Here is a 57,671-nt window from a genome sequence, read left to right as displayed (position 1 = left end):
TGCAAAGGTATTTATGATGAATTCAGTGAAGCGGTAGCACGTGTCGAGTCTTTAATCACTGAACATAATATTGACTGCCAGCCACAAGCAAAGGGTTATTTAAAAATCGCCCACAACCAAAAAGCGATGCAAAGCTTAAAAGCACAAGCAAGCTTTTTAAAACAACTTGGTACGAATGACGCGCAATTTTTGACAACAGCAGAACTTGAACGTGATTATATGCAGAATCAACAAGCCTTTGGTGCAATGCGTTTAGCAGATGGATTTGGCGTGAATCCTTTAAAATTGCTGCTTGGCTATCGTGACATCGCGTTGCAGGCGGGCGTCACTCTATATGAGAATGCATTAGTAACCAAGGTTGAGTCACCCTCAAATCGTCATACTTTACATGTTAACAATGCTGTTCTAACCGCTAATAATGTGGTTTACGCTGGCAATGCATACAACAATAAACAATCACACTCGCTTATCAATAATCGCTACCTACCTATTTTGAGCAGTATTTTAGTGACTCGTCCACTGACCGATGAAGAGTTAAGTCAAACCGGCATAAAAACACATCAAGTGACCATGGACACCCGTACTTTAAAATACTACTACCGCCTGCTACCCGATAAACGCATTTTATTTGGTGGCCGCGGCGCGGTATTTGCCAAACATCAAGACTCCCCTATCTACCTGAATAACTTAAAAAAAGGACTTGCTGAGAGCTTTCCTGTATTGGCTAACATTGAGCATGATTACTATTGGAATGGATTTATTGCCGCAGCTTTAGATGATATGCCACATATTTGTTTACAAGGTAATGTGGGATACATTCTTGGTTACTGCGGTGCTGGGGTATCATTTAGTGCACAAGCTGCATACCGTATGGCGCAAATGCTCGCCAAACAAACTGTGCCCAATTTACCTTTGTACCAAACGCCACTCCCCTATTTACCGTTTGCAAAGTTCAGGCGTTTTGGGCAGCTTGCCTATTATCAATACGCGCAAGTTAAAGACAAGCTAGGCTAACACCTAGCTTGCTTGTGTCATATAAATGATGCAATTATTTAACTCCATGTAAACAAATTGGAAAAACAAAATACATAAAAGATGCGTTAAATATACCTGCTTATAAAATTTAACTAAAACAACAGGTATATTATGAAAACTACAATCGCACTAGGCCTTTTGGCATTCACATCAACACTCGCTCTAGCCCAAGAAGCTGAGTCTGTCACGTTATTAAACAATGTAGAGCAAATCGAAGGGGAAGGAGTTACCTTTGATAAAGCGGTCGTTGAAGTTGCAAAAGTGAGCGACACACTCGTTACAACGTCTACTACTTATTACAATCCAAGAGTATGGGTGGGTAGCTATTTAGATAACTTTTTTGTTAACTATCTTAACGGCAACCAATTCTGTAGAGAGCGTGGACACCGTGAAGAAGCAGACGGTAGCACAATAAAGTGTGGCGAAGATGAATCCTCATACGCAGAATATAACTGGTATGCAAAAAGCTGGGAAAACAAAAGCACGGGTAGCAAAAATCAGTGTTACCCTTTATATGCTACGATAAAATGCCAATAATAAGATAATTTATATTTAAAAAACGAAAGCGCAGTACGCTTTCGTTTTACCACAGCTATTTTCATACCATGTTCGTATTTTTTAATCCTTTTAATAATACCCCTTGCATCAGTTAACCTTTCCTGTTTTATTTATCTGTACAAACACCATTCAGATTAGGGACATCTTATGCAACACTCAGCACTCACCTTAGCCTCATTATGCACTCTGCCATTACTTAATTGCGCTAGCGCAGTCGCAAATGAAAGTCATATTACTGCATGTAACTTTACAATACCGTCATCCCATTATTTAGTTGATGGGCTGGCGATGAACATTCAGCCTGGGGATACCGTTTGTTTAGCGGCTGGTGAGAGAGGCCCATTAAAACTAAAAAACATTTATGGCAGTGCTGAGCACCCAATCGTTATTCGTAATGCCGATGGCGTTGTAACAACCAAACCATATGAGTACAGCATTGCCGTTGAGCAATCAACATGGCTAAGGCTCACATCTATATCACCTAACCCTTCACAGCCATACGGTATACGATTAGGCGGTACATTGAGCATTGGCCAGCTCAGTGAACAAATAGAAGTAGATAACATCGAAATTTATCGTGCCCGCTTTGCTGGCATGCTTATAAAAACTGACCCCAATTGCGACCCAGCCACATGGGCTGAAAACTTCACAATGACAGGTATTAATATTCACCACAACTACGTTCATCACACTAAGGAAGGTGAAGGTATGTACGTAGGCTATACCGGTAAAAGCCGTAAGTTAGAATGTGATGGTGTGGCGACGACTGTATATCCACATAAGCTTGAAAACATTCGCATACATAATAATAAGCTCGAACAAACTGCTGCAGATGGCATTCAGCTAAACTCAGTAAAAGGCAACGCACACATTTACAGTAATAAGATTTACCGTACGGGCGTTAGCCCATTTGCTCCTGTTTGGCAAAATACCGGTATTCAAGTGGGTGGCGATGATGTACAAGTGAGAGATAACTTAATCTATCGCAGTGGCGGCAATGGTATGATGCTAGATGGAGATAACCTACAAGTCATTAATAACAAAATTATTTATGCGGGCGAAAATGGTATCTTTGCACGTAACCCGGCACAGCAAAACGCACAAATAAGCGGTGGATTGCCGCACAGCTATAAAAACAACCTAATTATTCAGCCAAAAACTTATGGACTTAAACTATACGCAACCAATACAGCTTCAGCACATTTGATCAGCGATAACACCATTGAAAATGACGGCTCATTAGACGCGGCAAACCGCCCGATGACTTTCTCATTTTTAAATGATCAAGTTGAACGAGTTTTGTTAAATAACCACCACTATATTGAAAACACCGACAACTAAAAAAGCTAACTACCACAGAAGCGATTTATTGTCGCTTCTATCAATTAAGACTCACTCTTTTTATTAAAAAACTTCCCAAAGACCATAAAGACAAATTGCATTAAGATAATGTTGATACAGAACCACTGCACTCCTTGATACCCTAATAATAGAGCGGCAAAAAACAGAAAACTAAATACGCCCAAATATAATGCAACCTCTCGAACGTTAGGAACGAAGCTCTCTTTAGCGTATAAACTCAGAATTACTAATAATGATGTGCAAGCTACAATAAATACCAAAGTAACAATGTAATATTGATAGTTATCGACTACGAAAAAGTACAACCACAGATTGTAGTAACCCACAAATCCATTGAGTGCTTGTTTGCTAGATACCTCAAAAATCTTGATACTTAAATATGGTGCTATCAACGGCACCAGCATAATAAACAAACCCTTAAAGTCCACAGTTGCAATCCTTTAATGGGACCAGTCTTGGCCCCGTAACTTACTTAATAACACACTTGTTGTGCTACATCTCCACCACCTGAGTTAGTCCAAACAGTGACACATATAAACTGCCTTTCACGACCGCCATCCCAGCCACCGCCATCCCTTCCACCGTCAGAACCTCCACCAGATGAGCTCCCAGAACGAATTTCTAACAAGCGACCAGCTTTGATTACCAAAGTATCTCCAACTTGTAGATCTGTTCTATACCAATTAGTACCTGTGAGTATTTCATTTAACATTGTAGCCGTAGTTGCTTCAACCAAACTAGAGCTAATAAGTACCCTAAGAGCCGCGGCTACTCTCGCCGCCACTTTTCCAACTACGCTAGCAGTAACCAAAGAAATCGCAATACGCCTTGCGTTATTATTCCCATCTATAAATTCTTGAGTAACAGTGAATTCAACTTTTTTGTTTATAACATAATCCAAAAAATCACTTTGCACCCATTGCTCGCAGCTATAGTCAGGGTCATATCTGCAATCCAAGGGCATATCTAAAGGTTGAACTCCTTCATCAATAATGCGCTGACTATTTGGGTAAAAAGTATCTAAATATTCTTCCAAAGAAATGCTGTTGATAAGTTCATTACCCTCGAAGAAATTAAATACTTGCTCCTGTCCAAAATATGTATCGTAAAAGCTAAATATGTATCTTAGCTCTTGATCAATATCACAATTATATCGGCATACAATATTCAGGTGACCGACTATCATCCAAAGGAGTCATAGTGGCTACTTTAGGCTCTAAAGAGTCCATATATGAGGCCAAATCATTGGCATAAGATGCTGCAGACATAACCAAAGTCATCAGCAGTATTAACGGTAGTTTCATAAGTAAATCCATTTATCGTTTATTAAGTTATCTCTTCACGGTTGAAGAGTCCCTAAAACGCCTTAACGGCAATATCAAGCGTAGTAAAAGATCAAATTAATAACTTCATTAAAACAAAAAAATCTCAACAAATTATAAAGAATTGTTCAGACCCCAAAATGGAGCTTCACACACCTACAAAGACAGCCTAATTATTCAGCCAAAAACTTATGGACTTAAACTATACGCAACCAATACAGCTTCAGCACATTTGATCAGCGATAACACCATTGAAAATGACGGCTCATTAGACGCGGCAAACCGCCCGATGACTTTCTCATTTTTAAATGATCAAGTTGAACGTCAAGTGTTCAATAACAAACACTATATTGTTACAAGTGACAAATAGCATTGCTATGCCATTTTAGTACAGAACTCAAACTTCACCGAGTTAACCAAAAGTGATGCAGCCTCTGCTGCATCACTTGTTTGTAGTTACAATGCTGATTTTGAGTCGAGTTGCGCCAGTTCCTTTTGCAAGTATTGTTTTTGTAATTCGCTCTCAACGCGCTCAATACCCGATTCAAGTATCTTTTTGGCTTGTTTGAGCTGGCCGTTTTTCTTAAGCGCCTCTGCCCATAACCCATAGATATACTCATCTTTTGGAAAATATTGGCTATTTACTTCAAGTAACAATGCTCCAAGGTGAGGATGCTTGTCTAGCTCATCTTCCGCCAGTTCATAGTAGCCATAGCGACTAAGCTCAAGCCCTTCAAATAATTGACTTAAACGCGTCAAATAATGACTTTTTTGTTTATCACTATATTCTGCATTATTTTGTATTTCTGACATTAATTTGAAAAGCTTAGCAATGCCTTCTTCTCTTTGCTGTTTTTTGCTATGCCAACGTTTATTTACCGCCTCTTTGGCAAGCGCTATCGCCTTATCTAACGCTTGCTCTGGTGCAACTTTCACATGAGGTTCAACACCCACTGTTTCCCAATTGGTTTTTGTCACAGGATTAATAGCAGTGCCAGTCGCTATAAATGTTCTAAAGGTTTCGTTTACTGGGAACATACCGCCGGGGTTTGCCGCCCCGCCCGTGGTCTCACCAACCAAAGTTGCCCGCTCACGGGTACGCATGTTGTAACTAAACTCTTCTGCAGCAGAGTACGTGCGCTTACTGGTCAATATATAAAGCGGTATATCGGTAAGCTTTTTACCTGACACGTCATCTAACACGTAAAAATCACGTGTTTCATCTTCTTCACGGTAATATAAGCTGTTCAATAGCAGCTTTTTATCAAAGAAGTAACTACATAAATACTGCACGGTGAAAGGTGAACCGCCCCCATTCTTTCGCAAGTCAATAATAATAGCCTGTGCAGAGGACAGCACGGTCATTGCCGCATCTAAATACGCTTTGGTATCTTCAAGCCCGCGAAAACTATTGAGCTGTAAGTAGCCAATATCTCCCTCAAGCATACTCACTTCTAATACACCTTGAGAACTTGCCCCACGATTTAAAGGTTTAAGCAAACTATCTTCAAATCGTGCTTTAGCACCAATGACATTATCTGAACTTGGGTTGACACGTACTCTTAAATGGCGATCCTTTGCTTGCGTTTGCAGCCATTCGGTTAATGCCATAGCAAACCCTTCTGCGTCATGATATTGGGCAAATTTACCTGCTTCAAACTCAGCTTTTAGTTTTGCGGTGGTTTGCTTCGCAACATCTTCAAAAACATAGTGCTCTTCAAGGAGTGTTGATAACTTTGTAATGGTATTTTGTTGTATTTCAGATGAGATTTCGTTTGCCATCACAGAACCTATCGTAGTGCCACATAGCAGCATACTGCAGACGAAAGACTTAATAAGATAATTCATAGGATTGTCCCTGTTATATGAGTATTTTTGAAGAATGTAGATGATCTTTACTCGTAACAATTGTAAAAAAGTAAATCTTTAACGTCGGTAAGGATCGTAGCGCCCCTCAAAACGGTTACTAATATGTTCTATTACTCCGTGGTGATAAGACTGAGATGAAAAAAAGGCCCTAGGAGCGATGTTAAATACGGCTTTAAACTCTCTGTTTAGGTGGGCTTGATCATAGAATCCAGCTTGCAGTGCGGCATCAGTTAACGCCTTATTGTTATCTTGTTGCTCTAAGGATAAGAAATAGTTTAACCGCCAAATACGACTTAACTCCTTAGGCAGTAATCCACAATTAGCCGTAAAGTGCTTGCCTAACGTCACTTTACTTAACGAAAAGTCATTGCAAATTTGCTGTATTGTAACATTTCCCCTGCGTTGCAAAATAGCATTCGCTTGACCTCTAAAGAGCTCTGGCAATGCAAAATTAGCCTTGTATATAACCTCAATTAGCCACCGCTTCGCAACCTCCACGCAAGCAAGTAGTAATTCCTTAGCCGTTAACGAACTAACCTTTGAAAATAACTCAGTTATTTGATTAAAGTAGAGTGTCGATTGAAGATGAGGTTGCACGCATACTAACGCGTTTTTTATTTCTTTTGCGTTAAATTGACTGAATGGCAAAAGTGCAAAAGGTTTTAACCTGATCGTAAATATCCAACTCACGTGTTGAGCATTTAGCGTAACCATACGCGTATGTTGTCCCATTAACCAAACGGATGGAGCCAACGTTTGCATACAAGACCCATCATGTAATGGGCCTTCGTTTATCAACAAATCAAATACACCTTGCGGTAAATAACTGACGCTATTTGATACTCGCTGTAACAAAAAACACTCTACGTAATGACTAAGCTCCGCACTTGGTCTACATTCGAATATCATATCCCGTACTTCCATGCATATTTTTGAGCACTTAGCTGTAACATTGCGGCTGGCGCGGACACGCATTGCCACGCACACAGATCACCCTAACATCTGCACTGAGGCTACGCTCAACCCAAGCGATATTTAAAATTTTTGCCACCCCTAACAGCTGCTGTTTTATCTGGTGCGGGATAACACTTGATCCACCGTGTTTAATACAAAGGTTCTGTAATTCTAACACCAAATGTTCAACATCGATCCCTTGCGCTGCGATGGCTGGATTTAAATCCACACCAGCACAAAGCACATGAAAATTACCCGCTAAATCTTCCACTTGTATAGACTCACAACAGTATAACCTTGGCTTACCTTCAACAAGTAAAATAGACAGCTGTGTACTACTTTGACTAGATACTTCGGCAAACTTTCTAAATACCGCCCAATGCTGACAAGGATCTTGTACCGTACGCATATTTCCCCAAGGTAACGGAATGCCATTCCCTCGATATACGGCTTTCAATTTGCCCGGCTGATAAGCATCAAAATAGTGCCAATGTGGGTAAGGTGACACAACGGTCATTCTGCGCATCACAACCGAGGGAGATAAGTTCAGTAATTTATGCACACTTACCTCATAGCCATGACTATCCAGCAACTGCCTAAAAGAAACTTTGGGGCACAATAAGGCACCTGCAAAAAAGCTTGCTTCAAAATCACGCCATGCATTGAGAATATCTTGTGCATTGGGGGTATTGTGATGTGCTTCTTCGTTATGTTCACTGCCCCCTATTGTAAGTCGACAATGTAGTCCTTCACGATTATGTAAAACGGCATGACCAATATGAACCGCCAAATCATACTTCAGTCTACTCTCGCGGTTTTTCAAAAGGGTGTTCAAATATACTAAGTTAGGTGCTTCAAAGTAGGAAGTAAGCAAATGCTTACTTGCTTCTTCTGACTCACTAAATTTGGATTCACCAGCTTGTTCAAACCAACGTAGTTGCAAATCATGTTGCTGAGCAATCGCTATCAAATCATCACTGTTTAGATACAAGTTTTTATGGCCAACGTCTTCTGCTGCTCGTTCGAGATCTGGAAAGTAATTTTGATGATGCTCTTGGTGCGCTCTGATCAGTAAATGGGCAAACTGACGGCCACTGATCCCCGTTTGCGATAGCATTTCTGGTATCGCAATCTGTAATATATCGTTAGAAAACAAAAAGTTTGGTTCTAAAGCCATGCCCAAGACACCGCCGTGATTACCTTTTTGCGGTGTAATACTGTCTACTTCAGGCTCGTTATCTAAAAACCAAGCCACAGGTTTTTGAAATACCTCTGACAAGTTCTCTAGCATCTCCTGACTTGGTGTGCGTTTACCGCGCTCAATCATTGATAAGTAAGACACGGAAGGCGCGGAGTGGGGATCAAAACGAATGCAACGCGCCGATAAATCTTCTAATGTCAGATGGTTTCGCTTGCGTAAATTACGTATTTTAGTGCCCAAAAAATGGGACTTGCGCATCAGGCTACTTTCTTTTTTCATTATTTTTATTCCATCGAAATGCCAGCTTCATGTATAAAAATAACACAATTTGTAAAATTTACACTGTGAAATTCTTTTTGTGAAATTTTCAGCATAACTCGCATACACTGAACTTGAACACTCTCACAACGCATATACATAACGTAACAAGAATGAGGAAATATCGATGACAGCCCTAACCCGTTCAAGTTTAACATCTCGACCTATCACCAGTGAAAAGCTTGATATAGCAAAAGAGTACCTGGATCAGCATTGCCCACTAGACCATGGTTCACACCTGCATGCTACCCATTACGTGGTTTACTACAATCACTTAATGGCCTTTTTCGCCGATGGCAACCATTGTGGACTTAAATATCCAAAACAATTTGTGGCCTTATGTGGTCATCGAGATGATCCATCTGCCATTTTATTACGAAAGGACGACCAGCTTCACATTGAGCTTAGCTTCAATCGCTGTGGAGATTCGGGCCGGTTAGACCGCGCAAACATCGATGATATTCAAGTAGAAACACCTTTAAGTTCGGTGTCTTCAAAGACAGAGCTTAAAAGGCTGTGGATGAGCTTTTTACATGGGGTACAAAATACAGCTAACCTTAAACTGTATACCGCCAAAGACGGTAGCGATTACTCTTTATGATATTTATATTTAATACAGTCCCTGTGGTAGGCGCATCAGCCAAGGTTTGCTGAGCAAATACCACAGCCTGTGCTGTTCAGCGACAAAAAAGTATGAAGCTCAAATTATCGCTCGTAAACCAGTAGAACCATTTATTATCCTACCATTTAATTAACCACCTCCATTTATTAATTTCACCACACTTAAAAACAACAATTAAAAAATAACACCCTTCGTTATTTTAAACAAATTGCCAAACGAAAATTTAAAACAGAAAATTAAGAATAAACACACTAACGATTAAAGATAACTTCAACTTAAAGACACTGCATTTAGTTCTTTTATCTATAGTTACTGCTGGTATTTTCAACGTAATGTACCTTTATAAAAATACACCATTACTCGCTGAGATTACAAAAAAACAATTTTGCGACAACACTTACCAATTGCGGTTGCAATTTTATCAGGCATTAGCGGAGCCATTGCTTCTTCTGGCGTTCAAATAGCCAGCACACTAAGCATAATATCTGTTGTTTTTTACGTTATCTGGGCATTTGGAGCTGCAAAGGCTCTAACAGAATATGCGTCTAAAAATCTTAATATAGAGCTAAAAACAAATCCTATATATTTAGTTACATTTAACTTTTATTGCATTAACAAATTAAATGAGATGACATCAAACCAGCCAACAGAACCGTTAGAAACTACTAAAAACAACGAACCTGCATGATATTTAAAGCCGCACTTTTAGTGCGGTTTTTTACTCTTTAATATTGAAAATATATTCATGTCACAGCTCATTCGTGTAAACTAATCTAAACAACTCCTTGAGCACAAACATCTACTGACCGCTTTGTTGTTCTGTTAGTTGGTTGTTATTCTTGAGCAAACTTCAGCTTGCGAACTATTTATTCAAGCTGCCTAGAAAGTATCGACAACAGGAATAATCATGAGCTGCCCATATCACTCAGACAATAAACCAAGTAACTACCGTGCAATGGAAAAAGACATTCATACCGATTTCAAGGATGACATGTCTTATGGTGATTACCTTAATTTGCAACAAGTACTAAACGCTCAAAACCCTTTATCAGACCAACACGATGAAATGCTATTTATTATTATTCATCAAGCCAGTGAGTTGTGGCTAAAATTGGCTGGCCACGAGCTGTATGAAGCAATTGAAAACATTAAAAGCGGTAACTTTGGCCATGCGTTTAAGGTGATCTCTCGTGTGAAACAAATTTTGAGCCAGCTGACTCAATCTTGGGGCATCTTATCAACACTAACGCCTGTTGATTATTTAAAGTTCAGAGATGCTCTGGGTCATTCATCTGGGTTTCAATCTTATGGTTATCGCAAAATAGAGTTTTTGTTAGGAAATAAAAATACCGAGCTGTTGAAAGTACATGAAAGTAACCCAGACGTGCATCAAGAGCTGAGCGACATACTACACAAACCAAGTCTTTACGAAGAAGCCCTAAAAGCACTTAAACAACAAGGTTTGCCCATTGATGAGTGCGTACTCAATCGAGATTTTAGCCAACCATACGAGGCGAATCAAAGTGTGTTGGATGCTTGGATAGTTGTTTATCAAAATGCCGATAAGTATTTTCATCTATATGAACTCGCTGAAAAGCTCATTGACATTGAAGATAGCTTCCAGCAGTGGCGCTTTAAACATATGTATACCGTGCAACGCATCATCGGAAATAAAATGGGCACTGGTGGCTCTTCAGGCGTAGAATTTTTGAAAAAAGCCTTGGATATTAGCTTTTTTCCTGAACTTTTTGAGCTGCGCACGCACCTGTAACTTTGGAGTAAACAAAATGACTATGGATTTAGCGTTAAAGTTACAGCCACATTATAGTGATTTCAATGTCAGCGAGCGCATTCTGCTGTCAGGTCATTCTCACCAAGCCTGGCCCAATGCTGCTAAAAATGGCTTGCTTGAGTGTTATCAAGATGCCGCCACTCACGTTGACGACAAATGGGGGAAGGCATTTGAAAAAGCGCAACGTGTAAAGGATTTCTATGCCAAATTACTTGGCGAAAAAAACGCACAGATCACTCTAGGTGAGTCTACCCATGAGTTGCTACTGCGCTTTTTATCTGATTTAGATTGCTTTAAAAAACCACCAGGCAGAGCGATAAAAATCGTCACAACCGATGGTGAGTTTCACTCTATGCGTAGGCAGCTTAACCGTTTTAAGCAACTCAATATGCAAATTGAGGTGGTGAATGTTTACCCAAGCAATACGCTAGCACAACGCCTTATCGACAAAATTGACGGACAAACAGATGCGGTGATGATCTCAGCAGTGTTTTATGGCACCAGTGAAATTTTCCGCGATGTGGGATTAGTTGCACAGCACGCACATGATATGAAAGTGCCTTGTTTGGTTGACACTTATCATGCACTCAATGTGGTGCCGTTTGACATCAAAACGTGGCAACTTGAACATGCCTTTATTGTCTCGGGGGGCTACAAATATTGCCAAGCTGGTGAAGGTAACTGCATGATGCGTATTCCACAAGGCTATAACGGCAGCCCTATTATTACTGGCTGGTATGCTGAGTTTAGTGTGTTAAACCAAGCACCAGGTCAAGTAAGCTATGGACCCGGCTATCACGCCTTTGAAGGCGCAACCTATGATCCAAGTAGTCACTATCGCGCCGCAGCAGTATTTGACTTTTTTGAGCAGCAACAACTAGATATCAATACATTACGAACAATCAACCAGCAGCAAATTGCGATTTTACGCGATGGTATTACGTCTGTGCCTAAACTTGCGCAAGCTTTTAGTCTTGCCAATCACAAACATGAAGACAATGGTGGTTTTTTAGCGCTTACAACCCCTCACGCTAATTTATGGGTATCAAAATTACACGAGCATGGCATTCAATCAGATAGTCGCGGTGAACAATTACGTTTAGGGCCTGCACCTTATGTGAGCCAAGATCAGCTTGAACAGGCATTAAATGTAATGGAAAGCTTAGTCCCGAGCATCTTGTAAAGAGCTAAGTGTTACGAAAAACTCAGTGTGATTTTTTCTGTCACACTGAGCGTCTATATATCAGCCTGCTATTTCATTTGCTTTTAGAGAAGGCTATTTAATCGCTGTTACATATTACCAAGCTCTATCATCATTGCCGTATACATCCTTAAATTTAACTTAAGTTGTTCGACTGTAATGAATTCATGCTCTGAGTGACCTGTGTAAGGCTTGCCTGGCATTGAAGGACCAAAGCTCACAGCGTTATCAAACAATTTTGCATTAGTCCCACCACCAATCGACACGAACCCCGCATCTTGATCTTGCGTATAGTGCTTAAATATATCTAACAACTTTTGTGCGTGAGGTGCACTATCGAGTAACATCGGCTCACCCAACTCAACTTTAAGTCCTGCAAGGGTAACATTATGCGCTTGTTGCCACGCGTTAATTGCTTGTGCTATCTGTAACTCCAACTGTGACGCGGTTTTGCCAACGGGTCTACGTAGATTAATCGACAACGTAAGCTCATCACCTTGGCGTGACAATAGTGTTGGTGCAACCGTCATTGGCCCCATAAAGTCGTGACTATATGCAATGTTGCCAAAATGCTTGCCATACAAACCTGTACCAACAAGTTCACTTAAAAACATTACAGCTTGCCCGTCTGCATTTTCAGCCAACTTAACACCGCTAAATAGTGCAGCTAAATGGCCAATTGCATTCACACCCGCTTCTGGCTCTGAAGAATGCGCAGATGTGCCTTTAACTACTACTTTTATGCCTTCAGGCTGCTCAATGAATTGTACTTTTGCTGTGCTGAAATTACTGGCTTGCGCTTTAAGCTTATCTAGCAACTCAGTCGAGGCGTTATGTAACATCAAGCTTGCGTCTTCAGGGATCTGACTTTTAAATGCCCCGCCCTTAAAGTTACTAACATATACGCCTGTTTGTTCTGCTGAGCCACTAAATGTTGGTTCAATCAAACTCCAGCCTTTTTCAGCAACTACAACGGGGTAACTCGCATCTATTGTGATAGCGTACTTAGGTTGCTCATAGGTTTTCATAAAAGTCTTAAGAGGCTCCCAGTCAGACTCTTCTGCAAGGTAGATCATTAATTCGATACGATTACTAAGCTCAATGCCATTATCTTTTATGGCCTTCATTGCATACATTGCAGTGGCAATAGGCCCTTTGTCATCTTCTGCGCCTCGCGCTATTAGCTTACCAGGCTCTGACGTTGTATCTAATTCAAATGGACTTTTCTGCCATTTACTTTCATCAGCGGGCTGCACATCACCATGCGTTACCACCGTGACTTTTTGCGACTGCTTGCCAAGTCCAATCAGTACCGTATGCCCTTTGTCCTGATAATCCAAGCCAAGCTGTGCGGCTTTCATTTTTAACAACTGCTTAAATCCGATGAATGCAGGGTTTTGAGGCGTTGCAATACTCTCTTTGTTTACCGTTGCAAATGACACCATATTCGCCAAGGTATGAATTTGTGCCTGCTGATAATTATTTACCGCATACTGAGCGGTTGAATGACTAATATCAGCAACATTTGCCTGTACACTATGTGTAAACATAGCCGTGGCCAGAGTAATATAACGGATCATAATTGTTCCTTAGATATACATAACCAACAAAGGGGCTTGCGCCCCCATTCATATTAATTTGCCAAAGCTGTCAACGTTAAGCTTTTTTTTGCTGCTCAATCCAGTGATTTACGTCGTCTTCAACAATGGCTAAAGGGCGTGCGCCTTTTAACAAAATAAGGTCATGAAACGCTTTAATATCAAACTTATCGCCTAACGCATCTTTTGCCTTACCACGCAGCTCTACTAGCTTAAGCATACCCAATTTATAGCCCAACGCTTGGCCTGGCCACGCTATGTAGCGGTCAATTGCAGCGGTTACATCGCTCATTGCCGTACCTGTTGCTTGCGCAAAATATTCGATAGCTTGCTGACGAGTCCAACGCTTGTGGTGCAGACCTGTATCAACGACCAAACGTGCTGCACGATACACTTCTGCCTGCAAGCGACCTAAATCGCCAAACGGGTCGTTTTCATACATCCCCATTTCATAAGCCACCAGCTCTGAATACAGTGCCCAACCTTCAATATAAGCATTAAATGACGCATTTTGACGCATTAAGCCAATATCTGTTTGCAGCATATTCAAAGCAATTTGAAAGTGATGCCCAGGCACAGCTTCATGATAAGTCAGAGTTTTCATCGCAAAGCTTGGCACAGCTTTCATATCTTTTAAGTTGATAGCAAATATGCCTGGGCGGCTACCATCCAGTGATGGACCATTGTAATAACCACCTGGAGCGCCTGCCTCTACTGCTTTAGGAATACGTTTTACTTCCACTTTCTGTGGCGGCAAGGTAGAAAATAGCGTAGGGGCTTTTTTGTTAATTGTTTCAATCTCACCACGTAAGAAAGTCAGCAGCTTTTCACGGCCTTCATCGCTATCTTCATACAAAAAGCGCTCTTCTTCATTGAGTTGCTTCATCCTGTCGCCAACGCTACCCTCGCTGTAGCCATTCGCTTTTAGAATGTCGTCCATGCGCTTGGTGATGCGCTCAACTTCTTGCAAGCCAATATTATGAATTTCCTCTGCACTCATATCTGAATCGGCAAGATACGTGATCTCATGTTGATAAAATGCTTCACCGTTTGGTTGTGCCCAAATACCTACCTTGGTCGGGGCTTTTGCTTCAAGCGACTTCATATCAGCAGTTACTTTAGCAAACGCAGGGTAAATTTTATCTTTTACTATCGCCGTTGCTTGGCTTACGTAATCTTGCTTAGCTTTATCCGATAAATCGGCAACGTCACCGAGTTTTTGCTCAAAAGAGCTCACTAATGGGTGCTGTGCAGCCTCGGGCGCAGTAAAGTTATCTAAATAACCTAATGTATTTGCAAACAGTGGCTTAGGCAAAATCACGCCTTTTTCGGCATCCGCCATCGCTTTTGAACGTACCTGCTCCGTCATTTTTGCAAATGCTTCAAGGCGAGCTAAATAATTTTGTGCATCTTGTTTTGACTCCACCCCATGTTGGTCTTTCAATACATTAGGAATATCGACCAATGGACCAGATAATTGATTGATTATGTAAGGTAGATGTCCACCCCAAGTATCGATGTATCCCGCTGAGAACTGACTATGACCAGCATAATATCTTGCCAGTACTTCGTTCACTTTAACATGCAAAAGCTCGTCGTCACTTAGCTGACCAGTTTGTAAGCTTTTTAGCTGCTCAGCGGCTTTATTCATATCAATTTGCAGTGCCTGCATCCCAGCTAAGGAGTAATTTGGTAGTCGGTCAGCATAATCACCATATTGCTCTGGGGATAACTTTAGCGACGTTGCCAAAGCTGGCTGATGAGTGATAAAAGTTTGCGTATATTGATCCACAACATCATCCACTGAAGCTGAGCTAGCTGAAGCTGATACCTCAGTTGAACTACCTGAGGTTGAATTGGGTGAATTACTCTCAGAAGAACACCCAGCAAGGGCAAAAAGAACGGCTAAGCTGACTAGGCTTGCTTTTTTCATAACAAAACTCCGTTGGTAACTGTTGCGCAATTTAAAGTATAGGTATTGATTTATTAATTATTCTGATTAACCTGAGTTTTGGATGAAAAATAGGTTAATTCATTGTTTTTTCAATAAAATGATTAACTTTTGTTCTCATCTAGCCAGTAAGTTTTAGGGATAACAAGGCGAATTTACGTACTATATAGCGGGCTATTAGAAGTGAATTCAATGCAGTTAGCGTTAAAACTAGCTGCTAGAGAGATATTAGTTATCCAACCTCAGGTTGATAAAGTCACAGCAATACCATTTTTAGCCTACAATATACAGCTTTATGAGGTGAGCAGCAGCTCAAAAAGGCGGGAAACGCGTTGATGTTTTTTATTAAATTCATATTCTAAACTAAGGAAGTTGTACCAAATACACAGTGTCGGCTTTGGCAGCACTTAACAACAGACGCCGCGCTTCTAGCTGTTCAATTGATGAAATGCCATGTATAGAGTTGCTTTCATTGTTGTAAGAAATTGCTTCGGATAACCTACCATTTGCTTGCACGCGCAATTGCACTAAACCACTATCTTGCTCGCCTGCAGCAAACAAATGTTTTCCATCATTGGAAAGTAATAGTGTACCAACCCCTTTTAACCCTTCAACAGTGATGCTCTGAACATGGTTGAAAAAACCATCTTCATCAGCAAATACTGTGATGCTTGCATTACTGGCATTAGCCACATAGATAAATTTGCCGTTGTGAGATGCAATAATTTTTTGTGGATTACTGAGAATTTTTTCAGCACTTAGTGTATTTTCAAGCTGCTGTAAAAAAGCCAGTTTTCCTTCATTATCTCTTGCATAAATAGTCACAATATTACCGTCAAACCCTGCAACAAATAGTTTATTTCCTGATGCCGAAAGTGCAATGCTTACAGGGTTTCCTAAATGTTTTGGTTGTTTATCTAGGTGTTTTACTTGTTGCGCTAATTTTATGGTTTTGGCATCCACATTAAAGATAGTGACTGAATTACTCTTATAGCTTGCTACCAACAACTGCTTCCCATCATGGCTTTGGATCACTTCCCAAGCACCAAATAACCCCAATTTATCCAAATTTGCTAAAGGTTGGTTATTTTTAAATACAATTTTGGGTGAAATGTGATCGCTGAAGCTTTGCAAGGGGATAAGCTTACTGTCATTGCTAAAGTCAAACACCGACAAAGCACCATCATAAAAGCTTGTAACAGCAATACGCTTCTCACTTCCTATTTGCGTTAAACTAGCTGCCCCCTCCAAATAAATACCTTTATCTGGCGCACTTTTTAAAAAGTCAAAAGGCTGTAATAAGCGATTACTTTTTAGTTTGAATCCCACCAATGCATTGTCATCTCCGCTGACAATAAAAACATGTTTACCATCTTTAGATAGCTTTACATGTCTTGGGTTGTCTAGCCCCTCAACACCATTCTCACCATCTTGAATAGTTTGAACGACTGTTAGTATTTTATGCTCAATTGCAAAACTAGCTTTACTTGCACCTGTGATCAGTAAACAAACGAATAAAGCGACATAGCCTTTTAATCTCACCATCAGACACCCAACGATTAAAAATATTTAGATTCAGTAGAATACTGGCTTTTCCCAATAGGTAAGTCAACGACGTTAATTAAGATACAGTATAAATCTTCGCTGCGAGCAAAAATAAAACTCAAAGTGGTATTTTGGATATAGAAATGAAAAAGCGGCCGCACTTGAGTATACCGACCGCTTATTAAACTGAGGGATTAGTTTATTTTGGTATCTAAGTTCTTAAGACCTAAATTTGCCGAAACCACAGTGCCTTCTTTTTTTAAGCCAGCGAGTACTTTTGCCAGGTTTTGTTCTGATGCTGTAACAACATAGAACGACTTATAAGCTTGCTTTAACGTTAAGCCGTGCGCTTTAGCAACTTCATCAGCATCAGCAAAGCTTGCTAATTGAATAAGTACTTCGCCCGTAGCTTCATACGCACTTAGGCCGTTGTCACCGATAATGACTTGCCCTTTAGTTACGGCTTCACCACTTAGCACATCACCAACCGTCGTTTGACTATCAAGTTGCAATTGGCTGATGTCTTGAACTGTAACATCTTTCAATCCATCAAATGAGATTGGTGTATTTGCAAACACCGCGCTAGATGCAGTCATCGCACATAAAACGAATAGTTTTTTCATTGTCATACTCCTTAGTGGCCGTAAATACGAAGTGACCAATCTTTTAATACACCCGGATCAGTATTGTTATTACCATTGGTGCCAAAGAAGCCTTTGTTTGGGTGGAAAATCAAGGTACTACTTGTGCCTTTGTCTGTATCAAGCACTTTAATGGTCCAGTTACCTTGCGATTGCTCGCCATAGAAGTGGTGGCTCAACATGATTGTGTCTGTATATCCACCTTCAGTGCCGCTTAAGAAGCCTGTTCTTGCACTCATCACGACACTGCGCGTACCTGATGGTGATGTAAGCTCAATCGCCAAATCGCGCAAACGTGTATGATCAATGTTCACTTTTAGCTGCACAGCTTCAATCGTTAAGTTGTCATCAACACTCATTGTGCTTTGTGCACCAGTTAAATCTGCATCAGGAATAGTGACATTAGCATTTTTAGCTTGCCAGTCAGTAACTTGTAACTTAGGTAGTGATACGCCAGTAAAAAGTGCTTTATACACCGCATCATCTACATTAACCGCACCTAAACCATAAAAGTTATGGAAGTTATAACCCGCAGCGTTTGTTTGCCATCCAGGAATTGCATCATAGCTGACGGTTTCACCTGTTGCAGATTCAAAGTTCAAAGTGACACCACTGTTTTGTGGATCAACTTTGCGCGCCGTTGAAGCCAATAAATGACGCACAGTTCTAGCATCAAGGGCTGGATTTGCCGACATCACAGTAGCAACAGCACCTGCGGCATTTGGCCCTGCAGACGATGTACCGTTCATGATTCCCGTAAAGTTACAATTAGGGTCAAGATCAGAGCCTCCATGTAGGCTATTTTTATGAGCACCAGATACGTTCATGCCTCTATCACAACCGGTCAAATCAACCGTTACCATCGCTGGCTTATCGTCACCATATTCACCGCCAGGTGCTGATAAGAATACATTCGCACCAACAGAAGAATATGACGCTAATTTACCCTCTGCGTTTAACGATGATACGACCAAGTTCCAAAACGACGTATTTAGATCTGAAATATTCGCATTATGAAATGGCAGGCCCTGATTGTTTAATGTCTGGCCGTTTTCAAATGGTAAGACATAGAAGCGTTCACCGTTGATGTATGTGGTGTAATAACTAAAAGAGTTACCCGCTGATTTCACATAAATAGCCCCTCTGCCCCAATGGCTATCAAGGGTGATATCTTGCATAACCGTTTCTTGCAATGCAAAAGTAGGATCTTCATTTGCATCACCATTGACAGGCGCAGAAGGAGTGCTGCCATAGCTTTGGTTAAAGACACGCGGATCTGTAAAGCGGTCAAGTGCTCTAAAGTCTTCACTTAGTCCATGTGACAACATCCAAGATTCGATGGACTGTTCATCTAGGTAATTAAAACCAATTAAGTTTGCGTATGGTGCAACACCTCGACCACCTAAGTTATTGCCCTCTTCTGCAGCAATGAGGCCTGCTACAGCGGTACCATGACCATGCGTATCAACAGGGTATTCACTACCATCAATTAAGTTCTTTGAACCCGGAACAACATTATTCTTTAAGTCTGGGTGTGAGATCTCCACACCAGTATCAATGACCGATACCGTGATACCTCGGCCTTTGATACCCATGCGATCTGCAAAATCTAAATTCAGGTCCTCTCCTGCATTACCTGCTGATAATGAAAAGCCTGTTTGTCCTGTATTTTGTAAATGCCACTGCTGAAATGTGAGTGGATCGCGTTTTATTAAGTCTTGCTCTGGCGAAGTGTTAGCGTTAGCTGCACAAGTTGCAGCAAGTACTGAAACTGCCAAAATTTTCTTTTTATAATTCATAGCTTCCTCAACGTGTTACCCCATAAGGGGGACTAAACATAACACTCTGGTCACGTATCAGCAACAGAAAAAGACATCGCTGTCATTTAAAAATACACATTTTACAAACAAAACAACCCTTTACACTCAAAAAAATATTACATTTAAAACACAAAAAACACATATTTACCCATTAACAGACCATTTGAAACTTACCTTGGGCTTTGATCGTTAACGAGATAGAATGTGCACTGTATTAATGGGGACTCTTATGAATCGCAAAAAGAAGATATATGAAACACTGAAGAAAAAAGACAAACGGGCAAATGCTAAGTTACATAAGAGCAATAAGCCCCGTTATATCTCGAAAGCAGAGCGCGAAGCCAAGCAAGAAAATGACGACAACTCTCACCTGACAGAGCAAGCTGAACAAGGTTAGTTCACTACTTGCTCATTTAACTCAGCCAACATCTCATCATTAAACATGTTGTTTTTTAACAACGCTTGTAACTTGCCATCGCCATGTTGATATAATGATAGAATTTGCTGGGCTAATTTTTGACGCAACTCGGGCTGCTTATTTTTTGCTTGGTAGTATTGAAGCATTAAACCATCTGCAGCCATGCTTTTTAAATATTCATTTTGCTCCTTTTCTATTATAGCAACAAAACTATCAGCCACCCTCGCATCAGTTAATGGTGTATTGGTAATAACTTCTAAAGCTTGAACTTTCAGAGCCTCATCCGTGCTCTGTTGGGCAATCCGCATAATTGCGTCGACCGTTTCGTAATTATAATGATGCATTTGTGTTTTATTGAGCACATACATATTCATTTGCAGTTGTCCCATCGCTGCAAGCCTTGCTCGCGCATTGAGGCTAGTATCCAGTATCTTGGCGTTAAGCTCTTTATTCACCTGTAAAGCGTAGTCAGGATCTGTTTTTAGCTTTAGTTCGTAGTCTTGAGGTAAGTTTTCATAAAATGCGTAGGCCGGATCGTTGTTCAATGCCTCTTCTCTTTCGCGTGCCTGTTTTTTCTTTAGCACTGTCAATACAGACTGTTCAAAGTTACCTTGCTCCGCAAATTGACTGTTATGAGCCACAGGAGTTTGCTCTATGGCGCGTAAACGAGCCTCTAAATCTAGAATTTGTGCGCTCAAAGTGCTGATAACCTGCTCATATTGAACAGCCTTTTCGCTATGTTCCGGGTGATAGGCAGGGGCTTTATGGGCTGTTTGGTTGCTGTCCGAAGGGTTCAATACGTTATACAAAGATAAAACCAAAGCAAACGCTGAGATAAGCATGGCTATGTAAGCATGTTTCAACTTCAAAACTCCTAATATTGATATGTCGCCACTGTATACAAAAGCTTAGTAAATATCAGCAGTAAAAATGTAATTTTGAGTTGCATTTTTAAGACAGTAGTAATGTATCTGAAATAGTTTTGCAAGCAATCGATCACACCCTCCGCCTAATATGTCGTCACACCACCATGGATGAAAACCATGACTAGGATGGCATTTTTATTTTAGGAATAATCATGAAAAAGATCAGTAGTATACTCGTTGCGCTCTTACCCGCATTGGCGTTTGCACAACCTGAGGTCCATTATGAGCAATGTAAAAGCAGCTTTAACTACCTAGGCGCCGACTACCAAGGCACTACCAATAAAAATAATGATGGTAGCCAATGGTGCTACCTTAAAAATGCACAAGAAGGCGCCTATTGGGGGCATGTAAAAGTAGAGACCATCCCACAATTTAAAACGAAAAGTGGTAAAGCTTGTCGCGCACCTTCAAGTTACCAAGGTGAACAGTTTTATGGCTGTAGCTCTCGTAACCACACCACGCCTTGGTGCTACACCAGTGAAAGCGAGTGGGAAGAGTGTGATATTGTTGAGCCAGCCCAAATGCTTAGCCACACTCATCCACAAGCAAATAAGCGCTTAGACAGAGTGGCGTTAGGCTCTTGTTTTAAAACCAAAGGTGATATGCCCGAAGCCTTAGCAAGGTTAATCACTCAACAGCCAGATTTATTCTTATGGCTTGGTGATAATATTTATGCCGACACCACCGACATGGGCCAAATGCGCAGAAAGTATAATGAGAAAAAGCAAAACCAAGATTATCACGCTTTTTTAGAAGCAAAAATCCCAGTAATGGCGACTTGGGATGATCATGACTTTGGCCGAAATAATGATGGTAAGCATTACCCAGAACGAGAGAATGCCCAAAAGGAATATTTACGCCATTTTGATGTACCTCAAAATGACTCTCGCTTGAACGGTCAAGCCGGTATCTATGAAGCAAAAATGTTAGGGAATGAAGGTGAAAAAACACACGTGATCACCCTTGACGCACGTTACTTCCGCTCGCCCACTTTTAACAATTACGGTAAATGTGAAGGAGAACAAAGCACAATGCTGGGTGAGCAGCAATGGCAGTGGCTTGAAGCAGAGCTTGCCAAACCATCACAAATCAAACTTATTGCCAGTGGTATTCAAGTACTGCCGCCATTGTACCAAGGCAGAAGCATGTCTAGTTACTGCGCTTATGGCCAAGGTCAACAGTTTGAAGCAGCCATAGCTGCTCTTGGTGAGCGCGATATGTCGGGAACAAGCTATGAGTCGTGGGCGGAAATGCCCAATGAACGTAAACGCTTACTACGTATGGTACAAAAATCAATTAATGATGGAAAAACCAAAGCAGTCATTTTCTTATCCGGTGATCAACACTGGGGAGAAATATTACAAAAAGATATTCCAGCAAGCAGTGAATTTGGAAAACAAGCCACTGTATACGAAATCACTGCATCTGGCTTTGGTCAAAACTGGCCTTACCATATAGAAAACCCTTTGAGATTACCTATCTATGCAGACACTAAAGGCGATGGTAAATTTAATAAGCAATGTAAGCTACCTTTTGTCTATGCGGGTGTCACTTATCAAGGCTGTACAACCAAAGACAACACCCAACCATGGTGCTACACCGAAATAGATGAAAATGACAAAGGAATTGAAGGCCAATGGGGGAACTGCGCACCCAGTGGCGCTAAAATTCCAACTGGTTACGTGGGCACAATAAGTAAAAATATTAATAACTTGACCACAAGTAACCGTCACTTAATCAACAAGTCGGGCAGCAATTACGGCATGTTAGACATTGATTGGCAAAACCGCACCATAAAAATGTCAATCCAAACAGCTGATGAAGAAGCTGTTTCGACAATTATCACATTTTAAAAGTGGTTATATTAAGGAGCTGCCTCGACAGCTCCTTGCTGTCCTTTGAGCTGCTCCCCTAGTCGTTGCTTTAGCAACTCCACCCGCCGCTCTAACTGTTCAATGTCAATCAAATCGCTTTGATACTCAACTTCGCTTTCAAGTACTTCTTTTTGGGTTTGCAGATTAATAATATATCTGGCTAGATTATTTAAATCGCTATTGAGATATTTATTAATGATAATGAGATTGTTGATGGCCCCAAGACCTGCCGGCGAAATATTTTTACTCACTATTGGCTGTACAATAATATCATCCAAATAAGTTGGTGCTGGCAAATCGTTATTTTTATAAACATTTTCAATGAGTTGCTTATCTTGTAATGACTGCACATAAACGTTCATACTTGTTGAGTAGTCTAAGCTGGTATCCACCGTTTCTATTGCAGCGTTAAGTAATTTTACGACATCCTCTTTTTAAGCTTGTTGCGCACGATACTCACTAATACCCCTGCTAAGGTTGCTAGCAGCGTAAGAATAAAATCTACACCGACACTATAACGTTCAATGGTTTTTTTAAAACGCGGTAAAAATGCAAAGCAACCAACAGCCACCAACAATACCGTTAAAACAGCATACAGCACCCTATCATTTGTTCCTTTTTTATAGTTATTGGCATACTACCAAAACACGCAGTAAACACGAATAAAATCCAACTTTTTGCCTGATGTCGCTTTTTTTCAAGAATTGTAAAAGACACAAAAACTAAACTAGCAGCATTAGCAAACAGGAGAAACTACATGACTCAACGTTTAAACTACTTTACTACGGTACCCGCTGCTATGGATATTTTGCTCACTCAAGAGCACTACTTAAAAGAGCAATTTGAGACAAGCCACACTCTCTCTATAACGATACTAGCGCTGGTAAAGTTACGCGTATCACAAATAAATCAATGTGCATATTGTATCGATATGCACAGCAAAGAGGCGATAGCCCAAGGTGAAAGTACAGAGCGGCTCATTGGCTTGAGCGCTTGGCGGGGGATACCTTTGTATAACGATATTGAGCGTTGTGCATTAGAGTGGGCAGAGTTGATGACGCGCACGCAGAGCGTTTCACAGCATGACTTTGCAAAGGCAAGAATCGTTTTTAGTGATAGAGATTTAGTGAATTTGACAATTGCCGTGAATGCGATCAATAGTTGGAACAAAATGACCAAGGCATTTAACCCAAGCCTTTTCTAACAGGATGTTTATCAGTGGGCTCAGGATATAGTTTTGATATTTACAAACCAAAAGGTAGATTATCACCGTACATTCAAGCCATTTGGGTAGCTCGTACTGCACACACTTTGCCTGAGCCTATATTTCAATACCTTAATTGTGATGGTTGTAGTGGTCTTGTTTTTAACCTTGGCAACGTAATACATGTCGACAATGTAGCACTGCCTTTTGGCGTAATAGCGCAGCCAATCAGTACCAGAACCTCATTTGTTACGCTACCTGCAGGCAGCCATATGGTCGGGATAAGATTTCACCCCTCTGTGGGCAACATCATTGCAAATGCCCAACATCAGCAGTTAACCTTACTTAACCCAAATCGCATATACAAAACTATATTTAGTAAACTTATTATATCGCCAACGCCACACGCACAAATCGTAGCAACTTACCGCTGGTTATGCGAAAACCTGCCAGTATTATCGCAACTGCCAGATACTCTAAAACAATCCATTGAAAGAATAAAAACCAGTAAAGAGAGTAAACTGTTTGGCTTGGCACCCATTAGTCAACGGCAGATTGAAAGAGACTTTAAAAAATGGCTTGGCATTACACCCAAACATTTTCAAAGAGTGATCAGAGTGCATCAAACTCTAAACGTACTTAAAGCCAACCCCACCCTAGCGCTTGCTGATGTCGCCTGCATTAATGGCTTCACCGATCAAGCTCATATGACTAGAGAACTTAAATACATGACAAAAATTACCCCTAGGCAGTACCGATTACTAATTACCAAACAATAACACTGCCACAGTCACTCTTTCGACATTTTTGTTTATCCCTCAGCCCATTCACTACCAAAATAATGGTCTATAATTAGCCGATTAACGAAAAAATACAATCAGTTAGACAATAGTGAATAAATCTATGTCTCAAAGAGTCATCAAATTTTGGCAAAAACGTTCTTTACGATTTTGGCTTACATCAGGATTATGTATTACCGTAGCGCCGCTATTGGTATTTACCTTAGTCAGCTTTACATATATTAACAGTCAAATAATTGCGCCCCTCATAACCCTTTCGAATGAACAAAGCGAAATTGTACAACCCATTAATGAGCTACAAGTAGCCATTTTGGACGTCTCTAACTCAATAACAAAATTTACGATTGATGGGCAACTTTCACATCAAGAAGAATTTACACGAGAAGCGCAGCAAATTGATGCTGCATTTGCTCAGCTCGCAACTATCCATAACGTTGGCCACCAACAACTCCTTAGCGATTTAAACCAAGCCAAGGCACAATGACAAGGTGTTGCACAGCAATCACAAGCACTGCTTCAATCGCCTCATATACCAAGCAACCCTATTTTCGCCCAAAAAGTAGCCTCATTTGAAAATAGCGTTCACCAATTAGGCAATACATTAGCCACTGTAAATAAAGACATTCAGCTTGAAAACCAACGCTTACATGAGCGAATTGTTGATACACTCAAACACACCGAAAGAATGTTTGTGGTAGCCATATTAGCAATGGTTTTGTATGGCGTAATTGGCATGGTCATCATTAACCGTTCTTTGCTAACTAGTATGGATAAATTAACCGAAGGTGCGTCAAAGTTTGCGAACGGTGATACCCATCATTCAATTAATATTGGCATACCAATTGAAATAGCAAGTGTTGCTCACACTTTTAATTCGATGAAAAATAAAATCAGTGAACAACATAAAACACTTGAACTTATGGCCAATGTAGATGGCCTAACTGGCTTGCTAAACCGCCGTAAATTTGATGAGTTAATAGCACAAGAGCTTATCAGCGCTACTCACAATAGTGACTCACTCAGCGTTATTCTTGCTGATATTGATCATTTTAAGAGATTTAATGACACATATGGCCACCAAGGTGGAGATGAAGCCTTAAAGCAAGTAGCAAATACGCTGAAATCAAGCATACGCGACATAGACAAAGCTTGTCGTTATGGTGGAGAAGAGTTCATAGTGCTTTTACCTCAATGTAATAATAAAGAAGCGATGGCTATTGCTGAGCGTTTGCGCTCAAGCATTGAAGAGTTGACACTCAACTTAGGCCAAAATCAAACCAGCTCTTTGACAGCGAGCTTTGGCATAGCCACTTATCCAGTCAGTGCTAAAAAACCTGAACAATTAGTTAATTGCGCTGACCAAGCGCTGTACAAAGCCAAAAATTCAGGCAGAAATAGAGTATCAACCATAACTTAGTTGTCATATTCATGTTACGTAAGACGACCCCTTAGTCTTGACTTAAAACACACACCTGTCCCGTTCTTATCTCTCTAAAAAGGGAGTTATCTAGATTTGCTATTCAATGTTGTTGTAACTTGCTATATTTTTGCATCAATTTTCTAGAGAAATTGTCATGAACGTACATCTTATTGTCGCCCAGCATCATTTAGCTTTGCTATGCATAAAGTGGCTCGCAACGAGTGGCTCGTGACACACTCACTCAAAATGGCATCACCATTAGCGAGTCTGACCTGTATAAAAAAAGCTTCAACCCAGTCGTGAGCCAAAAAAATGTGCCTAAGTAACCTAATCCAGAAAACTATAGTGTTGCAAAAGCTCTGCGATGGGTGCTAAAAAACGGTGGATTTGAGGTGTCTATTCAGCAGAGCAAGCCAAACTTGCCACATGTGATGTATTGATATTGCAGTTTCCACTATGGTGGTGGTCGTTTCCTGCCATTTTAAAAGGCTGGATAGACAGAGTCCTCTGTTGAGGATTCGCCTATGGACAAGGCGCAACGTTCACGCCTAAAAGGGTGATGTATTCGCTTACCACTGGCGGTGCAAGCAATGAAGAAAGACAGACTTACTATCAGCAAAAAATTGATGGCTTATATCAAGATGTGTTCGGTTTTATGAGCTGGCAATTGCTACTGCCTTTTATTGCCCATGGTGTACAACAGCTCTCCTGTGAACAGCGTGCCAATTTGCTAAAGACGTATGAACAACACCTACTCAATAGTGTCGTTAACAAACAATAAACGACTCACAAAGACACTGTATTTACGTCGTTAAAGAGACAACTTTTGGGTGCTTAGTGCTCGATAATTCATGATAAATATCATCAAGGTACTGAGCAAACTCATCGGGCTCTATTGTTGTTGGAAACACTACGTCATACACTCTCACACGCATACCTGTATCTGATTCTTTAAACAGTTGCCACTCGTCATTTTTGCGAACAACCGACATAACAGCACCAAAAACATTAAATTTATACATACACTTTACTCTTAAACTGTTGTGGCAATTATGCGAAGTTAAATTACTTCTTATTGAGCTTGTAACATACTCAAAAATCAGGTTAAGAGCTATACCTAACCTTGATCATTGCGCTTTATCTATGATTACTAAGTAGCTTTGGTTTGCCTAAGCTTTGTCACCTGTTCAAAACCAATTCCCCAATTATCAGTGCTTACCTCTTCTATAACAACGAAAGTCGTTTGTGGATTTTTATCAAGTACATCTATCATCAACTGAGAGCACCCTTTGATAATGGCTTGCTTTTGCTCGCAAGTAACCCCTTCGTCGGTAATTTTCACATTAATGTATGGCATATTAGATCCCTATTAAATAAATAGTCATTTGTTTTTAAAGCGTAACGTTGGTATACATCTTATTTACTATCAACCAGTTACCATCTTCTTTTAGTAACCCTAAAAAGTCCACGTAGTTAAAGCTAAACAGTGGGCAGTGCACTTTAACCATGGCCTGATCTTGCACAACTTCTATTGATAAGATGGCGTATTCATAGGCATTCCCTTGTGTTGCTGGAACAGGACGATCCGCAACATCAACTAGCCACTGGTTGAGCTTTCTGCGACTGTTAGGAGCCTTTAACCATGCATCTTGATGAAAGATGCTCGCTAACAACTGAGTATCACCATAATGCAAGCCATCAAAGTATTTTGTAATAAGCGATATGATGGCTGCTAAATCACTACTTTGAGTTTGCTGAGGTTTCATACATGGCTTCCATAGTTACAGCGAACATGATTGTGCCTGCTCTGCAGCTAATGATTGTACAAAGCTCGCCCTAGCCTCAACACGCTGGATCATTGCACGTGTGTGCTCCCCTATTTTAATATCAACAGCAAATAAGTGACCCCAATGTGAGTAGACAGCTAGTAAAACATCCGCTGCCGACAATTGTTCACCGCCTAAGAAGTCACATTCGTGCAAACGAGACTCCACTACTTGCCATAGCTCATTGATACGCAACGATGCTTTGTGCAACAAATCTAGCTTGCTCTGCTCATCAACAACGTTATTTGCTATGAAAAACAGCTTTGAGTAAGCAGGGTGCATCGTTGCATTAGCGAATAACATATCTTGCACCGCACGGTGATACCCCAGGGGGTCGCCAGGAAGCATTGGACTGTGATGTTTTTGCAATACATAAAGCAAGATAGCAACACCCTCAGTAAGCACCTTTCCTTCGTCAACTAATACGGGAATACTGCCAACAGGGTTGATAGCGTTAAAATTACTAACGTTGCTTTTATCTATAATTTCAATATCTTGCCCTAGTTCTCGTAAAATAACTTGAGTTGCTAATGAACAAGCTCTTGGTGAGTAATACAAGGTGTACATAATCTTCTCCTAATGGTTGATTTGCTATTGGTCGCTTATTTAAAAAGCGCAAGTAAATAGTAAGCCGCTTGTTTATTTTCATATATAGCGATAATGTGCATGTACTGTTCTCACATTGAGAACAATGGCATAAAAATACACTTGATGGATTAGACAGATGGATAAACTACGAGCGATTCGACTATTTGTTCGCCTTGCTGACGTTGGCAGTTTTACGCAAGTAGCTGAACTAACCAACTCCTCAAAATCTATGATCAGCAAAGAGATAAGTAGGCTAGAAAATGAACTAGGTGTGCGTTTATTACATCGCTCTACGCGCAACGTACAGCTTACCCACATTGGCCAAGGCTACTTGCAGCGCGCACGCGAGATCCTCAAAAAGGTAGATGAAGCAGATATATTTGCTCAAGATCTGCAACAGAATATTAAGGGAAAACTGAAGATAAATGCGCCAATGGCACTTGGTATCACCGACCTATCTATTATGTTTGCTGACTTCATGGAGCAAAATCCAGATATTGAGTTAGACATCCATCTAGGTGATGAGAGCATCGATTTGGTAGAGCAAGGATTTGACTTGGGGTTTAGGGCATCTAGCAAACCCATCGACTCCAACTACGTTGGTCGACCCCTTACACAATTTAATTATAAAGTCTGCACCACTGAAAAGTACCTATCTCAGCACCCATCAATTCAATCTGCACATGACCTAAAGCTGCACAACTGCTTTGTTTATAGTTATTTTCAAGGAAAAAATGTATGGCCGTTAGATGGAGGTGTTGCTATCGCTGGGAAATTAAAAGTTAATAGCACTATCTTCATGCTGGAATCAATAAAACGTGGCCTCGGGATTGGGTTTATTCCTGACTTCGTGTGCCAAGATGCCATCAGGCGTGGTGAAATCATTGAGATATTACCAACAGCAGCAAGGCCAAAACTCACTTTATACGCGCTCTACCCAGCGAGACAGTTTGTGCCAACCAAACTGATACAGTGTATTGAATACTTAGAGCTGTGGTTTCGTGACAGGCAGAAAGAATATGATTAACCACACTAATTTGCTCTGGCTTTATACTGCGTAGGGCAATAGCCACGGCTAACATCTGGATGACGTAGCTTTTTGTGTTTAGTCACTCTGCCATTTACACGCTGCCTCCAAAGCTTAAAGCTACTCGGCTTTAAGTTACATCTCATAAATGAAATGACTTGAGACTCACTCAGACCAAACAGTGTCTCAATGGCTTCAAAAGGTGTTCTATCTTCCCATGCCATTTCAATTATTCGACTTTGCTCACAAGCTGAAAATCTCATCGAATACCCTCACATTTTTACAAAAAAGCCTAATACGTTGTGAAGATGAATACCGCTCACAAGATCATTAAAAATGAGGTAACTCAGATAAATATTCTGGCTTATAAACCAAACAAATCTGCAAAATTCTCGCTATTGGGACGCCTCTGGCACAACAACTTGTAAATAATCAAAAGGCTGATTAAGTGTATTTTTGAGGTATGAATAATAACTCCCTTACGTGTCATCTGCGGCAGAGGGTCCAGCCACCAAATCTTCAGGTTTTAAGTTAAGGAAGCGCGTGAGCATGTAACACGCACTCTTAATTTTAGATTTTCTTTCAGATAGTTAGCGATTAGCTTTTACTCCTTCCCCACTCAAGCGCTTAGCTCTTCTTTCCAATAAAACCCTGTAGTAATCACGCCTTTTGCTAATAGTTTCGGCATCACATCATCATAATGATACTGATGTGTCCCATATTTACTACCTATGATGTAATAGTTCATTATTACCCAGCCCCTACATTCTATTGTTCTTAATAAGCTACAGCTCAATTATTCCGAAGTAAAATAAAACCAGTGGTGATAAAGCGAACGACTCGCTGCGAGGTATATATTATAAACTTAGTAAGGCTTTGTTGAGAGCACGATAAACAGCGACTTGTGATGCTAAAACTAAATAGCCAGAAATAGTTAGCACTTAACGGGGTAAGCTATTGTCAGAAATAGTTAGCACTTAACGGGGTAAGCTATTGTCAGAATTAGTACTATCTTATGTATAACCTTCTTACAGAGCTAAGACACATCTGGCGGTAAGACCATGCTATCGTAAATAGTTCCAATCTCACCGTCCAGTTAGCCCGGAGGTTATTCAATGGGCTTACAAATAACTTTCTGCAAACAAATTAATTATCAACACCTTACTGAATGGTGACTCGTCACTCTAACTGTTGGTTTACCGCGAGAGCGTCTGGGGTGACCAACCACTTTTTTCCCCCCATATACTTGCATTGCATCAACTTGAGATAGCTCTTTTAATCTCTTAGACTTCACTTTTAATTCAACTTTCATTGTTCTTCTCCTCGACAAACTTTAATGTAATTTTTTGTTTTTTTACAATTACTTACTATCTTAGTTTGACTCCTCAAAACGTTGCGCAATAGAAAACTCTGTTATTGCATAGAAATCAAATTGTTAAGACATCTTGCACTTGGTTTGTGTGATTTTTGTCCAAGCGAGTTCATCTTACAGAAGAAAAAAGGAACAACAATCAATAAATTTAACCATTTTTACCCAAAATATATTCAAAGTAATAATTTGTTATTGGTCATCGATAGCATCAGGTACAGGCTTGTCTTTAAAAACAATAGGTTAAATTAAGCTGATTCAATCAGCATTTTATTTGTAAGCAAAAATTAAATCTTTTTTACGCTTTTGCTTTAAACCACTTGTTGCGCCCACGCTAGTTTTATATGCTTGTTCTTCAATCGCTTATGCGATTCAAACACATCAGTAGATTGGCAGCATAAGGAATTTTTAATGGGGATAGGTGACTTTTTTGGGGCTGGTTTCGTTAATTTCCTCAGTGCAAGACTTGAAAATATGCTCGCCAATAAGGCTCAACAAGAAGCCATTATCAGTGCATTTCAAGCTCAGCTCGAGACTCGCTCTTGTGCGCAAGGCAATCTATTTATTGAACTTTATCAGCGAGCAGTACAGCACTCAGAACTCGATATAGATTACACGCAGCCTTTAGACAGCTTAATCGTGATGCTTGAACATGAAGGCGACTTACAGCGGTTATTTGAAAACGCCATCGCTCAGAGTGCTGACTTTTACGACTATAAATCTAAATTAATCGACAAGATCTCAACATACATACAAAGCCACCACTATCAAATACCGGCTGAACTAGGTGGCATGCCAGAGCGTTTTGTTGAACAACTCCATGAGTTTATGGGCATGTTTATTGAGTTGCTGACGCCACATTCAGCGCTAAAACAACATATTGCTGCATTAAAACTACAATTAGCTAAATCTAAACTGCCATTGATGGCACAGCCTATCCTTGCAGATACCCAACAACCACATAACTTCTTTCATAAATACAAATATGACCGTCGTTTAGTGCACTTTGAAAAAGATAGCACTCTTGAGCAACAGCTAGATTCATTTTGCCAACCAAAAGCACATAAACTAGGGGCCGACATCAAGATCATGGCGTTATATGGCCGCGCTGGCAGCGGTAAAAGTCGCACCGCTTTTGAGTGGTGTTTGAATTTGCAAACACAAGCGCTACCTTGGCATGCCGGATTTATCAGTAATACACAAACTGTTGATAATATGAGCCTATATAGTTGGCAACGCCCAACGCTTATCGTACTGGATTACGCGGCTAATAGAACTGAACAACTGCAAGCGCTACTAAATAGTCTTCAGGCCTGCCATCAACAAAAGTTAATCAATGCCCCCATTCGCATTTTGCTGCTTGAGCGCCAATGCAGTTTAGAGCATGGCTGGCTTAAGGAGCTACTTGATGACGCTAATATAAGCCCCTACTTTGCGTACACCGAGCAACAGCAGCCATTACATGTCGAGATCAGTGCGCCCACTTTAGCGCAAAATCAAGCGATTGTGAGAAGCTATGCAAAAGCAACAGAACAACAATGTGATAACAAGCTTTTGGCACACATTATTGATACCGCCAACCGCATTGAAAACACACAACCCCGCCCACTTATTCTTCAGGTGATCAGTGAGCTATTACTTAAAGATACAACCCAGAACTACCAAAGTATTGAACAAATTTTAGAAGCACTATTTAAAAACGAAGAGCGAATACTGAGCAAAGCAGCTTCAAAGGCAAATTTATCACAATTTTGGGCGCTGATTGCGATTGCAACCTTGGCTGGGGGCACAAATCTGAGCATGCTTAAGCAGCTTGAATCCACGCATCCGATTATCACTCGTTTGGTCACTGAACAAAACTGGCAATTGGCCCAGCTGTTTTATGGTAATGCGGCCAATAGCAATGACTTTTCGCTGCCCAGCTTAGAACCTGACTTACTCGGTGAATATGGGGTGTTACGTGTATGGCGTAACTGGCAGCAATCCAGAGAGTCTATATTTTCAAACAACGATGAGCCGAGTGCACAAGACAAGCTACTTGCGCAGCTCTCATTGGCATTTACCCTTAATGCTAACAACTGTGCCGACGCGCTCGCCCGCACTTGTTATGATTTCGAAAAAGACAATTTGCTACTAAATAAAGACTTTTATCTAGACATTCAAAAACAGTGGAAGGACAGTAATCACCCTAATCTGAGAGGATATTGTGACTATTTAGGGCTGTACTTTTGGAATAGGCTCGACAACCATTACAAGCAGCGTGACACTGAAAGCTACCAAACGGCGCTTAATATACTGTGTGGGTGTCATGAGTTAGCGAGTGCGAGCAAGATGACTTTCGCTGTGGTACTTTTTACTGCCAGTTCAACAGATAATGATCTCAATATTCCTTGGAAGAAGCAGCAAGTATATGTCACAAAACTAAGAACTATCGCTAACCAAACAAATAACGCCAAAGTTTCTTTTTTATACGCTATGAGCTTAGTTAACTTTATCGGTCATTGCACTGCATATAACTTGCGCATAGCAATGGATTGTATAACCCAGCTAACTTTTGTTGCAGAACGGCAAAACACTACAAGAACTTGGGTTGCACTAGCCAAGGGTTTAGTAAATATTGTCGCAAACTGCACTGCAAAAGATTTGTCCACATCAAAACACTGTGTAATCCAACTATCTCAAATTGCAAATGAGCAAAACAATAATGAAATTTGGCGTGAACTTGCAAAAGCGCTTTTCAATATCACTTATTCTAGTGTGGAGGTAGATTTATCATTGACTAAAAGTTACATAAGGCAATTATCCGTTTTAGCTAAACAGCAAGATAACTATGAGATTTGGCTTCGACTTGCAAAAACTTTAATGCATTCGGTTCCTCATTATGCTTCAACCAACTTACCGCTAGCGAAGTTATATATACAACAACTCTCATCTATTGCAGAGCAACAACAAAGTGAAGACATTTGGCTTTTAAATGCCAAAGGGTTAGTGCTGGCCATCAAGAGCTTTGTCGCCAATAATTTAGATGAAGCAAAGATACTGCTAGAACAGCTTACTGAACTAACTGAGCAACAAGTTCAAGCGTCCAACTATAACGACATATGTAACACTTTATACCGTGGTCAGTTTTTAACAGCATGCTATTGGATTCTATTAAAGCCAAATACAGGCGGAGAAAAGCTATTTTTTACCGTTGAAGAAAAGCTAACTGAAGATAAAGAATTAAAACCTTTTGTTAAAAAATTAAGACTTGTTATTGATAACAGAGACAAACCATAAAGTAAGTCTAAAACCTGACTCTATGCACACTAATCGTTCTTTGCTCACCACGCACTTCGATCTGGGTGTCTTCTACATACTGTAAACCGAGCTTTTCAATTACGGCGCGTGAGCGGCTGTTTTCAACAAAGTGCGTTGCCTCAAGGCCTTTTAAGCCTTTTTCATTTTGATAATAATGAACGAGCCCTTTAACCGCTTCTGGCGCAAAACCTTGGCCCCAAAAATCAACACCTAACCAATAACCTAACGTGCCAACGCCCTCGTTAATGTCAACAAATCCTAATGTGCCAATCACATCATCACACTCAATTGTGGTTATCGCATAAACGACGCTATGGCCACTTGCAAATTGCGCAGGATGCGTAGCTATCCACTCAATAGCCATATCCTCAGAATAGGGATAAGGAATATTTTTGGTCATTTCGCTAATGCGCTTATCGCCTGCAAGTTGTGCCACACGCTTTGCATCGCTTTGTTTAAAAGGCCTGAGCACCAAACGCTCGGTATTAATAATGGCTTGCATAACACCTTTTCCATAAATTGATAATAAATAATTGCTACAGGCTAGTTCGGTTTGACCATGTACACGCAGTGTTCGCTTACTTCGTGCTCAGGATTAGGGTGTATAACAAAGCCAAACTTTTCGTAAGCATACATTGCCGACTGATTATCTTCGTAAACAAACAGCCCATATTGCGCTACATTGAGTGACTGTAAACCCTGTTTACAAAGCTCGCTGAGTAGTATTTTTGATACTCCTTTGCCACGTTGACTTGGATTGACGACCAAGCGAGCTAAATGACACCGACCAAAACGCATATAAAACTGACCAAAAGCCTGTAACACGCCGTGTTGTGATTGCAGCACACAGCTGGTTAGTTTGTCGGTTTGTAAATCAGCCTTAAATGTATCTAGGTTAAAAGGATATCTAAAGTTTGGCCCAGCCCACTGAGTGAGCTGGTCTTCGCTATTAAACCAAGCCATTAACTGCGCAATATGCGTGTCTGTTGCTAACACTAATTCCATCGTTATGCCATTTAAACCCGTTGTCATTAAAGTAACAAATTAATCGACTAATGCAATAACAACACTTCCAGCAAGTGCGCACGCAAAGAATAAACGCAACCATTTAGCCTGCTTGGGCTTTGCAAATAAAGGCCGAAGTTTTGCGCCTGCCGCCATCCATAACGTATCAACGATGACTGCAACCATAAAACACACCGCCCCCGTCATGATTGCACTCATCAAAGGGCTTTGCGTTTGCAGCATGTTATTGGCAAAAATGGCTAAAAACGCGGCATACGCTTTAGGATTGATCAGGTTCAGAATAAAACCATCTCTAAATACTGGGGCCTGACCAGTTTGATTCGCAATCCCTCCTTCAGCAGTGGCTATCTTGTAGGCCACAAATATTAAATATCCGCCTGCGGCCAATTGACACAGCAGTTTTACCGAGGGGTAAGCACTAAATAATGTGCCTAAGCCTGCAGCAACTAAGGTGATCACCACCAATAGCCCAGCTAAAATCCCCGCCAAAAACCCCGTGCCACGTTTAAAACCAAAGCTGGCACCAACACCTGCAAGAGCTAAAGGTGCGGGACCTGGAGAACCTAACAGTAACGTGGTAGTCAACACCAGCGAGATGATCAGTTCCATTATAAATCGTTCCTTTTCAATTATTTTATGCAATAAAAAAGGCCCAAGGGGGCCTTGATAAAACTTTATCGAGTATATTCGTAGAGGTTAGTCTTGTGGCACTCGCACGTGTCCTTCCATCAAAACACGCGCACTGCGGCTCATAATGGCCTTCTCGGCTTGCCATTGACCGTCCACTAGCTTTGCAGCTGCACCAACACGCAATGTGCCAGATGGATGACCAAAAGTGACACTTTCACGCTCACCACCACCTGCTGCTAAGTTCACCAAAGTGCCCGGTATCGCAGAAGCAGTAGCAATCGCAACCGCAGCCGTCCCCATCATCGCATGATGTAATTTACCCATTGAAAGTGCGCGTACGCACATATCAATATCGTCGCTGCTAATATGTTTTCCACTTGAAGCGATGTAGCTTTGTGGGCCGCTAACAAAAGCAATCTTAGGGGTATGCTGGCGGCTTTGCGCTTCTTCTAAAGAGCTAATTAACCCCATTTTCAACGCGCCATAGGCTCGAATTGTTTCAAATCGCTCTAACGCAGCATTGTCACCGTTTATGGCTTCTTGTAACTCAGTGCCTGTGTAACCTAATTCATCGGCATTAAAGAATAACGTCGGTATGCCAGCGTTAATCATAGTTACCGCAAACTTGCCAATTTCGGGTACTTCCAACGTGTCGACTAAATTACCTGTTGGGAACATTGCCCCTTCACCATCGGCGGGGTCCATAAACTCTACCACCACTTCAGCTGCTGGAAAGGTCACACCATCTAGCTCAAAATCACCCGTTTCTTGCACTTCACCATTGGTAACTGGTACATGGGCAATAATGGTTTTTTTGATATTTGCTTGCCAAATTCGCACCACCGCAATGCCATTGTGTGGAATACGGCTCTGCTCGACCAAGCCATTGCTGATTGCAAATGACCCAACTGCCGCAGTTAAGTTGCCACAGTTGCCACTCCAATCAATAAATGGCTTATCAATGGCGACTTGGCCAAACAAGTAATCAACATCATGATCCGCTTGGGTACTTTTTGACAAAATAACAGTTTTGCTGGTACTTGACGTAGCACCGCCCATGCCATCGGTATGTTTACCATATGGATCGGGACTACCAATCACACGCAGCAGCAAAGCATCACGCTTTGGACCAGCTACTTGCGCCTCTGGTGGTAAATCCGTGAGGTTAAAGAACACCCCTTTACTAGTGCCACCGCGCATATAGGTTGCGGGCACTTTAATTTGCGGTTTAAAAGACATGCTTGATCCCTTTAAAAAGCCTTAACATAGGCCCTATTTGAATAATGCAAACGGTTTAGGAGATCAGGAAAACGACAGACGCATGTTTGGGCACTACCATCTTCCTATTTAGTCTCAAAGTTGAGCCTATTTCGTCATTCTGAACATGTTTCAGAATCTCATTACCTTAAACTGTTGGCTTTACTGTTTCAGGGCCTAATCATTCATTTTCTGTTATGCGTGTGCTTCTAAAAAGTCTTTCGCAAAACGTTGCAGCACACCACCAGCTGAGTAAATTGACACTTCTTCAGCCGTATCTAAGCGACAAGTCATAGGAACTTCTACTCGTTCACCATTTTTGCGGTTAATAACCAGTGTTAGCGTTGCCCCTGGGCTTGGCTCACCCGCTACATCAAATGTTTCGGTACCATCAATGTTCAGCGTTTTACGTGTTGTGCCCGCTTTAAATTCAAGTGGCAATACGCCCATACCAATTAGGTTAGTACGGTGAATACGCTCAAACCCTTCGGCAGCAATTACTTCTACACCCGCTAAGCGAACACCTTTAGCTGCCCAATCACGAGAAGATCCTTGACCGTAATCAGCACCAGCCACGATGATCAACGGCTGCTTGCGCTGCATGTAGGTTTCGATTGCTTCCCACATGCGAATTTCTTGGCCTTCTGGCTCAAGGCGCGCTAGGGAACCTTGCTTCACTTCGCCATTTTCATCACGCACCATCTCATTAAACAATTTCGGATTTGCAAACGTAGCACGCTGTGCTGTTAAGTGATCCCCTCGGTGCGTTGCATAAGAGTTAAAGTCTTCTTCTGGTAAGCCCATTTTTGCTAAATATTCACCAGCCGCGCTGCTGGCCATAATAGCATTAGACGGAGACAAGTGATCCGTGGTGATGTTATCACCAAGTACCGCAAGCGGGCGCATGCCTTTCATGGTACGCTCTGCTGCCAACGCGCCTTCCCAATAAGGAGGACGACGAATATAGGTACTCATTTCACGCCAGTCGTAAAGCGGGTTATTGTGTTCGCCGTAATCCACCGTTAAATTAAACATAGGCTCGTAAACTTGACGGAACTGCTCAGGCTTCACACTCTGAGCGATTACCGCATCAATCTCTTCATCGCTTGGCCATAAATCTTTAAGTGTTATCGGATGACCATTTTGGTCATGACCTAACACGTCTTTTTCGATATCAAAACGAATAGTGCCGGCAATCGCATAAGCAACCACTAACGGTGGCGATGCTAGAAATGCTTGCTTAGCATAGGGATGAATACGACCATCAAAGTTACGGTTACCCGAAAGTACTGCCGTTGCGTACAAGTCACGGTCAATTAGCTCCTGTTGTATTTTAGGGTCAAGTGCGCCACTCATACCGTTACAGGTGGTACAGGCAAACGCGACAATACCAAAGCCAAGCTGCTCAAGCTCTGGCAACAAATTAGCCTCTTCAAGGTACATTTTCACGGCTTTTGAACCCGGTGCTAAAGACGTTTTCACCCATGGTTTGCGCACTAAGCCTTTGGCATTAGCGTTACGTGCCAATAGACCCGCTGCAATCACATTGCGAGGGTTACTGGTGTTGGTACAACTAGTAATCGCTGCGATGATCACCGCGCCATCTGGCATTTTGCCCTCTTCATTTTCAACCACACCAGAAATGCCAGCTTTGGCAAGATCCGCTGTTGCAACACGCTTGTGTGGATTTGAAGGACCTGCAATGTTGCGCCCTACTGACGATAAATCAAATTTCAATACACGCTCATATTGCGCTGTTTCAAGGCTATCAGCCCAAAGACCAGTATGCTTAGCATAGTTTTCAACTAAGCGTACTTGTTCATCATCACGACCCGTAAGTTTTAAGTAATCAATGGTTTGTTGATCGATGTAGAACATGGCTGCTGTTGCACCATATTCAGGAGTCATATTTGAGATTGTGGCACGATCCCCTAATGTGAGGCTCGCTGCGCCTTCACCATAAAACTCAAGGTAAGCACCTACTACTTTTTCGGCACGTAAAAATTCAGTGATCGCTAATACAATATCAGTTGCAGTAATGCCCGGCTGCGCTTTACCTGTTAGCTCAACCCCTACAATGTCTGGTAAACGCATGTACGAAGCACGACCTAGCATCACGCTTTCAGCTTCAAGACCACCCACACCTACAGCAATTACGCCCAAGGCATCAACATGTGGTGTATGACTGTCGGTCCCTACTAAGGTGTCAGGAAATGCGACGCCATCGCGGGCATGAACAACCGGAGACATCTTCTCCAAGTTAATTTGGTGCATGATACCGTTACCCGGTTGAATAACATCAACATTTTTAAAGGCCGTTTTGGTCCAATTAATAAAGTGAAAACGGTCTTCGTTGCGTCTATCTTCAATCGCACGGTTTTTCTCAAACGCATCTTTTTCAAAGCCTGCATGCTCTACGGCCAGTGAGTGGTCAACAATCAACTGAGTTGGCACAACTGGGTTTACTTTTGAAGGATCGCCACCTTTTGCAGCAATTGCATCACGCAACCCTGCTAAATCAACCAAGGCGGTTTGACCCAAAATATCATGACAAACAACGCGCGCTGGAAACCATGGAAAATCTAAATCGCGACGACGTTCGATAATTTGTGTTAGGCAATCGTCTAGCTTTTCGCTCTCGCAACGGCGCACTAAGTTTTCGGCCAGCACACGTGAGGTATAAGGCAAAGTGTCGTAGGCACCTGGTTTAATCGCATCGACGGCTTCGCGGGTGTCATAGTAGCTCAATTGCGAATTAGGCAAGAGCTTACGGTATTTGGTATTCATAACTACATCCATTGGAAATTGGTGACAGAACTAACAAAGCAAGCGACCAACTTGCATTGGCCGCTATAGGGTGCAGGTTAACGCTCTGATATTGGCGTGACAGGACGTAACTCTTCGCCGGTATATTCAGCTGACGGGCGAATAATACGGTTATCTGCACGCTGCTCCATCACGTGTGCAGCCCAGCCTGTTAAACGTGACATCACGAAGATAGGCGTAAACAACTTGGTTGGAATCCCCATAAAGTTATACGCTGATGCATGGAAGAAGTCGGCATTACAGAATAATTTTTTCTCGCGCCACATCACTTCTTCACAACGTACTGAAACAGGGTAAAGCACTGTGTCACCTACATCTTTTGCTAGCTTTTCAGACCATTGTTTGATGATCTCATTACGTGGGTCACATTCAGAGTAAATCGCGTGACCAAAGCCCATGATTTTTTCTTTGCGCTCAAGCATGCCCATCATCTTCTCTTCTGCATCATCAGCGCTTGTGAAGCTTTCAATCATGTCCATTGCCGCTTCGTTTGCACCGCCATGTAATGGACCACGTAGTGAACCAATCGCACCAGTTACGCAAGAATGCATGTCAGACAAGGTTGATGCACACACACGTGCCGTGAACGTTGACGCATTAAACTCATGCTCTGCATATAAAATAAGTGATACGTGCATCACGCGCTCATGCAATTCATTAGGCTTTTTACCATGTAGCATATGTAAGAAGTGCGCACCGATTGAGTCGTCATCAGTTTCTACGTCAATGCGCACGCCATCATGGCTAAAGCGGTACCAATAACAAATAATACTTGGGAAACACGCCAACATGCGATCGGTCACTTTACCTTGTAAATCAAAGCTCGTTTCACCTTCTAAGTTACCAAGCATTGAACAACCGGTACGCAACACATCCATTGGGTGTGCATCTGCAGGAATGCGCTCTAACACTTCTTTAAGCGCCAGTGGTAAGCCACGCATTGAGCGAAGTTCACCTTTGTAGCTGTCTAGTTCAGCTTGAGTTGGTAAGTGACCTTTTAAGATAAGGTGTGCAACTTCTTCAAACTGACAGTGTTCAGCCAAGTCTTTCACATCATAACCGCGATAAGTTAAGCCTGAGCCTGATTTACCTACTGTTGAAAGTGCTGTTTTCCCTGCTACCTGACCGCGAAGGCCAGCACCGCTTAGTACTTTTGCCATTTTTACTCTCCTGAATTTTTTTACCTGCTGGATAATATTTTTAATGGTGAGCACACAGGCCCACCCAATTATTTTAAATCTTTCAATTACTTGTTTTTGCCTTGAGCAAATAGTGAATCAAGCTTTTGCTCATAATCGTGGTAACCAAGATAGTCGTACAAATCCATACGAGTTTGCATGTTATCAATGACAGCTTTTTGATCGCCGTCCGTTAAAATGGTTTGATAAACTAGCTCGGCTGCTTTGTTCATGGCACGGAATGCACTTAGCGGATAAAGCACAATAGCCACGCCCCACTGACCAAGCTCTTCTTTGTTCCAAAGTTCCGTTTTACCAAACTCGGTAATATTAGCGAGAATCGGCACATCTAATGCTTCGCTAAATGCTCTATAATGCTCTTCGGTTTGAATCGCTTCAGCAAAAATACCGTCCGCGCCCGCAGCTACATAAGCTTTGGCACGTTCAATCGCCGCTTCTAACCCCTCTTGAGCAAACGCATCGGTGCGTGCCATGATGAAAAAGTCAGGATCGGTACGCGCATCAACCGCCGCTCTTATGCGGTCAGTCATCTCTTCAATTGATACAATTTCTTTATTTGGACGATGGCCGCAACGCTTTTGCGCAACTTGGTCTTCCATATGCACTGCTGCAGCACCTGCTTTTTCCATATCACGAATGGTTTTTGCAATGTTAAATGCGCCACCCCAACCGGTATCAATGTCAACCAATAAAGGTAAATCACATGCTGCAGTGATACGCTGCACATCAGCAATTACATCGTTAAGTGATGTCATTCCTAAGTCAGGCAGACCGTAAGATGCATTTGCTACACCACCACCAGACAGATAAATCGCTTGATGACCGATTTTTTTTGCCATAATCGCCGAGTAAGCATTGACAGTACCTACTATCTGTAAAGGCTGATTGGCTTTGAGTGCCTCACGGAACTTTTTACCTGCGCTTGTTAATCCTGTCATGATGTTCTCTCTTATAAGCTGTTTTGAAGTTTGGCTTCGATATTATTTTTTGAATAAGTGATATGTCGACGCATTAGCATCTCGGCAAGCTCTGGATCACGATTACTGATCGCTTGAACAATATGCTTGTGCTCATCAAATGCGCTAGTAACACGAGGCCCAGCCATACCAAGCTGCACGCGATACATGCGTACCAAATGGTAAAGACCATTGACTAGCATAGAAATAAGGTGGCTATTTTTACTACCTAGGATAATGCGATAGTGGAAATCTAAATCGCCCGCTTCTTGATAATAGAGTTCGGCGTTTTTTACTTCATCCGATTGGCTATTCAACAACGCGTTAAGTTCAGTGATCTCTTGTGCCGTCATATGCTGTGCTGCAAGTCGTGCTGCCATGCCTTCTAAAGACTCTCGTACTTGATAAAGTTCAATGAGCCCTTCAGGGCTGAGTGACACCACTCGGGCACCAACATTTGCCTTACGTTCCACAATATTACACGCTTCTAAACGGTTAATTGCTTCACGAACAACGGCTCGGCTCACTTGATACTTTGTCGACAATTCTGTTTCACTCAGCTTAGTGCTTGATGGAATAACCCCTTCTACGATCTCTTTACGAAGACGGAAAAACGCTTTGTCTGAAGAAGTTACAGCTTGTTCTTGAAAAAAGTCCATCTTGAGCAATACATTCTGAGTGATGATAAGTTGTAGACAATAGTAGAGGTGGTTTACGTTAACGTCAACCTTATCACCGCAAGATTGTCGACAATCTTGTTTATAGCCTATATAAATTTTATGAATGGGCTGTTTTATCAAGATATAACGAAGGTAGCGATGAAAAAGTCAGCACATTGGCCCGAGTGCTGACTTATGTTTACTACCGTTAGCTAAGGCAGGCTTTGTGGTTTTTCTATATAACCTAAGGTTTGGATAAGAGTTTTGGAATAGAAAGCACTTGTAAACTGACTAAACACAATCCGAAGTTGAGGTTACATATTAAAGTGAGAAGTAGTTGGTATAGAAGCAGCTACCCCAGATACAAAAAAATACGATAATCGCAATAAATACGCCAGCAGATCCTAAGTCTTTTGCCAAGCCTGACAAAGGATGGATCTCAAGGCCCACCCTATCAACAATGGCTTCAATGGCTGTATTGACGATTTCTGCAAACATCACAAACAAGGTAGCACATAGCATCATCACTTTTTCATATAATGAAAAATCTACCGTAAAAATAACGCCAAACGTGATCAATAATAATATAAGCTCTTGACGAAATGCTGACTCATTGTAAGCCAACCATCGCAGCGCCCGCGCTGAGTTACTCAGAGCAAGAAATATTCGCCTGACTCCGGTGGGTTTATTCGTACTATCGAACTTCATTTAACTCTCCAATATGAGCTAGCTTAGAATACTGACACGGTGCAAATACATCGTGGTTTAGTTCATAAGTTGTGCTGTTAACTTGCACAAGCCCCATTAAGGTATCATACAGATTGTCGTGGCTTATAGGCTGGGTAGCATGCATCTTGACGCAATTGCTAAAATCAGCGTTTTGCATTTTATTGCTCCAATATATCATTGGTACATGTGTTTGCTCTTCAGGTGCAAAGCGATAAGGGAAACCATGTAAGTACAACCCTTTCTCGCCTAATGACTCTCCATGATCCGACAGGTAAAGCATATTAACGGTTCCTTCACTGACATTTTTTAATTCCCGTATCACTTGATGCAGTACATAATCAGTGTACAAAATTGTATTGTCATATGTATTAACTAGCTGCTGCTGTGAACAATGTTGAATATCGCTACTGGGGCAATCGGGCAGAAATTTTTTAAACCGGCTGGGATAACGACGATAATAAGTTGGCCCATGAGAGCCAATCATGTGCAAGACAATAAGCTGACTCTGTGTTGGGCTATGAGCGAGAGCGGCTCTTAAGGGCGCTAATAATGCCTCATCGTAACAATATTCACCATCACATAATTCATTACTTACATTAGGCTCAATTTTAATACTGTGTATTCGCTTACATACACCTTTGCAGCTGCTATTGTTGTCTATCCAAGTTACGTTACTTCCTGCTCGTTGAATAATATCTAAAACATTATCCTGGCTTTCGGCGGCTCTGCTTGAATAATTATCGTGATTGAGTCTAGAAAACATGCAAGGAACAGACACAGCGGTTGCAGTACCGCAAGACTCAACATAAGGAAAAAACTGCACACGGTCATCCACCGTATATGCATTGGTTGGTCGTTTATAGCCGCCCAACGAAAAGTTTTGTGCCCGAGCAGTCTCACCAACTACAACAACGGTAAAGACAGGTACATTACCATCAACCAGGTGAGGCGAGTCATCCAAATGCTTAAATGGTAAAGGTTGGTAAACATAATTGTCTCTTAGATACTTATAACCTGATACATACAAAGAAAAAGGCAGAATATAGCTTGTAAGCTCTTTGTGATTACGGCCAACTGCGGCAAAACTTTGATATTGAGGTAGTATCAGCGCAATCAATAAGATGGCTGATAACGCATTGATCTTTAAAACTACTCGCACCTTTTTAAACCAACTTCCGCTTTGATAACACTTAGTTATAAACCATGCAGGAAGCAGCCCAAGCAGTAACACACCAGCAAGTGCACGAAAGTTCAGATAAGAAAACGCTTCATGCTGATCAGTTTGCACAATATTGACAATCATCTCTTTGTCAAAAATGACACCATAACTGAGCGCAGCATATAGTAGAGCACCAGATACCAATATGCAGATAAACATCATGACTCTTGTGAATGCAAACAACGAGCACCAGCTGTTTACCATAATGGTTAAACAAAATAACACCACAGGAAGTGACAACATCATGCTTAAGCCAGTAAAGCGTGTGTAATCAACAGCATCAAAAGCTTTTTGTAAAAATATCCAATTAACCACCACGGTCATGTATAAGGTGGTTAAAACCATCAAACCGATAAAGCTTCTGGGAAACAAATGTCTAACCATATCGCGCTCCAATTTATTAATGCACTTTAACTACTTGTCTGTGGTTTACATTCGAGCGATATAGCTGTTTTTGATAAGCTAACGAACTGAATAATACATGGGCGAGCGCCTTTTCTTTTATCTGTTCTAACTCTGTGCTTGGCATAATGGCATGTTGTTGTTTGTTCTTTACATCATAATGCCAATAACTCGCTTTCTTTCCTGGCATAAGTACTGCCACTTTATCGTTTTCTATATAGGCGTAGTTATCGTAGTACTGCATCATCGCGCGCTGTGTAGGGTAAGTTTTAGTTAAGTCATACCCAATCATCGGAGATGGCTCTTGTACGCCGAGCAATGACAGTAAAGTCACGGGCAGGTCGATTTGGCTTACTAACCGCTCATCGGCATGAGCATTCACTTCACTGTTAAGGATAACAGCCGGTATATGAAAAGATTTTATAGGTACGGGTTCACTACCAAACACTCTAACATCATGGTCGGCAACCACTAAGAAGATTGTATTTTGCCAATAATCACGCTTTTGGGCTGTGGTAATAAAGTTGCCAAGTGCATGATCTGCATATTTAATCGCTAAATCTCTTGCTCGATTATCACTTTTAAAATCATCTTCTAAAGAAACTTTTCCTTTTGGGATATCAAACGGATCATGATTACTAGAAGTAAAGATCAAGCTGAAAAAAGGCTGATTGGACTGAGCAAGCGCCACAAGCTCTTTGTCTGCTTGGTTGAATAAATCTTCATCGCTTACCCCCCATGAAGCTACAAATTCGGGCGATTCAATGTCATTTATATCTACAATGTCGCTGAACCCATTACCGAGGAAAAAGCTTTTCATATTGTCAAAATGACTTTCTCCACCGTAAATAAACTGAGTGGTGTAGCCTTGTTGTGATAACGCACTGGCCAGCGTATAAAACTGATGTTGAGATTTCGATAACTTGACAACTGAGCGAGATGGCGAAGGCATAAAGCCGGTAATTACCGCTTCTATCCCCCTTACAGAGCGAGTACCCGTTGCGTACATATTCTTAAAACCCCAGCCTTGTTGGTAGAGTTGATCGAAATTAGGAGTAAGGCCAGAGCCCCCTAACGCCCCAACAAACCTAGCACCTAAGCTTTCCTCCAATACAATCACCAAGTTTTTCTGCTGCCCTTGGTAAAAGCTTGGTTCACGAGACAACGTGGGAAACTCATCGCTTATAAATGCACTTTTATACGCTTCATTTCTAACTAGCTGAATGATCTTTTGCTTATCTAATGCACCATATAGCGCTTGGGCACTGGCTTCGCTACGCATATTTTTTATTGCGAATGCGACACTATAGGGGGAGTTTAACGTCAAAGAATTAACTAATGCATCTTGAGAAAAGTAGACTAAAGATGGATTCAAAGGTCGATGACCGAGTGTCCCTCTAGCCATTAACGCTAAAGCAATTAAACAACACAAGCTTAATAATGAATGTGTTACCCAGCCCACGTTAGAAGACGTAGCTTTGTGATGAGCAATATACTGCGAGGTGACAAATGCCGTAGCACCACATAGCACTACAGCGACGACCAAAGTAAATAAATGACCATTTACCAACATAGAAAACACTTCATGAGGGTACTGCAAGTATTCAATAAATAAACGATTAGGCCTTACATCGTATTGGTTGATAAAAGCGGGCGTTGCAATTTCAAACAAAACCACTGATGTGATTAAAAGCACAATATAGCTTTGACAGAGCTTGTTTACGAAATATTGCCACCGAGTAGGCAAAAAATAACCAAAGAATACCAGCAATAATACAGGTAACAACAAATAAGCGCTGGTACTTACATCAACCCTAAAACCACCCCATAGCAACTCAAATAAACTGTCTTGCGTGATGCGTTCGATTAGCCACACAGACAAGGCTAACCGGCTTATTGTAAACAGCGCTAACAATGTCAAAAAGGTCATCCACACTGACTTGTGGGCATGTAAATAACGATAAACTTGCTGCATAACTAACTTACTTTGTGATTTTTTTATAAATTAGTATGCGAAGCTTAAGAAAAACTTAAGAAAGACAGCCTTAGCTCGGACAAATAGTAAATCATTGGCTACCTAGCCTGAGGTTTGAATAAGATATAGATTAACCCATTTTGTTTATATGAAGCGCTCACTGCCCCGCTCACCTATAGGCAAGACGAATTTACGCGCTAATAGTAGGCGATTAATAGTGAATTGAACACAATTAGCATTAAAACTGGCTTGAAAGGATTTTTTATCCGACACTCCGATTACCATATTATTTGCCGTTCCTTTCAGTTCATTACAGCATAAAAAACCGTGCTTATACTCAATCTGCTTAGCTCTAAGCATAGTGGATAACCCTCTTTAACGACATAACTCAAGTTTTTGGACGCCTTTATTGAACAATCAATATGTTATAATATAACGCTTAGTAAATGATATATTATAACAAACTTGGCGTTGTACAATGAAAATGCACTTTTTACTCGCGAGCATCTCATTTGCTTTGCTATCGGGCTGTGGGTCGGAGAAACATACGTTAACCCCCATCACTCAAAGTGAACAAACCAATAATAAAGAGCAAGCGGGTCAAAACAAAGCCCCTGAAGACATTCCGCTTCCAGTTGGCCGGTTGGCGCTCACTCAAGGCAACTCGCTCTCTATTTATAATTTAGAAAACGGTGAGTTAGTACAAACATTAAGTACAACCCATATCGGAACAAGCTTAAAACCAGTCCTGAAGGACGTTACGTATCAGCGATTTCGCGTCAAGAAGATTTGGTGCAATTCATTGATGGTGGCCTGTATATTGAAACCGAGCAAGACACGCCACATTTACATCAAGAAGAGCCTAGTTTACTTGGATTTGAGCTACATAACAGCAAAGCCACTCACTATGTACCCAATACACCAAATACCTTGTTATTTTTTGATGGCGACAAAGAAACTGCAGCCAATGCAAGCTTTGCGCTATTATCAGATACCAGCATAGAGGAACAAAACGTGTTGGCTGAACATTACTTTAACACCTATATGCACGGTACAGGTGAGATACGCTCAGAATGGGTCATCGCTACTTTGCGCGACCCGCAAAGTGAAAGCACCCTGCCAGATCAATTGGGATTGTTCGAGATCCATGGTGACCATTTTCATCAAGAACAGACTTTTGCACCAAAGTGCCCAGCGTTACATGGCAGTGCTCAAACACAAGATCACATCGTTTTTGCGTGCGCCGATGGGATTGTGAAAATAACCCAGCAAAGCAGCACATTTAGCGCGACCCATATTGCCAACTCACAAGCACTCCCTAATGAGCATCGCATCGGCAAACTGTTGGCAGGTCAAGACCATGACTTAATGATTGGTATCGCGCGCGGTAGTTTTTACAAAATTGACCTAGCTAACAACGAGATCAGTGCATTTAACTGGCAACCCGAAGGCGTAGCAAATTATCTTGCTTACGGAATGAGCGCCGTGTCTAAAGACTTGCTCGTGGTAGACGAATTAGGCTATATCAATATCTTTGATAGTGATAATGAGTTTCAAGCCGCGGGGCGATTTAAAGCCGTTGAATCCATCAATACAGACAGCAGCATGTTGCTTATCAATAACCAAGCCTACAATATGACGTATCTTATTCATGACCAAAAGGTCATCTCGCTCGATCTTGAGCAGCACTCTGCGGCGCCCATTATGACGCTTGATGCACCAATTGAATCAGCAGCATGGCTCGGTGTAACCAAAAAGTAATCTAATTCTGTAAAAACTAAACCTTAACGATAGAGCAGACATATTTTGTTGGCTTCTCCCACCCTTTGTGCGCAACCCTAGTGGTCGCGCACATTTTTGTTATTTATCAGCCACGCTCGGCATATAAAACCTCAAATATTCCAAAATTTACGTTATAAGTACCCAAATAATGCACATTGCCATTATAGCGAGTAAACTTACAAAAAATTTACAACTATACAAAGGAATATAATGCGACCATCTTTTGATGATCTTGCCTACTTTATTGAGGTAGCAAACACCCACAACTTATCACGCGCAGCACAACGGCTTGGCATCACACAACCTAGCATGAGCACAGCAATAAAGCGACTTGAGCAAGTGTTTGCTACACAACTGCTTATAAGAAGCCGAAACGGTGTTAAACTCACCCATGCAGGAAAAGCGCTAGCTCAGCACAGCCGTAAATTTATGACTGAGTGGGAGCAGCTGCACGCCAATGTGCTTCGTGCAAGTACAGATATGGTTGGCACCTTTAGTATTGGCTGTCATCCATCGGTTGCATTGTACACATTACCCGAGCTACTAAGCGCTTTAAAACACAAATATCCCGCTTTGAAGTTGAATTTGGTGCATGATCTGTCAAGAAAGATCACCGAACAAGTCGTTAACTGTGAAATAGATTTTGGGCTGGTCATTAACCCAGTGCCCCACCCTGATTTGGTGATCCACAAACTGTTTTTAGATGAAGTAACGCTTTGGCAAAGTAGTTCGCTTAAAAATTTCAGCACAGATAACGACAACACCGTTTTATACTGTGATCCAAACCTAAAGCAAAGCCAAGCGTTGTTAAAAGTACTCGACCTCACTCATTTTCAAGTGGAGCATTCTAATAATTTAGAAGTGATTGCCAGTTTAGTAGCCAAAGGCATTGGCGCAGGAATTTTACCTGAGCGAGTTGCCAAAAAATGCGCAGAACCATTGCGCCGCTTTGAGAAAAACAGCGCAACGGTAGTGGATGAGCTATGCCTAATCCATCGTTTTGACATTCAAAACAGTACGATTGGTCAAAACCTAAAGCATGAAATTAAGCATGTATTAGCAGAGCCATCTAGTTAGTTTTGTTTAGCATCATCTAACTGCTGGCAAGTCACAGCACCTGTAATAGCATGAATATTGTTAATAGTTGGCAAGCGTTCAAAAACCTCACCAAACGTACTACCATCTTTGGTGCTAATGGTAACAAAAGTCATATAGTACTGATTGAAGTAATTAAAGGCATATAAAATACCATCACGGCTAACAGATGTAGGTAGAAGCTCATACGTTCCCTGATCTGTTAGGTAAATTGATTTTACATCTATGTGCTCTAACAGCTGTTTGTAGTAATACTCGTGACTGTTAAAACCATTAAGTGCAATGCCAATACCACAGTTACCCCCTCCCAACTGTGGGTACTGTACGCTAAAGCGCACTTGCGAAGCGCCTGAGTCTAGCGTTGCAAAATTACTATTGGCGTCAAACCATTCACTCGGTCCTGCAAATGTGGGTAATGCCGTTAAACTAGCAACGAGTGGTAATGCCATTTTTTTGAAAATATGACCAAAATGGTATGTGTTCATAATAACTAACTCCTTTACATGTTGTGGTTTAACATCATCATAAAAAGTGTCAGTCACAAGATAAAATAGGAGTTTACAATGAGTAGCATAGTGTTCATCTATGATACTAGTGAGGAGTATGAAGGTGTGAAAAGGTGAAAAGGTGAAAAGGTGAAAAGGTGAAAAGGTGAAAAGGTGAAAAGGTGTGAAGGTGTGAAGGTGTGAAGGTGTGAAGGTGTGAAGGTGTGAAGGTGTGAAGGTGTGAAGGTGTGAAGGTGTGAAGGTGTGAAGGTGTGAAGGTGTAAAGGTGTGAAAAGGTGAGTATTGCCTTCTGAATTGCTCAATAACAAACAATGCTCAACCAGAGCATATCAATTTAGACTTTAATTAATATAGCGACTTAATAGCAGTAACATCACGATTTTTCGACCAAAACCAGCTTTAACTGCTCAAACATCATTGGCATGTTTTATTTGTTATAAAGGTGTGTAGAGCACCATTAGCAGGTGCCCTCTCGACTTAAGCTAGTAGTCGTTTTTATCAACAATTCAGCGTGAGTCAACAATAGGCATTACGCATTCTATTTAAAGATACAAAAGCAGCTTTCTAACAAGTAAAAAAACAACATAACAGACAGGTGTAGGTTACAAACGAGCGCTCAACGTGTCTTAAAAGCATTATGAAGCAAATGAATTTCCCTTTCTCTATCAGCACTCGTTTTTGGGTGGATAATTTTAGTTACATGCTTTCTCACTAAACGAAGGCGTTTATTTACCATAGCAGTATTGATTTGTCTCATATTTTAAAACTCTCGACAGTGTGTACCTGTTTTCATCATAAGTTTGCATCACACAAATGTAAAATAGATGTTAACTATAAGAAAGATAGAACAAAACTATGGCTAATAAAACAAGAAAGCAGGCGCTTAAACAATAAAGGGTCAAAACAATAAAGAAACAATAAAGGGTCAAGTCACTTGCTTCATAATATGCTCAAAAATATCGCTTAACCGCTTCGCAAACTGCTTATCGTCATTGCGTCTCTTTCTTATCTGGTGAAAACAATAAAGGGTCAAGTCACTTGCTTCATAATATGCTCAAAAATATCGCTTAACCGCTTCGCAAACTGCTTATCGTCATTGCGTCTTTTTCTTATCTGGTGGGTGATAAAACTGACTGAACCACCGTGTCCCAAACCAAAGAACAAAGCCATATCAGCAAGTCGTGCATCGAGTAGCTCCTGACAAAAATACATCGCTACTTTGCGTCCTTCAAACCCTTTGCTCGGTCCTTTTATGACACTGGTAATCTGCGAAATGGGGCAGTGATAAAAGCGAGCCACCGCATTCACGACATCGCTTATAGTAAGCTCTGGTTGTAACTGTTTTACAACCACTTTCTCTGATGCGTTTGCTAATACAGAGCCCTTCAAGGCATGCTTAAAATCGTCACTACTTAAAACGGCGGCTGTTTTTACTTTACTATAAAAATCAGCTATTTCAGCATCGTTACCACGCAATACATAGGCTTTGTATTGCTTGTATTTGTAGCGATGCCCTAACATGTCATAGGTAAAATCACGTGTCAGCCAATCTTGTGGTTCCGTTTCACCGATGTACGCTGGGTAGCTCGACCATGGGTATTTGGCTAAGTCTTCCACCATTGGGTTTGCCATTTCAATTGGGTTACGATGAATATAGCGGCTTAGTTGCAGAAGATACGCGCCTTTTTCAACCAATATAGCTTTGTATCGACCACGAAATAACGGCCCGTCAGTGCGTTTTAATTTGTTATGCCGCTGCGTATACACCCCATTGATGTGGCGCATCACTCGCCCTAAATTGGCTTTGGGTGTTTCAATCAACAAATGGTAGTGATTCGACATCAAACAGTACGCATGAATAATGCAATCAAATCGCGCGTGAGCCTCGGCTAGAGTCGCCAAAAATGCTTGAAAGTACTGAGAATCATGGAAGATGGTTTGCCGTGCGCGCCCACGGTTCATCACGTGATAAAACGCGTGCTCGTACTCAATCCGTTGAGGTCTGGGCATAGCCAATTGCCTGTATTACTCATCCTCCTTTAACCCTAGTTGAAAAGTATGATGAAGCAAGCGGCTTGACCCCTAGTTGAAAAGTATGATGAAGCAAGCGGCTTGACCCCTTTTCTTTTTTTATTTGATGCGTAATTAAAGAATATTAAGCTGATCTAGATGCAAGTGCTCGCGTAACAAAGTTAAAAACCAGCGTACACGATAAGGTTGAAAGTCTCGGTTAGTGTAAAGTGCATGCAGTGGTAGTCCGATCACGGGATGTTTTGCCAGCACATTAACCACGCTGCCTTCTTCTAACTCTTTTTGATACAACCAGCTTGGGCCCCAATGGATGCCATGTCCAGCTTTAACCATATAAGCGATAGAACGCAAACTGTTCACACTTAATGAACTAGATAACATGTTGTGTGCAAAGCGTTCACCACTTTGAAATTGAATATCAAAATTGGCCTGAGCGCTGGCATAAAGTATAAACCTATGTTGTGCTAAATCGTCGATATGATGTGGTGTTCCGTGCTGTTTTAAATACTCGGGACTTGCAACCAAAATACGAGGAATGGAACCCAAATCAATGGCATACAAATGGGAATCCACGGGTTTACCAAAACGTATTGCTACGTCAATGTTTTGCTCTGTTAGGTTGGTCAATTCGGAGCCATATATCAGTTCGACTTTCAATTCGGGTGCTTGGCACATCATGGTATGTATTATTGGCGTAATAAATTTATCGCCTAGGTCGACGGTGGTGGCAATACGTAAAACACCTTTCACTTGTGTTGAAGTGTTAAATACCTCTTCTTCTAATGCGCTTTGCTGATCATATAAGTTTTTTAAACCATTGTAGTACGCTAAGCCAAGCTCGGTCGGGGTTGTTTTTACCGTTGAGCGATTGAGTAATTTGGCATTAAGCCGTTGCTCTAGTTTGGCTACTTTACGACTCACAGTTGATGCTTCAATGCGCAACTGCGCTGCCGCTAACTTTAAACTTCCCGTTTCTATAACGCGAATGAAAATGTGCTCTGGTGAATTCATCTTATTGCAAAAATAACATTTAGGTTTTGCAATTTTAGATCTTCATGTTGAATACTGCAATTAACTATACTGTGTTCAATTTCTGGCCTTACTAACATTTGGTAGTGCTTAAGAACTCATACAACACAGGAAAATTACTATGTTTACAAAATTTCAGGCGCTGGTTGCGTCTACTCTATTGGTACTTGCCAGTGCGAGTTTTGGTAGTGTAGCTAATGAGCATAAAACGGTACAAAAGATTGCCGATAATACTTATTCATTTAGTTTAGATGGTGGGTATATTTCGATGTTTTCAATCACCAACAACAGTGTTGTGGTATTCGAAACGATGAACTCTCACCATGCTAAAAGCATGCTTGCCGCCATTAGGGAAATAACCGATAAGCCCATTAAATACGCATTGCATAGCCATAATCATTGGGATCACGCCAGTGGTGGTAAAGTATTTACCGATGAAGGTGCGATTACTTTAGCACACCAAGAAGCGGCGCAATGGATGGTTGCCAATCCATATCAGGATATGACGCCGCCAACTGAAACTTGGCAAGGTCAATTTAAACAACTGAAAGTCGATGAGCTGAGCATTGAGCTACATTATTTGGGGATGAACCATGGGCTTGGTATGACGGTTTTCTATTTGCCGGAGCAAAAATTGGTGTATCTTGCGGACATCGTTACGCCAAATAGAGTTATTTTTTCAGTCGTGCCTGATTTCAATTTACGCGAGTGGGAGCGAAGCTTAAAAGCGTTGTTAAAAATGGATTTCAACAAAGCGGTTTTTTCTCACAATGAAAAAGAAATGCCGTTGTTGGCAGGTAGCAAAGCAGATGTACAAGCACAGCTTGAATATCTTCAAGACTTACGCAAGGCGTTTTATGCCGAGTTACAAAAAGGCACCAATCCCATGTTGATCCCAAGCACCTTAAAGTTGCCAAAATACCAAAATTGGGTTGGTTATGATCAGTGGCTTGCTATGAATGTATGGCGCGTGTTGGCAGATGAGTTTATGGGGCCATTCCCGTGGCGTCCAGAGCCTAAGTAACGCACTGCTGCAATAAAGGTGAGGTAAGCCTCACCTTTATTTGTATGTGATGAAAAAATAAAGGGGTCAAAAAAAATAAAGGGGTCAAGTCACTTGCTTCATATGAATTAGTTCAGACAAGATCTGACATTTCGATTTGAAAAATTGAGAGTTACCCGTTTTGATAAAGGTGTCGAATCTTTTAATCAAAACAACCTAAAAGGTGGTAACTCTCATGTTGCATACTAACAACCCAATCATAAAAGACAAAACTGGTTTACTTAATCTTGCTGAAGAATTAGGTAACGTATCAAGAGCCTGTAAAGTCATGGGTGTTTCAAGAGATACATTTTATCGATATCAAGAGCTAGTCGAAAACGGTGGCTTGGATGCGTTAATTGATAAAAGTCGTAGATCGCCAAACATCAAAAATCGTGTAGACGAAGTAACGGAACAAGCAGTTGTTCAATACGCTATTGATTACCCCGCTCATGGTCAGCACAGGACAAGCAATGAATTGCGTAAACAAGGCGTCTTCGTCTCAAGACAAATAAACAATAAAATAAACAAGACAGCCATAATAAAATTATCAACAAATGAGCCAATAAAGGCAGTACCTTTGACATTTTTACGCCAAAAGCGCCTGTTCATTGTTGATTTTTATTTTATTTTATTTTATTTTATTTTATGCGAGATTTTAGGGCTAAATTGCACAGAGCTAGACGTGATTTTGCCTACTTGTTCAGCATCATTCGGTTTTTCTTACACTGTTAGGGTTGTAGAGTGATTTATGCGAGTAGCTTCTCACAATGGCTGATGCCGGTTCGCCGCTTTACTTCTAAATGTGCGTAGTAGCCATCAAGTTTATTAGGCCGCCCTACTGCGCCTTTAAACACTCGGGTAAATTGCGTGGTGAGTTTTAGCCAGTTTTCAGGGGCAATGTTTAATCGCTCTAAAATAGGCAATGTGTTCTGCGCTATGTGTCCGCGCTTGTCTTCTCGCATACAGCGGCCGGTTAGTTCAACTAACTCCAAGTAAGACTTTAATTCAAAGGGGAGTCCTTTGGGCATGTGCTTTCTGGGGCTGCCTGCAAAGCGAGCGAGTTGCTTAGGTTGTTTTGCCTCTTTCGCGGCGTTATTTTTTACGGCATCAAGGCGTTTTTGAACGCTGGTGTGGTCAGAGCCTTCTGGTGTATTTGCCATCTTCGCTCTGATGGGGTTTAAATCAACATACGCCATGCACGCTGCCAAGGCGGCTTCATCTAAAAGCGCTTGAGATTTAAAGCGCCCTTCCCAAAAACGACCTGTACAGTTATCTTCTTTATTGGCTTTTCTGGCAATATCTTCATTGAGTACACGCATAAACCAACTGATATCCGCCAATCGCTCACGGTAATCTGCAATAGTGCGATTTAAAATGAATTGCTGCCCCTTATCCAGCTTATCGCCTTGAAGAAACTTCTGCGTAAGTAGCGTGCCTTTAAATAACTTGTGCCAGCGAATAAGTATGGCTTTATCGTTCAACCGCTTGGCCTTTTTATCATCCACATACAACACAATATGGGTGTGATTACTCATCACCGCATATGCACACACATCAATGCAAAATACTTTGGCAAGCGCTAAAAGCTTGTCCTCTACCCATTGCCTGCGGTGCTCATAGCTTTTACCGGTAATTGTGTCATTCCCACACAAAAATGCACGGCGAACACACCGCGAAATACAGTGATAATACTTCGTATCAACCAAACTTACCTGTCTCTTACGTGCCGTTGCCATGACAAATGCCTACCTTTTAATCAGATTAATAAAAGGTAGGCAATGAATGAAAAATGAGCAAATAAAAGTGGGTGTCTTGCTTATTTCTTTTTTGCTTATTTCTTTTCTTGATGAAAGGTAGGCAATGAGTGACTTCCTACCAAACTAATGTTTGTCCCTCGAGTCTTATGTATGTTATTGTTTGTTTAATATGAGTTGCATACATTTGCGTTATTTCCTTCTGCTATCTTTTACCCCATGTGAATTTTTTAAATGCATCGGGATGCGCCTCACTAGTGCGTACCGTTGGCCCTGCCTGATCTCGTATGTTTTGATCGCACGCAGCTATTCTCCTATCTAGGTATTGTACAGCTGCCTTGTGCCCCGCATCCAGCCCCCCATGGGCTCCCCCGATTTCTTCTCTCCCCTTCTTAGCGCGCTCGAAAAAGTACCTCGCCCTCGCGAAGTTCTGATTAGCAAACTCAGCTTTTCCTTTTCGTTCTTCTTCATGATAATCATCAACTCCGTTACCACCTCCTCTTCTCATTTGTTGTATTATCACTTTCCTAAATTGCTTACATTGTTCATGTTGTTTGGTTTTAGTTTCAAACATTTTGCTTCCTCAAATTTCTAGTCCTCTAAGAGTGAATGGTTTCTGGTCTCTTACTGCACATTGCCTCTATTTCTATAAAGTATGTCAACTCGATACAAACGCACTAGCAAGACAAACTCGACAGCCATAATTAAATTATCAACAAATGAGCCAATAAAGGCAGTACCTTTGACATTTTTTACGCCAAAAGCACCTGTTCATTGTTAATTTTTGTTTTATGCGAGATTTTAGGGCTAAATTGCAAAATACTAGACGCGATCTCGTCTACTTATTTAGAGCAAATAAAAGTGGGTGTCTTGGTTAACTCTTTCTTTTGGTTAACTCTTTTGGTTAACTCTTTTGGTTAACTCTTTTGGTTAACTCTTTTGGTTAACTCTTTTGGTTAACTCTTTTGGTTAACTCTTTTGGTTAACTCTTTTGGTTAACTCTTTTGGTT

At 41.2% G+C, this 57,671-nt stretch carries 57 protein-coding genes and 2 pseudogenes (1 of these 59 running past the window's edge); 22 read left to right on the top strand and 37 right to left on the bottom strand.

Going from position 1 to position 57,671, the window contains the following annotated elements; translation table 11 throughout:
* The 3 genes from HG263_RS16845 to HG263_RS16835 all read left to right on the top strand — a co-directional run.
* A protein-coding gene (locus HG263_RS16845) for an NAD(P)/FAD-dependent oxidoreductase (protein ID WP_171627260.1) crosses the window boundary here: on the top strand, nt 1–1,014 show its 3' portion. The gene continues 327 nt to the left of window position 1, outside the view; 1,014 of the gene's 1,341 nt are visible here — the last part of the coding sequence; the start codon falls outside the window, past its left edge; its stop codon occupies nt 1,012–1,014.
* A 132-nt stretch (nt 1,015–1,146) separates the two neighbouring features.
* Nucleotides 1,147–1,572, top strand: coding sequence for a hypothetical protein (locus tag HG263_RS16840; protein ID WP_171627259.1), 426 nt, complete (start codon nt 1,147–1,149; stop codon nt 1,570–1,572).
* Nucleotides 1,573–1,740: 168 nt separating this feature from the next.
* On the top strand, nt 1,741–2,934 hold the full coding sequence (locus tag HG263_RS16835; protein ID WP_171627258.1) for a right-handed parallel beta-helix repeat-containing protein: 1,194 nt from the start codon (nt 1,741–1,743) through the stop codon (nt 2,932–2,934).
* Between the two features lie 44 nt (nt 2,935–2,978).
* Here the strand turns inward: HG263_RS16835 and HG263_RS16830 are convergent, their stop codons facing one another.
* From HG263_RS16830 to HG263_RS16820, 3 genes are read right to left on the bottom strand one after another with little or no spacing between them, the layout of a single operon-like run.
* Nucleotides 2,979–3,383 (bottom strand): hypothetical protein, encoded by a 405-nt coding sequence (locus HG263_RS16830; RefSeq protein ID WP_171627257.1) that lies wholly within the window; start codon nt 3,381–3,383, stop codon nt 2,979–2,981.
* 44 nt (nt 3,384–3,427) lie between these two features.
* The gene (locus HG263_RS16825) at nt 3,428–4,141 is read right to left on the bottom strand and encodes a hypothetical protein (RefSeq protein ID WP_171627256.1); all 714 of its coding nucleotides are present in this window, start codon (nt 4,139–4,141) and stop codon (nt 3,428–3,430) included.
* Nucleotides 4,104–4,259: a hypothetical protein gene (locus HG263_RS16820; protein WP_171627255.1), complete on the bottom strand. Its 156-nt coding sequence runs from the start codon at nt 4,257–4,259 to the stop codon at nt 4,104–4,106. Before HG263_RS16820 ends, HG263_RS16825 begins: the two co-directional genes overlap by 38 nt.
* 142 nt (nt 4,260–4,401) lie before the next feature.
* On the opposite strand from HG263_RS16820, the gene HG263_RS16815 reads away from it, so the two are divergent.
* Nucleotides 4,402–4,647 carry a hypothetical protein gene (locus tag HG263_RS16815; RefSeq protein ID WP_171627254.1) on the top strand — a complete coding sequence of 82 codons (246 nt, stop codon included), beginning with the start codon at nt 4,402–4,404 and terminating at the stop codon, nt 4,645–4,647.
* Between the two features lie 86 nt (nt 4,648–4,733).
* Here the strand turns inward: HG263_RS16815 and HG263_RS16810 are convergent, their stop codons facing one another.
* From HG263_RS16810 to HG263_RS16800, 3 genes are all read right to left on the bottom strand, one after another.
* A complete protein-coding gene (locus HG263_RS16810; protein WP_171627253.1) occupies nt 4,734–6,125 on the bottom strand; it encodes a S41 family peptidase in 1,392 nt (463 codons plus the stop codon).
* 78 nt (nt 6,126–6,203) lie between these two features.
* The gene (locus HG263_RS16805) at nt 6,204–7,055 is read right to left on the bottom strand and encodes a helix-turn-helix domain-containing protein (RefSeq protein WP_171627252.1); all 852 of its coding nucleotides are present in this window, start codon (nt 7,053–7,055) and stop codon (nt 6,204–6,206) included.
* A gap of 31 nt (nt 7,056–7,086) precedes the next feature.
* Entirely contained in the window at nt 7,087–8,580 is a 1,494-nt protein-coding gene (locus HG263_RS16800; RefSeq protein WP_171627251.1) for a DUF3612 domain-containing protein, read from the bottom strand.
* A 166-nt stretch (nt 8,581–8,746) separates the two neighbouring features.
* Between HG263_RS16800 and HG263_RS16795 the strand changes: the two genes are divergently transcribed.
* The 4 genes from HG263_RS16795 (at nt 8,747) to HG263_RS16780 (ending at nt 12,216) form a co-directional block, all read left to right on the top strand.
* On the top strand, nt 8,747–9,220 hold the full coding sequence (locus HG263_RS16795) for an aldolase/citrate lyase/malate synthase family protein (protein ID WP_171627250.1): 474 nt from the start codon (nt 8,747–8,749) through the stop codon (nt 9,218–9,220).
* Between the two features lie 406 nt (nt 9,221–9,626).
* Nucleotides 9,627–9,929 carry a hypothetical protein gene (locus tag HG263_RS16790; RefSeq protein WP_171627249.1) on the top strand — a complete coding sequence of 101 codons (303 nt, stop codon included), beginning with the start codon at nt 9,627–9,629 and terminating at the stop codon, nt 9,927–9,929.
* 219 nt (nt 9,930–10,148) lie between these two features.
* A complete protein-coding gene (kynA, locus tag HG263_RS16785) occupies nt 10,149–11,012 on the top strand; it encodes a tryptophan 2,3-dioxygenase (RefSeq protein WP_171627248.1) in 864 nt (287 codons plus the stop codon).
* 16 nt (nt 11,013–11,028) lie between these two features.
* Entirely contained in the window at nt 11,029–12,216 is a 1,188-nt protein-coding gene (locus HG263_RS16780; RefSeq protein WP_171627247.1) for an aminotransferase class V-fold PLP-dependent enzyme, read from the top strand.
* Between the two features lie 107 nt (nt 12,217–12,323).
* Here HG263_RS16780 and HG263_RS16775 read toward each other — a convergent pair whose 3' ends face one another.
* The 5 genes from HG263_RS16775 to HG263_RS16755 form a co-directional block, all read right to left on the bottom strand.
* The gene (locus HG263_RS16775) at nt 12,324–13,811 is read right to left on the bottom strand and encodes a dipeptidase (RefSeq protein WP_439331998.1); all 1,488 of its coding nucleotides are present in this window, start codon (nt 13,809–13,811) and stop codon (nt 12,324–12,326) included.
* 79 nt (nt 13,812–13,890) lie between these two features.
* Entirely contained in the window at nt 13,891–15,765 is a 1,875-nt protein-coding gene (locus tag HG263_RS16770; protein ID WP_171627245.1) for a DUF885 domain-containing protein, read from the bottom strand.
* Between the two features lie 381 nt (nt 15,766–16,146).
* A complete protein-coding gene (locus HG263_RS16765) occupies nt 16,147–17,328 on the bottom strand; it encodes a lactonase family protein (protein ID WP_171627244.1) in 1,182 nt (393 codons plus the stop codon).
* A gap of 194 nt (nt 17,329–17,522) precedes the next feature.
* Nucleotides 17,523–17,951, bottom strand: coding sequence for a serine protease external chaperone (locus HG263_RS16760; RefSeq protein ID WP_171627243.1), 429 nt, complete (start codon nt 17,949–17,951; stop codon nt 17,523–17,525).
* An 11-nt stretch (nt 17,952–17,962) separates the two neighbouring features.
* Entirely contained in the window at nt 17,963–19,768 is a 1,806-nt protein-coding gene (locus HG263_RS16755) for a S8 family peptidase (protein WP_171627242.1), read from the bottom strand.
* Nucleotides 19,769–20,018: 250 nt separating this feature from the next.
* On the opposite strand from HG263_RS16755, the gene HG263_RS16750 reads away from it, so the two are divergent.
* Nucleotides 20,019–20,186, top strand: coding sequence for a DUF2986 domain-containing protein (locus tag HG263_RS16750; protein WP_171627241.1), 168 nt, complete (start codon nt 20,019–20,021; stop codon nt 20,184–20,186).
* Here the strand turns inward: HG263_RS16750 and HG263_RS16745 are convergent.
* On the bottom strand, nt 20,183–21,070 hold the full coding sequence (locus tag HG263_RS16745) for a hypothetical protein (RefSeq protein ID WP_171627240.1): 888 nt from the start codon (nt 21,068–21,070) through the stop codon (nt 20,183–20,185). The two genes, HG263_RS16750 and HG263_RS16745, sit on opposite strands and share 4 nt — an antisense overlap.
* Nucleotides 21,071–21,285: 215 nt before the next feature.
* Here HG263_RS16745 and HG263_RS16740 point away from each other — a divergent pair, with 215 nt between their 5' ends.
* On the top strand, nt 21,286–22,986 hold the full coding sequence (locus HG263_RS16740) for an alkaline phosphatase D family protein (RefSeq protein ID WP_171627239.1): 1,701 nt from the start codon (nt 21,286–21,288) through the stop codon (nt 22,984–22,986).
* Between the two features lie 11 nt (nt 22,987–22,997).
* On the opposite strand, the gene HG263_RS16735 is transcribed toward HG263_RS16740, so the two are convergent.
* Both HG263_RS16735 and HG263_RS16730 read right to left on the bottom strand, forming a co-directional pair.
* Nucleotides 22,998–23,399: a hypothetical protein gene (locus HG263_RS16735; protein WP_171627238.1), complete on the bottom strand. Its 402-nt coding sequence runs from the start codon at nt 23,397–23,399 to the stop codon at nt 22,998–23,000.
* A 26-nt stretch (nt 23,400–23,425) separates the two neighbouring features.
* Nucleotides 23,426–23,608 (bottom strand): hypothetical protein, encoded by a 183-nt coding sequence (locus HG263_RS16730; protein ID WP_171627237.1) that lies wholly within the window; start codon nt 23,606–23,608, stop codon nt 23,426–23,428.
* A gap of 156 nt (nt 23,609–23,764) precedes the next feature.
* On the opposite strand from HG263_RS16730, the gene HG263_RS16725 reads away from it, so the two are divergent.
* The 6 genes and pseudogenes from HG263_RS16725 to HG263_RS16700 all read left to right on the top strand — a co-directional run bounded on the left by HG263_RS16725 (nt 23,765) and on the right by HG263_RS16700 (nt 27,212).
* Entirely contained in the window at nt 23,765–24,211 is a 447-nt protein-coding gene (locus HG263_RS16725; protein WP_171627236.1) for a carboxymuconolactone decarboxylase family protein, read from the top strand.
* 14 nt (nt 24,212–24,225) lie between these two features.
* On the top strand, nt 24,226–24,990 hold the full coding sequence (locus tag HG263_RS16720) for a helix-turn-helix domain-containing protein (RefSeq protein ID WP_171627235.1): 765 nt from the start codon (nt 24,226–24,228) through the stop codon (nt 24,988–24,990).
* Nucleotides 24,991–25,114: 124 nt separating this feature from the next.
* Nucleotides 25,115–25,495, top strand: a complete 381-nt coding sequence (locus tag HG263_RS16715; protein WP_171627234.1) for a hypothetical protein — start codon at nt 25,115–25,117, stop codon at nt 25,493–25,495.
* Nucleotides 25,496–25,702: 207 nt separating this feature from the next.
* Nucleotides 25,703–26,428 (top strand): diguanylate cyclase, encoded by a 726-nt coding sequence (locus HG263_RS16710; protein ID WP_171627233.1) that lies wholly within the window; start codon nt 25,703–25,705, stop codon nt 26,426–26,428.
* 418 nt (nt 26,429–26,846) lie between these two features.
* Nucleotides 26,847–26,945, top strand: a pseudogene (locus HG263_RS22710) (NAD(P)H-dependent oxidoreductase); the annotation flags it as partial.
* A 45-nt stretch (nt 26,946–26,990) separates the two neighbouring features.
* Nucleotides 26,991–27,212, top strand: coding sequence for a hypothetical protein (locus HG263_RS16700; protein ID WP_171627232.1), 222 nt, complete (start codon nt 26,991–26,993; stop codon nt 27,210–27,212).
* 22 nt (nt 27,213–27,234) lie between these two features.
* Here the strand turns inward: HG263_RS16700 and HG263_RS16695 are convergent, their stop codons facing one another.
* The 4 genes from HG263_RS16695 to HG263_RS16680 form a co-directional block, all read right to left on the bottom strand.
* Nucleotides 27,235–27,453, bottom strand: coding sequence for a DUF7661 family protein (locus HG263_RS16695; RefSeq protein WP_171627231.1), 219 nt, complete (start codon nt 27,451–27,453; stop codon nt 27,235–27,237).
* A 128-nt stretch (nt 27,454–27,581) separates the two neighbouring features.
* A complete protein-coding gene (locus HG263_RS16690; protein ID WP_171627230.1) occupies nt 27,582–27,788 on the bottom strand; it encodes a 2-hydroxymuconate tautomerase family protein in 207 nt (68 codons plus the stop codon).
* Nucleotides 27,789–27,822: 34 nt separating this feature from the next.
* Nucleotides 27,823–28,197: a nuclear transport factor 2 family protein gene (locus tag HG263_RS16685; RefSeq protein ID WP_171627229.1), complete on the bottom strand. Its 375-nt coding sequence runs from the start codon at nt 28,195–28,197 to the stop codon at nt 27,823–27,825.
* A gap of 15 nt (nt 28,198–28,212) precedes the next feature.
* Complete coding sequence (locus HG263_RS16680; protein WP_171627228.1) at nt 28,213–28,824, bottom strand: glutathione S-transferase family protein; 612 nt, start codon at nt 28,822–28,824, stop codon at nt 28,213–28,215.
* Between the two features lie 157 nt (nt 28,825–28,981).
* Here HG263_RS16680 and HG263_RS16675 point away from each other — a divergent pair, with 157 nt between their 5' ends.
* Nucleotides 28,982–29,872: a LysR family transcriptional regulator gene (locus tag HG263_RS16675; RefSeq protein WP_171627227.1), complete on the top strand. Its 891-nt coding sequence runs from the start codon at nt 28,982–28,984 to the stop codon at nt 29,870–29,872.
* Between the two features lie 5 nt (nt 29,873–29,877).
* On the opposite strand, the gene HG263_RS16670 is transcribed toward HG263_RS16675, so the two are convergent.
* The 3 genes from HG263_RS16670 to HG263_RS16665 form a co-directional block, all read right to left on the bottom strand.
* A complete protein-coding gene (locus tag HG263_RS16670; RefSeq protein ID WP_171627226.1) occupies nt 29,878–30,135 on the bottom strand; it encodes a TIGR03643 family protein in 258 nt (85 codons plus the stop codon).
* A gap of 356 nt (nt 30,136–30,491) precedes the next feature.
* Nucleotides 30,492–30,620, bottom strand: a complete 129-nt coding sequence (locus tag HG263_RS22615; RefSeq protein WP_281358309.1) for a hypothetical protein — start codon at nt 30,618–30,620, stop codon at nt 30,492–30,494.
* A gap of 405 nt (nt 30,621–31,025) precedes the next feature.
* Nucleotides 31,026–31,184, bottom strand: a complete 159-nt coding sequence (locus tag HG263_RS16665) for a hypothetical protein (RefSeq protein WP_171627225.1) — start codon at nt 31,182–31,184, stop codon at nt 31,026–31,028.
* 468 nt (nt 31,185–31,652) lie between these two features.
* Between HG263_RS16665 and HG263_RS16660 the strand changes: the two genes are divergently transcribed.
* On the top strand, nt 31,653–34,520 hold the full coding sequence (locus tag HG263_RS16660; protein WP_171627224.1) for a hypothetical protein: 2,868 nt from the start codon (nt 31,653–31,655) through the stop codon (nt 34,518–34,520).
* A gap of 7 nt (nt 34,521–34,527) precedes the next feature.
* Here the strand turns inward: HG263_RS16660 and HG263_RS16655 are convergent, their stop codons facing one another.
* The 11 genes from HG263_RS16655 to HG263_RS16605 all read right to left on the bottom strand — a co-directional run bounded on the left by HG263_RS16655 (nt 34,528) and on the right by HG263_RS16605 (nt 47,419).
* On the bottom strand, nt 34,528–35,043 hold the full coding sequence (locus tag HG263_RS16655; protein ID WP_171627223.1) for a GNAT family N-acetyltransferase: 516 nt from the start codon (nt 35,041–35,043) through the stop codon (nt 34,528–34,530).
* 41 nt (nt 35,044–35,084) lie between these two features.
* Nucleotides 35,085–35,546, bottom strand: a complete 462-nt coding sequence (locus HG263_RS16650) for a GNAT family N-acetyltransferase (protein WP_171627222.1) — start codon at nt 35,544–35,546, stop codon at nt 35,085–35,087.
* A gap of 39 nt (nt 35,547–35,585) precedes the next feature.
* Nucleotides 35,586–36,176 (bottom strand): LysE family translocator, encoded by a 591-nt coding sequence (locus HG263_RS16645; protein WP_171627221.1) that lies wholly within the window; start codon nt 36,174–36,176, stop codon nt 35,586–35,588.
* 87 nt (nt 36,177–36,263) lie between these two features.
* Complete coding sequence (gene prpF / locus HG263_RS16640) at nt 36,264–37,436, bottom strand: 2-methylaconitate cis-trans isomerase PrpF (RefSeq protein ID WP_171627220.1); 1,173 nt, start codon at nt 37,434–37,436, stop codon at nt 36,264–36,266.
* Nucleotides 37,437–37,649: 213 nt separating this feature from the next.
* Nucleotides 37,650–40,241: a Fe/S-dependent 2-methylisocitrate dehydratase AcnD gene (gene acnD / locus HG263_RS16635; RefSeq protein WP_171627219.1), complete on the bottom strand. Its 2,592-nt coding sequence runs from the start codon at nt 40,239–40,241 to the stop codon at nt 37,650–37,652.
* Between the two features lie 77 nt (nt 40,242–40,318).
* A complete protein-coding gene (prpC, locus tag HG263_RS16630) occupies nt 40,319–41,440 on the bottom strand; it encodes a bifunctional 2-methylcitrate synthase/citrate synthase (RefSeq protein ID WP_171627218.1) in 1,122 nt (373 codons plus the stop codon).
* Between the two features lie 86 nt (nt 41,441–41,526).
* Nucleotides 41,527–42,417, bottom strand: a complete 891-nt coding sequence (gene prpB, locus HG263_RS16625; RefSeq protein WP_171627217.1) for a methylisocitrate lyase — start codon at nt 42,415–42,417, stop codon at nt 41,527–41,529.
* A gap of 11 nt (nt 42,418–42,428) precedes the next feature.
* On the bottom strand, nt 42,429–43,094 hold the full coding sequence (locus tag HG263_RS16620) for a GntR family transcriptional regulator (RefSeq protein WP_171627216.1): 666 nt from the start codon (nt 43,092–43,094) through the stop codon (nt 42,429–42,431).
* 321 nt (nt 43,095–43,415) lie between these two features.
* Nucleotides 43,416–43,802, bottom strand: coding sequence for a diacylglycerol kinase (locus tag HG263_RS16615; RefSeq protein WP_171627215.1), 387 nt, complete (start codon nt 43,800–43,802; stop codon nt 43,416–43,418).
* Nucleotides 43,789–45,426 carry a phosphoethanolamine transferase gene (locus HG263_RS16610; protein WP_171627214.1) on the bottom strand — a complete coding sequence of 546 codons (1,638 nt, stop codon included), beginning with the start codon at nt 45,424–45,426 and terminating at the stop codon, nt 43,789–43,791. The genes HG263_RS16615 and HG263_RS16610 overlap by 14 nt, the downstream gene beginning before the upstream one ends.
* 16 nt (nt 45,427–45,442) lie before the next feature.
* Entirely contained in the window at nt 45,443–47,419 is a 1,977-nt protein-coding gene (locus tag HG263_RS16605; RefSeq protein ID WP_246240010.1) for an LTA synthase family protein, read from the bottom strand.
* A 792-nt stretch (nt 47,420–48,211) separates the two neighbouring features.
* On the opposite strand from HG263_RS16605, the gene HG263_RS16600 reads away from it, so the two are divergent.
* Together HG263_RS16600 and HG263_RS16595 are read left to right on the top strand one after the other, a co-directional pair.
* Nucleotides 48,212–49,180 carry a hypothetical protein gene (locus HG263_RS16600; RefSeq protein ID WP_171627213.1) on the top strand — a complete coding sequence of 323 codons (969 nt, stop codon included), beginning with the start codon at nt 48,212–48,214 and terminating at the stop codon, nt 49,178–49,180.
* Nucleotides 49,181–49,411: 231 nt separating this feature from the next.
* A complete protein-coding gene (locus HG263_RS16595) occupies nt 49,412–50,278 on the top strand; it encodes a LysR family transcriptional regulator (protein ID WP_171627212.1) in 867 nt (288 codons plus the stop codon).
* Here HG263_RS16595 and HG263_RS16590 read toward each other — a convergent pair.
* From HG263_RS16590 to HG263_RS16580, 3 genes are all read right to left on the bottom strand, one after another.
* Nucleotides 50,275–50,781 carry a hypothetical protein gene (locus tag HG263_RS16590; RefSeq protein ID WP_171627211.1) on the bottom strand — a complete coding sequence of 169 codons (507 nt, stop codon included), beginning with the start codon at nt 50,779–50,781 and terminating at the stop codon, nt 50,275–50,277. The two genes, HG263_RS16595 and HG263_RS16590, sit on opposite strands and share 4 nt — an antisense overlap.
* Before the next feature lie 1,050 nt (nt 50,782–51,831).
* Nucleotides 51,832–52,812 carry a transposase gene (locus HG263_RS16585; RefSeq protein WP_171627210.1) on the bottom strand — a complete coding sequence of 327 codons (981 nt, stop codon included), beginning with the start codon at nt 52,810–52,812 and terminating at the stop codon, nt 51,832–51,834.
* Between the two features lie 135 nt (nt 52,813–52,947).
* Nucleotides 52,948–53,844, bottom strand: a complete 897-nt coding sequence (locus HG263_RS16580; RefSeq protein WP_171627209.1) for a LysR family transcriptional regulator — start codon at nt 53,842–53,844, stop codon at nt 52,948–52,950.
* Nucleotides 53,845–53,983: 139 nt separating this feature from the next.
* On the opposite strand from HG263_RS16580, the gene HG263_RS16575 reads away from it, so the two are divergent.
* A complete protein-coding gene (locus tag HG263_RS16575; RefSeq protein WP_171627208.1) occupies nt 53,984–54,886 on the top strand; it encodes an MBL fold metallo-hydrolase in 903 nt (300 codons plus the stop codon).
* A gap of 214 nt (nt 54,887–55,100) precedes the next feature.
* Nucleotides 55,101–55,409: pseudogene (locus HG263_RS16570) on the top strand (helix-turn-helix domain-containing protein); the annotation flags it as partial.
* Nucleotides 55,410–55,653: 244 nt separating this feature from the next.
* On the opposite strand, the gene HG263_RS16565 reads toward HG263_RS16570, so the two are convergent.
* Complete coding sequence (locus HG263_RS16565) at nt 55,654–56,643, bottom strand: transposase (RefSeq protein WP_171627207.1); 990 nt, start codon at nt 56,641–56,643, stop codon at nt 55,654–55,656.
* A gap of 223 nt (nt 56,644–56,866) precedes the next feature.
* Nucleotides 56,867–57,235: a hypothetical protein gene (locus tag HG263_RS16560; protein WP_171627206.1), complete on the bottom strand. Its 369-nt coding sequence runs from the start codon at nt 57,233–57,235 to the stop codon at nt 56,867–56,869.
* Between the last annotated feature and the right edge of the window lie 436 nt (nt 57,236–57,671).

This window comes from Pseudoalteromonas caenipelagi (assembly GCF_013140855.1).
Lineage (GTDB): Bacteria > Pseudomonadota > Gammaproteobacteria > Enterobacterales > Alteromonadaceae > Pseudoalteromonas > Pseudoalteromonas caenipelagi.
The sequence above is the reverse complement of the archived record's forward strand: the minus strand, read 5'-3'. Positions and strand labels throughout refer to the sequence as shown.

What these genes read in the sequence shown, in the direction of transcription:
- HG263_RS16840 (WP_171627259.1), top strand. Translation starts at nt 1,147, where the DNA reads ATGAAAACTACAATCGCACTAGGCCTTTTGGCATTCACATCAACACTC.
- HG263_RS16835 (WP_171627258.1), top strand. Translation starts at nt 1,741, where the DNA reads ATGCAACACTCAGCACTCACCTTAGCCTCATTATGCACTCTGCCATTA.
- HG263_RS16825 (WP_171627256.1), bottom strand. Translation starts at nt 4,141, where the DNA reads ATGATAGTCGGTCACCTGAATATTGTATGCCGATATAATTGTGATATT.
- HG263_RS16820 (WP_171627255.1), bottom strand. Translation starts at nt 4,259, where the DNA reads ATGAAACTACCGTTAATACTGCTGATGACTTTGGTTATGTCTGCAGCA.
- HG263_RS16810 (WP_171627253.1), bottom strand. Translation starts at nt 6,125, where the DNA reads ATGAATTATCTTATTAAGTCTTTCGTCTGCAGTATGCTGCTATGTGGC.
- HG263_RS16805 (WP_171627252.1), bottom strand. Translation starts at nt 7,055, where the DNA reads ATGATATTCGAATGTAGACCAAGTGCGGAGCTTAGTCATTACGTAGAG.
- HG263_RS16800 (WP_171627251.1), bottom strand. Translation starts at nt 8,580, where the DNA reads ATGAAAAAAGAAAGTAGCCTGATGCGCAAGTCCCATTTTTTGGGCACT.
- HG263_RS16795 (WP_171627250.1), top strand. Translation starts at nt 8,747, where the DNA reads ATGACAGCCCTAACCCGTTCAAGTTTAACATCTCGACCTATCACCAGT.
- kynA (WP_171627248.1), top strand. Translation starts at nt 10,149, where the DNA reads ATGAGCTGCCCATATCACTCAGACAATAAACCAAGTAACTACCGTGCA.
- HG263_RS16780 (WP_171627247.1), top strand. Translation starts at nt 11,029, where the DNA reads ATGACTATGGATTTAGCGTTAAAGTTACAGCCACATTATAGTGATTTC.
- HG263_RS16770 (WP_171627245.1), bottom strand. Translation starts at nt 15,765, where the DNA reads ATGAAAAAAGCAAGCCTAGTCAGCTTAGCCGTTCTTTTTGCCCTTGCT.
- HG263_RS16765 (WP_171627244.1), bottom strand. Translation starts at nt 17,328, where the DNA reads ATGGTGAGATTAAAAGGCTATGTCGCTTTATTCGTTTGTTTACTGATC.
- HG263_RS16760 (WP_171627243.1), bottom strand. Translation starts at nt 17,951, where the DNA reads ATGAAAAAACTATTCGTTTTATGTGCGATGACTGCATCTAGCGCGGTG.
- HG263_RS16755 (WP_171627242.1), bottom strand. Translation starts at nt 19,768, where the DNA reads ATGAATTATAAAAAGAAAATTTTGGCAGTTTCAGTACTTGCTGCAACT.
- HG263_RS16750 (WP_171627241.1), top strand. Translation starts at nt 20,019, where the DNA reads ATGAATCGCAAAAAGAAGATATATGAAACACTGAAGAAAAAAGACAAA.
- HG263_RS16740 (WP_171627239.1), top strand. Translation starts at nt 21,286, where the DNA reads ATGAAAAAGATCAGTAGTATACTCGTTGCGCTCTTACCCGCATTGGCG.
- HG263_RS16725 (WP_171627236.1), top strand. Translation starts at nt 23,765, where the DNA reads ATGACTCAACGTTTAAACTACTTTACTACGGTACCCGCTGCTATGGAT.
- HG263_RS16715 (WP_171627234.1), top strand. Translation starts at nt 25,115, where the DNA reads ATGTCTCAAAGAGTCATCAAATTTTGGCAAAAACGTTCTTTACGATTT.
- HG263_RS16700 (WP_171627232.1), top strand. Translation starts at nt 26,991, where the DNA reads ATGTATTCGCTTACCACTGGCGGTGCAAGCAATGAAGAAAGACAGACT.
- HG263_RS16695 (WP_171627231.1), bottom strand. Translation starts at nt 27,453, where the DNA reads ATGTATAAATTTAATGTTTTTGGTGCTGTTATGTCGGTTGTTCGCAAA.
- HG263_RS16690 (WP_171627230.1), bottom strand. Translation starts at nt 27,788, where the DNA reads ATGCCATACATTAATGTGAAAATTACCGACGAAGGGGTTACTTGCGAG.
- HG263_RS16685 (WP_171627229.1), bottom strand. Translation starts at nt 28,197, where the DNA reads ATGAAACCTCAGCAAACTCAAAGTAGTGATTTAGCAGCCATCATATCG.
- HG263_RS16680 (WP_171627228.1), bottom strand. Translation starts at nt 28,824, where the DNA reads ATGTACACCTTGTATTACTCACCAAGAGCTTGTTCATTAGCAACTCAA.
- HG263_RS16675 (WP_171627227.1), top strand. Translation starts at nt 28,982, where the DNA reads ATGGATAAACTACGAGCGATTCGACTATTTGTTCGCCTTGCTGACGTT.
- HG263_RS16670 (WP_171627226.1), bottom strand. Translation starts at nt 30,135, where the DNA reads ATGAGATTTTCAGCTTGTGAGCAAAGTCGAATAATTGAAATGGCATGG.
- HG263_RS22615 (WP_281358309.1), bottom strand. Translation starts at nt 30,620, where the DNA reads ATGAACTATTACATCATAGGTAGTAAATATGGGACACATCAGTATCAT.
- HG263_RS16665 (WP_171627225.1), bottom strand. Translation starts at nt 31,184, where the DNA reads ATGAAAGTTGAATTAAAAGTGAAGTCTAAGAGATTAAAAGAGCTATCT.
- HG263_RS16660 (WP_171627224.1), top strand. Translation starts at nt 31,653, where the DNA reads ATGGGGATAGGTGACTTTTTTGGGGCTGGTTTCGTTAATTTCCTCAGT.
- HG263_RS16655 (WP_171627223.1), bottom strand. Translation starts at nt 35,043, where the DNA reads ATGCAAGCCATTATTAATACCGAGCGTTTGGTGCTCAGGCCTTTTAAA.
- HG263_RS16650 (WP_171627222.1), bottom strand. Translation starts at nt 35,546, where the DNA reads ATGGAATTAGTGTTAGCAACAGACACGCATATTGCGCAGTTAATGGCT.
- HG263_RS16645 (WP_171627221.1), bottom strand. Translation starts at nt 36,176, where the DNA reads ATGGAACTGATCATCTCGCTGGTGTTGACTACCACGTTACTGTTAGGT.
- prpF (WP_171627220.1), bottom strand. Translation starts at nt 37,436, where the DNA reads ATGTCTTTTAAACCGCAAATTAAAGTGCCCGCAACCTATATGCGCGGT.
- acnD (WP_171627219.1), bottom strand. Translation starts at nt 40,241, where the DNA reads ATGAATACCAAATACCGTAAGCTCTTGCCTAATTCGCAATTGAGCTAC.
- prpC (WP_171627218.1), bottom strand. Translation starts at nt 41,440, where the DNA reads ATGGCAAAAGTACTAAGCGGTGCTGGCCTTCGCGGTCAGGTAGCAGGG.
- prpB (WP_171627217.1), bottom strand. Translation starts at nt 42,417, where the DNA reads ATGACAGGATTAACAAGCGCAGGTAAAAAGTTCCGTGAGGCACTCAAA.
- HG263_RS16620 (WP_171627216.1), bottom strand. Translation starts at nt 43,094, where the DNA reads ATGGACTTTTTTCAAGAACAAGCTGTAACTTCTTCAGACAAAGCGTTT.
- HG263_RS16615 (WP_171627215.1), bottom strand. Translation starts at nt 43,802, where the DNA reads ATGAAGTTCGATAGTACGAATAAACCCACCGGAGTCAGGCGAATATTT.
- HG263_RS16610 (WP_171627214.1), bottom strand. Translation starts at nt 45,426, where the DNA reads ATGGTTAGACATTTGTTTCCCAGAAGCTTTATCGGTTTGATGGTTTTA.
- HG263_RS16605 (WP_246240010.1), bottom strand. Translation starts at nt 47,419, where the DNA reads ATGCAGCAAGTTTATCGTTATTTACATGCCCACAAGTCAGTGTGGATG.
- HG263_RS16595 (WP_171627212.1), top strand. Translation starts at nt 49,412, where the DNA reads ATGCGACCATCTTTTGATGATCTTGCCTACTTTATTGAGGTAGCAAAC.
- HG263_RS16590 (WP_171627211.1), bottom strand. Translation starts at nt 50,781, where the DNA reads ATGAACACATACCATTTTGGTCATATTTTCAAAAAAATGGCATTACCA.
- HG263_RS16585 (WP_171627210.1), bottom strand. Translation starts at nt 52,812, where the DNA reads ATGCCCAGACCTCAACGGATTGAGTACGAGCACGCGTTTTATCACGTG.
- HG263_RS16580 (WP_171627209.1), bottom strand. Translation starts at nt 53,844, where the DNA reads ATGAATTCACCAGAGCACATTTTCATTCGCGTTATAGAAACGGGAAGT.
- HG263_RS16575 (WP_171627208.1), top strand. Translation starts at nt 53,984, where the DNA reads ATGTTTACAAAATTTCAGGCGCTGGTTGCGTCTACTCTATTGGTACTT.
- HG263_RS16565 (WP_171627207.1), bottom strand. Translation starts at nt 56,643, where the DNA reads ATGGCAACGGCACGTAAGAGACAGGTAAGTTTGGTTGATACGAAGTAT.
- HG263_RS16560 (WP_171627206.1), bottom strand. Translation starts at nt 57,235, where the DNA reads ATGTTTGAAACTAAAACCAAACAACATGAACAATGTAAGCAATTTAGG.